Raw genomic sequence first — 56,690 nt, 5'->3', positions numbered from 1 at the left:
TGGCCGAACTGACCGGTCTGACCATCGGCGTGGTGTCGATCGTCGTGGGCGCGGCGGTGCTGCTGCTGTGGATCCCGCTGCGCCAGCGGCCGGGCCTGGGCACGGTCTCCAACGTCTTCGTCGTCGGCGTCGCCATGGACGGCACCCTCGCCGCGGTCCCGGACGCACATGCCCTGACCGTGCGCGTGCCGCTGCTGCTCGGCGGCATCGTGCTGAACGGCGTCGCGACCGGCCTGTACATCTCCGCCCGGTTCGGCCCGGGCCCGCGCGACGGGCTGATGACCGGCCTGCACCGGCGCACGGGCCGCTCGATCCGGCTGATGCGCACCGTGGTGGAGGTGACGGTGGTGGCCACCGGGTTCGCCCTGGGCGGCACCGTCGGCATCGGCACCCTGCTGTACGCGGTGTCCATCGGCCCGCTCGCCCAGCTCTTCCTGCGGGTGTTCGCCGTCCCGCAGGCATCCGAGGGCAGCACGGTCGTTGCCACGGGGTCACCCGCACGGGCGATACTGCGACGGTGACGACCCTCATACGCCACCCGTACCTCGACCACCCGGGTCCGCTCGCCTTCGCGCACCGCGGCGGCGCCGCCGACGGCCTGGAGAACACCATGGCGCAGTTCCGGCGGGCGGTCGAGGCCGGCTACCGGTACATCGAGACCGATGTGCACGCCACGAAGGACGGCCGGCTCGTCGCGTTCCACGACGCCACGCTGGACCGGGTGACGGACGGCGCGGGCCGGATCGCGGACCTGCCGTGGACGCAGGTGCGCGAGGCGCGGGTGGCGGGCAAGGAGCCGGTGCCGCTCTTCGACGAGCTGCTGGAGACCTTCCCCGAGGTGCGCTGGAACGTCGACGTGAAGGCCGAGTCGGCCCTGCACCCGTTCCTGAACCTGATCGCCCGGGCGAACGCCTGGGACCGCATCTGCCTGGGCTCGTTCTCGGAGGCGCGCGTGATGCGCGCCCAGCGGCTGGCCGGCCCGAAGCTCGCCACCTCCTACGGCACCCGGGGCGTGCTCAACCTGCGGCTGCGCTCCTGGGGCGTGCCGGCCGCGCTGCGCCGCTCGGCGGTCGCCGCGCAGGTGCCGGAGGTGCAGTCCGGGATCCAGGTGGTGGACCGGCGCTTCGTACGCTTCGCCCACGCGCACGGGCTGCAGGTGCACGTGTGGACGGTCAACGAACCCGAGCGCATGCACCGGCTCCTGGACCTCGGGGTCGATGGCATCATGACCGATCACATCGACACACTGCGCAAGGTCATGGAGGAGCGCGGCGTCTGGGTCTGACCGGCCCGGCGTCCCACCGGGCCCGCGCGGCACCTTCAGCGGGGAAGCGAGGGCACGGGTGGACATCGACACCGTGCGCACGGCGGAGGCGGACGACGCCGCGGGCCGCAGGCGCGAGCAGCGCGGCTGGTACTTCTACGACTGGGCCTGCTCGGTCTATTCGACGAGCGTGCTCACCGTGTTCCTGGGCCCCTATCTGACCTCCGTCGCCAAGGCGGCCGCGGACGCCGACGGCTACGTCCATCCCCTGGGCGTCCCGGTCCGGGCCGGCTCCTTCTTCGCCTACGCGGTGTCGCTGTCGGTGATCGTGGCGGTGCTGGTGATGCCTGTGGTGGGCGCCGCCGCCGACCGCACCGGCCGCAAGAAGCCGCTGCTGGCGGCCGCCGCGTACGTGGGGGCCGCGGCGACGACCGGGATGTTCTTCCTCTCGGGTGAGCGCTATCTGCTCGGCGGGGTGCTGCTGGTGGTCGCGAACGCCGCCCAGTCGGTGGCGATGATGCTCTACAACTCCTATCTGCCGCAGATCGCGCCGCCCGAGGAACGCGACGCGGTCTCCTCGCGCGGCTGGGCCTTCGGCTACGCGGCCGGCTCGTTGGTGCTGATCGCCGACCTGGTCCTCTATCTGGCCCACGACAGCTTCGGCGTCTCCGAGGCCACGGCCGTGCGGATCTGCCTGGCCTCGGCCGGGCTGTGGTGGGGCGCGTTCACGCTGGTCCCGCTCAACCGGCTGCGCGAACGCCGTTCCGTGCGGCGCGAGGCGGCCCTGCCGGGGATGCGGCAGCTCGCGGCGACGGTCCGCGACATGCGCCGCCATCCGCTGACCCTGGCCTTCCTGCTGGCGTACCTCGTCTACAACGACGGCATCCAGACGGTGATCTCGCAGGCCTCGGTGTACGGGTCGGAGGAACTGGGTCTCGGTCAGTCCACTCTTATCGGGGCGGTCCTGCTGGTGCAGGGGCTGGCGGTGGCCGGCGCCCTGGCGATGGGCCGGCTGGCCCGGACGTACGGGGCGAAGCGGACGATCCTCGGCTCGCTGATCGCCTGGACGCTCACCCTCGGCGCCGGGTACTTCCTGCCGGCCGGGGCGCCGGTGTGGTTCTTCGTGCTGGCGGCCGGGATCGGTCTGGTCCTCGGCGGCAGCCAGGCGCTGTCCCGCTCCCTGTTCTCCCACCTCGTGCCGCCGGGCAAGGAGGCCGAGTACTTCTCGGCGTACGAGCTGAGCGACCGCGGGATGAGCTGGCTGGGCCCGCTGCTGTTCGGCCTCACCTACCAGGTCACCGGCAGCTACCGGGACGCGATCATCTCGCTGGTGGCGTTCTTCGCGATCGGCTTCGTGCTCCTCGCCCGGGTGCCGGTGCGGCGGGCGATCGGCGACGCGGGCAACCCGGTTCCCGAGAGGATTTAGCACTCGGGATGAAAGGGCGGTAGTGTACGCGTTTGGCCTGCCAGGCGTACCGTTACTGCGCGTCAAAGGCGACGAGGCGCTAGGTGACATCTCCGATCAGACGTGACAAACCGGGCGTCGGTGGGTACTGCACTGGTTGACAAGGCTGCGGCACGACGGCGACGCATGACCCGGAACGGGACATCGGAACGGGAATCTTTACCGCCGACCGGACGTTGACCGGATGACGACGACAGCGACACCTGTCCTGTGGGCGACAAGCCCGGGAGGCACGATTCATGAGTGAGCGAGCTCTTCGCGGCACGCGCCTCGTGGTGACCAGCTACGAGACGGACCGCGGCATCGACCTGGCCCCGCGCCAGGCCGTGGAGTACGCATGCGAGAAGGGCCATCGATTCGAGATGCCCTTCTCGGTCGAGGCGGAGATCCCGCCGGAGTGGGAGTGCAAGGTCTGCGGAGCCCAGGCACTCCTCGTGGATGGCGACGGCCCTGAGGAGAAGAAGGCCAAGCCCGCGCGTACGCATTGGGACATGCTGATGGAGCGGCGGACCCGTGAGGAACTCGAAGAGGTCCTTGAGGAGCGGCTCGCCGTTCTGCGGTCCGGTGCGATGAACCTCGCGGTTCATCCCCGGGACAGCCGCAAGTCCGCGTAGTCCCTGCGGGGCTCGGCCGGAACACAGCGCGCGTTACTGACCGCGGGCGCCGTACGTACTGCACGTACGGCGCCCGCGGTCTTTTGTCGGCGCTCAGCGCGACGGCCTGGCTCGGCTCCGCGCCGGGCTCCGCTCAGGTCCGCGGCGCCCTCCGCTCAGCGCGTCAGCGGGGGGCGCGGGCCGCTCGGGGTGTCGTCCCGCTCGTCGGGGTGGATGACCTCGCCCTGGACGATCTTGCCGTCGGGGCGGTGGATGCGTGCCTGCTGGAAGGCGTCGCCCAGGCCGCCCGCGCCGGCGGCGCGCAGGGTGCGGTCCATCGTGCGCTCCGCGTAGCGGCCGACGGCCTTCTGGACCGGCGGGAGGAGCAGGAGCAGGCCCACCGCGTCCGAGACCAGGCCCGGGATCATCAGCAGCAGGCCCGCCAGCATCAGGAAGCCGTTGCCGCCGCCCCGCGCCGGGGAGCCGCCCCGCTGGACGGCCTCGTTGAGGTTCTCAAAGGCCCGCCGCCCCGCCCGCTTCACCACCGCCGCGCCGCCGAGGAACCCGGCGAGCAGCAGCAGGAAGACCACGAACCCGCTGGACGCCCCGGCCACGACGGACAGCAGCCAGATCTCCAGCACCAGCCAGGCGGCGATCCCGAGCGGCAGGAAGGTGCGCAGCCGGGAGCGGCGCGGCCGGGCGGAGGAGGAGGAAGAGGTCGGAGCGCCAGTCGTCATGTCTCCAGTGTGCCTGGCCCCGGCTCAGCTCCGGATAAGCGGCTGATCAGCGCTTGCCGTCCGCCTGCGGCTTGCCCGGCTTGGCCTTCCCCGTCAGCTTCCCCACGCGCTCCCCCACGCCCCAGGCGGTGACCCGCCACAGCGCCTCGACGAGGATGTCGCGGCTCATCTTGGAGTCGCCGAGCTCCCGCTCGACGAAGGTGATGGGGACCTCGACGACGTGGTAGCCGGCCTTGATCGCGCGGCGTGCCAGGTCGACCTGGAAGCAGTAGCCCTGGGAGGCGACCTCGTCCAGGCCCAGGCCCTCCAGCGTCTCGCGGCGGAAGGCGCGGTAGCCGCCGGTGATGTCCCTCAGCGGCAGGTCCAGCGCGAGCCGGGAGTACAGGCTGCCGCCGCGGGAGATGAACTCGCGGGACTTCGGCCAGTTCACCACGCGGCCGCCCGGCACCCAGCGCGAGCCGAGGACCAGGTCGGCGCTCTTGAGCGCGGTGAGCAGGCGGGGCAGCTCCTCGGGCTGGTGGGAGCCGTCGGCGTCCATCTCGACGAGCACGCCGTAGCCGTGCTCCAGGCCCCAGCGGAAGCCCGCCAGGTAGGCGGCTCCGAGGCCCTCCTTGCCCTTGCGGTGCAGCACGTGCACGTGGTCGTCCCCGGCGGCCAGCTCGTCCGCGAGCTTGCCGGTGCCGTCCGGGCTGTTGTCGTCGGCCACGAGAACGTGCGCCTCGGGAACCGCCTGCCGCACCCGGCCGACGATGCTCTTGATGTTCTCCGCCTCGTTGTAGGTCGGAATGATCACCAAGGCCGTGCCGAGCGGACCGAACTTCCTCCCCTGGGCCTTGGCCTCGAAAGTCCCGTCGCCGTCGTTCACTGCTGCCCCTTCATGTCCGTACGCAGAGGACCACCATAGTGGCCGCGGCCTGCGATGACGTGACAGGACGTACGTAAGGTGGTGTCCAAAAGGGAAACACGGGGTAGGAGATATGGTTTTCGGCTCGTCCGCACGCGCGTGTGCGGCGGATGGGGGCCCGGTGCCCTTCGGGCCGGCCTGGGATCCGCCGGCTGCGGATCGACCGAGAGCCGTTGTCTACTGAGCACCCGGGCCCCACCCGGGTCACACCTCCCCGGGGCGCCTGAACGTTCCCTCGTCGGCGCCGCGCTGAGCCTGGCTCCCAGTGGCGGTGCCCCGATCCGGTGCTCCGTCCCTGACCCAGCGGCGCTGCGTCGAGTGCCTGAACGTTCCCCGCTCCGGGCGTCCGGTGGTGGACTCCGCCGAACCTACCGGCCCCGGTGCGCCGCCTGTCAACAGCCGTTCGACCTGCGGCGACGGCCTCAACGCGCAGGTCAGCCCAGGGTCCGGGGCGGCCGGTCGAGGACCCCGGTCCGCCGGCCGGCCGCCCCGGATCACTCGCCCGGCCCTACGCGTCCGGCCGCAGGTACACCGTGCGGCCGCCAACCACCGTGCGCAGGCAGACCGGCAGGTCGCGGCCCGGTGTGAGGTCGGGCAGACCCGGGGTGCCGGAGCGCGGGTCGGTGGACCAGCGGGCGACGCGGTCGTCGGGGGCCTGAACGACGAGGGCGCCGGTGCGCCACACGGCGTAGTCCGCGGGCGCTCCCGGCACCAGCACGCCCGCGTCGTCGCGTCCGACGGCACGCCAGCCGCCGCGGGTGTGGGCGGTGAAGGCGGCGCGGACGGAGACGCGGTGCTCCGGGGTGCGATGGAAGGCGGCGGCGCGGACCGTGCCCCACGGGTCGAGCGGGGTGACCGGGCTGTCGGAGCCGAACGCCAGCGGCACGCCGGCGCGCAGCAGGGCGGCGAAGGGGTTCAGCGTCCGCGCCCGCTCAGCGCCCAGCCGCTCGGCGTACATGCCGTCCTCGCCGCCCCACAGCGCGTCGAAGGCCGGCTGCACGGAGGCGGTCAGGCCCAGCTCGGCGAAGGCGGCGATGCTCTCCGGGGTGAGCATCTCGGCGTGCTCCACGCGGTGGCGCGCGGCGCGCACACGGGCCAGGCCGACCTTCTCCGCGGCGGCGCGCACGCCCTCGACCACGGCGGCCACGGCGGCGTCCCCGATGGCGTGGAAGCCCGCCTGGAGGCCCGCCTCGGTGCAGGCGACGACATGGGCGGCGACCGCGTCGGCGTCGAGGTAGGCGGTGCCGGTGTGGGCGGCGTCGGCGTACGGCTCGTGCAGGCACGCGGTGTGCGAGCCGAGCGCCCCGTCGACGAAGAGGTCCCCGGCGGCGCCGATCGCGCCCAGTTCCCGCGCCTTGACGACGTCCGCCTCCGCCCAGTAGCCGACGACCCGCGGGCCCGGCTCCTCGGCGGCGAGCCGCAGCAGGCCCGTGAAGTCGTCCTCGGAGGAGATCTCCGGGCCGCCGCACTCGTGGACGGAGCCGATGCCGAGGGAGGCGGCGTGGGCGAGGGCCGCGCGCTGGGCCTCGGTGCGCTGCCCGGGCGTGATCGCGCCGAAGGCGGTGGCGCGTACGGCGTGGTGGGCGTCGGCGGTCAGCGGCCCGTCCACGACGCCGAGGCGGGGGGTCAGCTCCAGCAGGGCGGTGGTGACGACCGCCGAGTGGACGTCGATCCGGGACAGGTACAGCGGGCGCCCGCCGGTCGCCTCGTCCAGCTCCGCGCGCGTGGGCGGGCGGCCGTCGGTCCAGCGGGCGGCGTCCCAGCCGTGCCCGAGCAGCACCCGGTCGTGCGGGCGGGCCGCGGCGAACTCCCGTACGGCGGTCAGGGCGGCCGCCAGCGAGGGCGCGTCGGACAGGTCGAGGCCGGTGAGCGCGAGACCGGTGGCCGTGGTGTGCACATGCGCGTCGGTGAACGCGGGGGTGACCAGCGCGCCGTCGAGGTCTATCACCTCGTCGACGCCGTCCGCGAAGGCGTCGGCCGCGCCCTCGGAGCCGACCCAGGCGACCTGGCCGCGTTCGACGACCATGGCGGTGGCGAAGGGGTCGGCGGGGCTGTGGACCTCGCCGCGGCGGAGCAGGACGGTCTTCGGGTCGGGGGTGCGCTCACTCATGGGGAACAGTCTCGCGCCTGGCCCGGGCCGCTTCGCACCCAGGTGGGGTCAGATGCGCGGCGGCCGTGCCTCGTACGGCGTGGACAGCACCACCGTGGTCCGGGTGGACACGCCGGCCAGCGACCGGACCCGGGCGAGCAGCTCCTCCAGTTCGTGCGGCGTGGCCACGCGCACCTTGAGGATGTAGTTCTCGTCGCCGGCGACGCTGTGGCAGGCCTCGATCTCGGGCACGCCGGCCAGCCGGTCCGCGATGTCGTCGGGCGCGCTGGGGTCGAAGGGCTTGACCGAGATGAACGCGGTCATCGGCAGCCCCACCGCCTCGGGGTCGACGACGGCCGCGTAGCCGCGGATGACGCCACGCTGCTCCAGCCGGCGCACCCGCTGGTGCACGGCCGACGTGGACAGGCCCGTGGCCTTGCCCAGGTCGGTGTAGCTCATCCGCCCGTCCTTGACGAGCAGCTGCACGATCTGACGGTCCAGCTCCTCCATGGCGCAGAAACCTACAGGGCGGGTGATCTCCTCGGATACCTCCCGGCCCAGGTCATGCCCGGTTCGTGACCTCCCCGCCGGCCGCGGCTGGGCCATCCGGGCCAACCGCGGCCCCCGGCGGGCACCTGCGTACGGCATGTGACGAACACCACACGTTTCGAACGGTCTCCGTGATGTCCTCGTGATTACCCGCGAGAGCGGGCGGGAAGTGCTTGCTGTGGTCGAGGCCGCAGCGCCTTCACGGCCCAGCCCGAGGGGGAGAATCCCATGCAGAGTCTTAAGCGCCCAGGTCGCTCCATGCCCAAGCGGCAGCAGCCGGTCGTCGAGCCCGAGCCGGAGGGCGTCGAACCCGACGCCTACGACGACGGCGAGGAGTTCGACGCCTACGACACCTTCGAGATGTACCGGGTGATCTGCCCGGACTGCGCGCAGCCCATCGCCCTGCTGGCGGACGAGGAGGTCCTGCCGGAGCACGCGCTGTGCGCCTCGCCGTGGAACCCGTTCGGGCTCACGGTGTGTGCCGGTACGGGTCGCCGGGCCTCGGACGCCCGGCCCGCGGACGAGACGTTCGCGCCCCAGGAGCAGGACACCGCCCTGCTGTTGACGCTCCCTCAGGGACTCGACTGGCGGACGCAGCCGTTCTCGCACGTCGGCGGCCCGGGCTCGCGCCCGATGCGGGTGCCGGCGATGCGCCGCCCCCAGGCCGCCTGAATCAGCGGTAACTGCCCTGCACCATGGCCCTGAGACTGCCGTGGTGCAGGATCAGTGTGTCCGGATCCGGGGGCAGGGACCGCTCACCGAAGTGGATCTGCCGGTACGCGATGCGCAGCATCACGATCGCGTGCCGCAGGGCCGCGTAGAGGGTGTGGAACTCCAGGTCCCGTGGCGTGTGGCCGGTGAGGCCGGCATAGCGCGCCACCACCCGGTCGCGCCGCAGGAACTCCGGCAGTCCCACCTGCCCGGAGGCGACGGTCAGGTCCTGGAAGAAGCGGTGCAGGTAGATGGTCCAGCCCAGGTCGACCTCGCGCGGGGCGAGGGCCGCCATCTCCCAGTCGAGTACGGCGGCGGGCTCGAACCCGTCGTAGACGATGTTGCCGATGCGGGCGTCGCCCCAGGTGAGCACGGGCGTGCCGGGCTCCTTCGGCCACAGCTCGGCGAGCCGGGCGAAGGCGTCCTCGATGAGGGGTGAGCGGGGCAGGCCGTCCACCACCCAGTCGTAGTAGGCGCGTTGGGCGTCGACATGGCGGTCCAGCATGTCCCCGTCGCCGGGCGGTGCGAGGAACTCGGCCTGAGTCACGGGGACTTGGTCGTGCAGCCGGGCCAGGACGCCGACGGTCGCGGCCTCCAGCCGCTCGCGTTCGGCGTCCGTCGCGGCGTGCAGCCAGTTGCCGGGGTAGGTGTACGGCATGACGTCGGGCGGGACCCGGCCCGCGACGCGCTCCATGACGAAGAACGGCGCCCCGAGCGGTTCGGGGTCCTCCTCCAGCCACAGCACCCGGGGCACGGGCACGTCCGTGTGGTCGGCCACCACGCGCAATGTGCGGAACTGGCGGGCCATGTCGTACTCCGGGAAGACGGTGTAGGCCGCCGGGTCCGCCGCCAGCCGCACCACGCAGGTGCGGCACGGGGGTTCGGGGTGTTCGATCTCGAAGAGCAGGGTCTCGCTGGACATGCCGTTGGCGGCGGGCAGGGTGACGTCGACCGCCCGTGCGCCGGGCAGCCGGGTGGCGAGCCAGGCGGACAGCCGCCGGGCGATCGCCTGCGGGTCGCGGGTGGTGGTGCGGGGCCGGGGTGCCGTGCTCATGGCCGGCCCCCCTGTGCGGCGACGGAGTCGAAGCCGGTGAACCCGCTCGGGTCGTGCCGGCCGAAGCAGCCGTGCTCGAAGATGCCGTACCCGATGCGCCCCTCAAACCGGAAGCGGGCGGCGTGGTCGGTGACGCCGTAGGCGGCCAGGGGGTGCGGGCGGGTGAGGTCGTAGGTGCGGGCGTCGCTCCAGCCAGGGCCGCGCCAGGTGCCGTGCTGCCAGTCGTCGGCGGGCGGGTAGCCGGCGCCGAGCGCGAGCGGCGAGGAGGTGAGGATCTCCACCTCGCACTCCAGCGGTTTGCGCGGGTCGCCCAGGTGGAGAACGGCCCGGTCGGGGTCGCGGGTGCCGGGCCGGTAGGTGATCTCGGCCTGGGGCCAGCCGAGTTGGCGGTCGCGCCGGCCGGGGCGGACCAGGGTGGCGTCGTTGAGGGAGCGGTATCCGTCGGCGTCCTCCTGGGTGATGACCATCAGGAAGCGGTCGTCGAAGCGGGCCGGGCTCCAGATCCAGTGGAACCCCTCGGTGGGGTGGTCCTGCGCGAGGCGCCCGCCGTCCTCGCCGGGCACCGGCCGCACCCCCCAGCTGCGGTCCCGCGTGCCGGTCCACTCCCCCGCCGTGACCCGGAACTCCTCCCCTGCCGCCCGGATCACGCCCTCCACCCCGCCGGCCTGGACGAACCGGCGCCCTTCGAGGATGAGCCGTCCGCCCCGGCGCTGCTCGTGCCGCGGCTCCCACAGCGCGGGGAAGTCACCGGTCCAGGTCAGGTCGTACGACAGTGACGGGTGAGCGCAGGTCAGGCGGAACCGCCGGAGGGGTTCGGCGACCTCGATGCGCAGGGGGCCGACGGCGAGCCGCATGCGGTCCTCGCCGAGAGCGTCACTGGCCCGCACGGCGTGCAGCACGTCGCCGGTGCGCAGCGTGGCGTAGGCGTCGATCACGCCCAGGTTGGGGTAGACGCCGAGCCCGGCGATCAGCAGGGCGCGGCCCTCGTGGTCGAGGACGTGGAAGATGCAGCGGTCGTAGGCGTTGCGGTCGCCGGTCGCGACGTGCCGCATCGACAGCGGCACCTGGTGCACCGGGTACTCGTCGAGCGGCACCGGACGGTCGTCGGGCATGACGCACCTCCCAGGACAAGGGATTTGACGGTACGTCAGATACGGCCGGGGGGTCCAGACGGGCGACGGCACCCCGCGGTACCGGAGAGCCCACCACAGCCGGCCGGGGGCCGCAGGCGCACGGCCTGAACGCACGCCCGATTCCGCGGGCCGGTGACCTGGCGGACCGTCGCGGCGTTGGCCCGGGTATGACTCCCTCCTCCGCGACGATCGGGCGTCAGCACGACCGCTTCGTACCGCCGCCGCCCGCAGAATCGCTTCCGCTGCCGCCGCCGCAGCAGCCCGACCCGCCCATCTACCGCGCGGTGCTGCGGGTGTGGGCGGAGGGCGGCCGCACCCTGCCGGGCCGCCACGACCCGGAGTGGGTCAGGCTGGCGGCCCCGCTGGTGCGGCCGGGCCAGTTCGGCGGGTTGCGCGGACCGGGCGAGCAGGGGCCGAGCGGGTCCCGGGGCCCGGGTGAGACAGGCGGCTCCTGGGGCCCGGGCGAATCAGGGCTCAGCGGGTCTCGGGGCCCGCGAGATGACGGGCGATGACCATCCGCTGGATCTGGTTGGTGCCCTCGACGATCTGCAGCACCTTGGCCTCGCGCATGAACCGCTCGGCCGGGAAGTCGGCGGTGTAGCCGTAGCCGCCGAGTATCTGCACGGCGTCGGTGGTGACCTTCATCGCCGTGTCCGTGCAGTGCAGCTTGGCCATGGCCGCCTGCTTGGCGAACGGCCGGCCGGCGTCCTTCAGCCGGGCCGCCGCCAGGTACAGCGCCCGGCCCGCCTCGATCTGGGTCGCCATGTCGGCGAGCATGAAGCGCAGCCCCTGGAAGTCGGCGATCGGCTTGCCGAACTGCCGGCGCTCGGTCGCGTACGTCACGGCCTCGTCCAGCGCCGCCTGGGCGAGCCCGATGGCGCAGGCCGCGATGCCCAGGCGCCCGGAGTCCAGCGCCGACAGGGCGATGGCGAAGCCCTGGCCCTCCTCGCCGAGACGCCGGTCGTCGCCGACCCGGACGCCGTCGAGGTGCACCTGGGCGGTGGGCGAGCCCTTCATGCCCATCTTCTTCTCGGGCGCCGCCGCGCTCAGCCCCTCGGCGTCGCCCGGCACCAGGAAGGCCGTGATCCCGCGCGGGCCCTCCTCGCCGGTGCGGGCCATGACTGTGTAGAAGTCGGCGATCCCGCCGTGCGTGATCCAGGCCTTGGTGCCGTCGATCACCCAGCCGTCGCCGTCCCGCACCGCCCTGGTGCGCAGCGAGGCCGCGTCCGAACCGGAGGCCGGCTCGGACAGGCAGTAGGCGCCGAGCAGCCCGCCGCCGAGCATCGCGGGCAGGTGCTCGACCTGCTGCTGCTTGGTGCCGTGGGTGGCCAGCGCGTAGGAGGCCAGGGTGTGCACGCTGACGCCGAGGCCGACGGTGAGGCGGGCCGCGGCCAGCTCCTCCAGGACCTGGAGGTAGACCTCGTAGGGCTGGTCGCCGCCGCCGTACTCGGAGTCGTAGGGCAGACCGAGCAGTCCGGACTCGGAGAGCAGGGAGAAGACCTCGCGCGGGAAGCGCCCGGCGTCCTCCTCCTCGGCCGCCTTCGGGGCGATCTCGCGCTGCGCTATGTCACGCACGAGCGAGATCAGATCCCGGGCCTCCTCGGTGGGCAGTAGACGGTCCACCGGCTGCGGGGCGCGGTCGGGCATGGCGACGCTCTCCTCCCTGTCGGGCACATCGGCGGATGTGCGCCTTGGGTGGGGCGGCTCCGCCGGGGTCTTCCGGATGCCGGTCGAAGGCGGGCGTTTCCGGGTCTCGGAGCGCTGCTGACCAGCGGCTGTGCGCTGTGAGTATGCCCGATCGGGAGGGCGGCGTCACCAGTTAACGACCGCTTACTTCAAGAAAAATCCACGACCCTGAAATTGGTCCGGTCCATTCAGCCGTCCCGGCGGGCGGGCTCGGGGGCCGGGTGGGCCGGGTCTATCTCCTCGATCGCGCGCAGGGCTCCGCCGAGCGTCTTCACCAGGAGCTCGCGCATGGTGTCGCGGGACAGCTGGGGCCGGTCGATCCAGTCGAGGGTGGCGCCCTCGACTCCGCACACCCAGGTCAGCAGGCCCATCCGGGCCGCCGGGGAGATGTCGGTGCGGCCGTAGGCGCCCTCGGCGATGGTGGCGATGATCGCCTCGCGCACCGAGTCACGGATCGCGTGCACCTCGGTGTCGAAGCCGACGCCACCGCTGACGATGGTGCGGTAGGCGGCCTGGTTCTGCTCGGCGTAGCGCAGATAGCCGTCGATGGTGCGGTGCACCCGGTCCACGGCGGGCAGCCGAGTGCCGCTCGCGGCGAAGGCGACGAGGTCGGCGACGGAGTCCTCGACGATGGCCAGGTAGTAGCCGCGCTTGGACTGGAAGTAGTAGTAGATCAGCCCCTTGGCGACATGCGCCTGGCGGGCGATGTCGTCCATCGACAGGGCGTCGTAGGGGATGTCGGCGAACAGCCGGCGTCCGATGGCGATCAGTTCGGCACGCCGTGCCAGTGAACGGTCCGTGCCGCGGGGTCTTCGACCGGTGACGGCAGCGGGCTGAGGGCTGAGGCTCAAGGTCGATCCCGGGTTCCTGCGGGCGGCGGGCATGCCGCAGTATGGCAGGTCGGGTGTGCCCCGGATCACGGCAGTCCGCGCTGCGAGAAAGCCCAGGCTCGTGGGCCCGCGCGGTGCGAGGAGGCCCTGGGCCGGGGCCCCGCGCCCTGCAAGGAGGCCCTGGGGTCGCGGCGACGCGCGCCGGCGGGAGAACCCTCAGATCACAGCAGTCCGAGCTGGGTGACGAGCATCGCGAGGACGGCGACGAGCACCCAGCCCAGCGCGTGCTCCAGGATTGTCGGGCCGTCTTCGCCGGGGCCGCCGGTGCGGGTGCGGTGGGCGGTGGCCGTGTGTGCGGTCATGGCGTCTCGCTGTGGTCGTACGTGCAGTGCGGTCCCCGCCGACCACCATGCCACCGCCGGGCCCTGCCGAGGCGGAGAGGTTGGTCACAGCGCGACGGCCCCCGGGCGCTCCGGGGGCCGTCGGGAACCCGCTCAGCTCACGCCCACCGCCGCGAGCGCCGCCCGCTGCCGGGGGGTCGGACGGGCCGGGAAGTACAGGTAGCAGACGCCGCCCGTACCCGAGACGACCTTGCCGGAGGCGTTGTACCGCTTGGTCCGCAGCCAGATGTTCTCCCACTCCCGCCGCAGGTAGACCCGCCGCACCGCCGCGTCGCTCGGCGAGGCCGGGTCGTTGGCGATCACATCTCCGTCGGCGGTGAAGCCGATCACGGTCATCAGATGCCCGGAGGTGCCGTAACCGGCGCCGGTCAGCTCGGTCTTGAGGAAGGACTGGGACGTTATGGCCGGGATACCGGCCGCGATCAGCGTCTCCAGTTCGGTGAGCGAGGCGAGCCGGGTGACCACGCCCTGCAGGTCCGGGAAGGTGGCCGCGTAGGCGGCGTTGAAGGGCCAGTTGCCGCAGCCGCCGTACTGGTGGTCGTAGGTGTACCGGGCCGCGTGGCACACCTGCGGGTCGGCGTACGAGGGGTCGACCCAGGCCAGCTGCTCCGGGGTGAGCCGGCCGCCCCAGTACTCGATGATCATCTGCGAGGAGGTGGGGCTGCACCAGGCCTCGCCCCCGTTGTCGTACTCCGGGTACTGCCCCTTGTGGATCTCCTGCGAGTACCGCGGGACGGTCAGCTCGCGGGCGAGGCCCGGAGTGGAGGCGGGCACCGTGAACCGGTCGGGGATGTCGGAGCCCATGGCCCCGATCCGCCACACCTTGGGCGTGGCCGTCAGTCCGGGACGGCGGTACAGGGTCAGCCGGAGCCGGTAGGAGACCAGGCGCAGACCGGAGGCGGGCGTGTCGATCGAGAACGTGTCGGTCCAGATGGTGCTCCTGCCGTCCGTCTGCCCGTCGACGGAGGTGCGCTTGATGTCCTGGTCGCCGGCCGCCCAGCGGCCCATGACGTACCAGGGTGTGTCGGTGCCGTCGGAGTAGGTGCCCCGCAGTTCGGTCTGGAGCCAGGTGCCGGCGGGGGTGCGGGCGTTCCAGGAGGCGATGACCTCGGTGGCCGGCACGGACAGCCGGTGCACCGGGGAGGTCCAGGTGGCGTACTCCCAGCGGGCGGTGGTGCCGGTGTGCGGGTCGGTGTAGTCGGTGGTGCCGGCCGGGGCGTCGATGACGAGACCGGGCCGGAGGCCGGCGACGGCCCGGGTGCCCTGGGCGGCACCGCCGCGCCAGTCGGTGTACGTGGTCCAGGACCGGTGGTCGATGGGCCGGGCCGGGGCCGGGGCCGGGGCGGCGAACGCGCCACCGGCGGAGAGGACCGGGCCGGCGCCCCCGGCGACGGCGGCGGTGACGGCGGCGGCCAGGAGGGTTCTGCGGGACGGCTGTTCGGCTCTGCTCATGGGCAGGAGACCCCCAGGGATGCGAGTCGGGGCAGGCGGGTCCGTGCGACAGTGGGCCCACTATGACCGCAGCGGGCGGCTCCTGCCAGCACCCGGCGGGCATGCCGCGGCACCAATATTGGTCCACACCCCTGGCATGACCTGGGCGGCAGCCCCCGTACACTCTCCCCGGCCCACCGCCCCCAGCCACCCGGGACCCCGATGCACGACCTGACCGCGCTCGCCGCCCGCCTACGGCGGCTGCCCCCGTCCTGCGGCCCGGTCCGCCTGGTCGGCGTCGACGGACACGCCGGGTCCGGGAAGTCGACGTTCGCGGGCCGCCTGGCGCGGGCCCTCGACGACGCCCCGGTCCTGCACCTGGACGACATAGCGAGCCATGACGAGCTGTTCGGCTGGACGGACCGCCTCCACAGCCAGGTGATCGAACCGTTCACCCGGGGCGAGACGGCGCACTACGCGCCCTACGACTGGCACACCCGCCGCTTCGGCACGCCGCGCCCCCTCCCGCCGGCGCCGGTCGTGCTCGTGGAGGGGGTCGGCGCGGGCCGCCGCGCCCTGCGCCCGCACCTGGCCCGCCTGCTGTGGCTGGACGTGCCGCGCGAGGAGGCCTGGGCGCGCGGTCGTGAGCGGGACGGAGCCGAACAGCGCGACTTCTGGAAAGGATGGGTCAAGGCGGAGGAAAGGCACTTCGCCGGCGACCCCTCCCGCCCGTACGCGCATCTTCTGGTACGGCAGTTGAGGGAGGGATATCAGATGCTCCCGGGACCAGCGGCGGCCGCCGCCGAACACCACGACATCACCCACAGTGACGACCCACCCGCAATGTGGTGAACCTGTGAAGACCCTTGCGCGGGAACTTGCCCGACTGTCTCAACTCCGCTTGACCGGCGGGCCGTACAGGACTTACGTTCTCAATGTGCGGCAATCGAAGCCGCCCCTTCCACGCGAAGCCCCCGGTTGTTCCCCCGTGACCGGGGGCTTCGTTCTGTCCTGACGGCCTCGCGCGGCCGCTGTGCGACGTGATCAGCTCACCCTCGGTGACCGCCCCCGATGCGCCCCCCGTCTGCCCCACCTCGCCAAACGGCCGGTGCCACACCCTTCGGCCGACCACTGACCCACGGGTACGATGCCCTCGGTGCGACCGGCGGACGCTGCTTCGCGCACCTGCAACTCCGGTCCGCGGCACAGCGGTTCCAACCAAGGCATCCGGCGGGGGCACGGTTTGTGGGGGACGTGATGGACTTCGGCACGCAGGGCCCCGAGCCCCCGGCCGACCTCGCCTGGCTGCGAGGCGTGGACGCCTACACCATGGGCGCCTACCCGCAGGCGGAGGAGGAGTTCCGCACCGCGGTGCGGATCGATCCCGGCATGGCCGACGGCTGGCTCGGCCTGCACGCGCTGCGCGTGGACACCACCACCGCCCTGCTGCGCATGTACCGGCACCGGGACCGCTTCGGCGAACAGCGCGCCCGGCACCGCCGCACCATCAACTCCTGGTACTGGCTGGGCTGGTGGGTGCAGCCGGTCCTGGAGACGCCCCGCGACCTGCTCCTGGCGCACGCCTCGCACTGGCTGGACGGCCGCCACGTCCCCGAACTGGACCGCGCGCTGGCGGACCTGCCGCCCGTGGACGCCGACCCGCAGGTCCGCTTCCTGCACGCCTGCCGCGCCTACCTGGTCAAGGACTGGGACCAACTGGTCCGCCACACCGACCCCCTGCTGGACGACCCCCTCCTCGGCATCGAGGCCGGCCTGTTCGGCGGCATGGCCAGAGTCCGCCTGGAAATGTACGGCCAGGCCGAACCCCTGCTGTCGACGGCCCTGATGCGCTGCCGCAGCGAACAGCCCCAGCGCAAGGAGCTGCGGTACTGGCTGGCCCGGGCCCACGAGGGCACCGGCCGCTCGGCGGCCGCACTTCCGCTCTACCGAGCCGTGCACCGCGTCGACCCGGCGTTCATGGACACCTCGGCCCGGCTCGCGGCGATCGCCGAGGGCGACGGCTACGACGTCACCACCGACCTGGCCGCGGTCACCCTCACCGGCACCGGCCAGGACGGCGTCGACGGCCCCGATGGCCTGGACCCGCTCTTCGGCACCGAGGGCCGCGACCTGAAACTCACCGACCCGAACCCGCCGCCGACGCCGCCGCTCGCCACCAACCCGTCGGTACGCGAGAAGACGGGCGCCCCGCTGTCCCAGCTGCCGGCCGGCCCCACCGACCCCGGGTTACTCGAAGAGGCGCTCGCCGAACTGGAGCGCATGGTGGGCCTGGAGCCCGTGAAACGCCAAGTCAAAGCCCTCTCCGCGCAGTTGAACATGGCCCGGCTGCGCGCCGGCCAGGGTCTGCCGGTCCAGCCGCCCAAGCGGCACTTCGTCTTCTCCGGCCCCTCGGGCACCGGCAAGACCACCGTCGCCCGTATCCTCGGCCGCGTGTTCTACGCCCTCGGCCTGCTCGGCGGCGACCACCTGGTGGAGGCCCAGCGGGCGGACCTGGTGGGCGAATACCTCGGCCAGACGGCCGTCAAGGCCAACGAACTGATCGACTCGGCCCTCGGCGGGGTCCTCTTCGTCGACGAGGCCTACTCCCTCTCCAACTCCGGCTACGGCAAGGGCGACGCCTACGGTGACGAAGCGCTCCAGGTGCTGCTGAAGCGGGCCGAGGACAACCGGGACCACCTCGTCGTCATCCTCGCGGGTTACCCGGAGGGCATGGACCGCCTCCTCGCCGCGAACCCCGGCCTGTCCTCCCGCTTCACGACCCGGGTCGACTTCCCCTCCTACCGCCCGCTCGAACTCACCGAGATCGGCAAGGTCCTCGCCGCGGACAACGGTGACCTCTGGGACGACGAGGCCCTCGACGAGCTGCGCTCGATCGCCGGGCACGTGGTCGACCAGGGGTGGATCGACGAACTGGGCAACGGCCGGTTCCTGCGCACCCTGTACGAGAAGAGCTGCGCGTACCGCGACCTACGGCTGTCGACGTACCCCGGCCCCCTGTCCCGCGACGACCTGGCGACCCTCCGCCTCCCCGACCTCATGCAGGCCTACGGCGAGGTCCTCTCAGGCCGAGGCCCCCAGGACCCATCTTCCCTGTGACCGGCGCTGCGGCGAGCCGGGGGTGGTCACGCTCGCCGGCGCTGGCAAGGTGCCGCTGCCCCCACCCGTGCCGCCCTGGGGGCACCTCCCAGGCCCTTAAGGCACTGGGGGAGGCACGACTGCCCGCAGCTACGGAATGGGACAGCCGCCGACGGCGGGAAGGGGCCGGGGTGGGGGTGTCCGCCCGCAGCGGCCGGCACCGCCGACCCTCACCGCGTCGGAGACAGCGGGCCGGACCGAGGACGGATACCCCCCACCCCGGCCCCGACCCACAAACCGGCCGGAGGCGCTACGCACGCCACGACGCGACCGCGACGGGCCGCCGCAGGCATGAAAGGGGCGCGGGGAACTGCGCGACCAGCCACAACGAGCCCGCAGACGAGACACGACCCCCGCGCCGCAGGCACCCGCGGACGAACAAACCACCTACGACGCCAGCACCTGCTCCGGCGAAGCCCGGTGCGCCGGATCCCGCACCTCCCCCACCAGCAGCTCCAGCACATCCTCCAGCGCCACCAGCCCCAGCACCTTCCCCGACGCATCCGCCACCTGCGCCAGATGCGTGGCCGCCCGCCGCATCACCGTCAGCGCATCATCCAGCGGCAGCTCCGAACGCAGCGTCGTCATAGGCCGCCACACCTGCTGCGGCACCGCCCGCTCGGAGTCCTCAAGATCGAGGACGTCCTTGACATGGACGTACCCCATGAACGCGGACCCGCTCTCCGCCGCGACCGGGAACCGCGAGTACCCCGTCCGAGCCGTCAGCTCGACGATCTGCCCCGGCGTCACCGACGGCGGCACCGTCACCAGGGACTCCCGCTTCAGCAGCACGTCCGTCACCGGCCGCGACCCCAGCTCCAGCGCGTCCTCCAGCCGCTCCTGCTCCTCCGGGTCCAGCAGCCCCGCCTGCCCGGAGTCCTCGACCAGCCGGTTCAGCTGCTCGCTGGTGAACACCGCCTCGACCTCGTCCTTCGGCTCCACCCGGAACAACCGCAGGATGCCCTTCGCACAGGCCCCCAGCGCCACCGTGATCGGCTTGCACACCCGCGCGAACGCGACCAGCCCCGGACTCAGCCACAGCGCGGCCTTCTCCGGCGCCGCCATCGCCAGGTTCTTCGGGACCATCTCCCCGATCACCAGGTGGAAGAAGACCACCGCCGCCAGGGCGATGACGTACCCCAGCGGATGCACCATGCTCTCCGGCAGCCGCAGCCACGAGAACACCGGCTCCAGCAGATGCGCGACCGTCGGCTCGGCCACCGCACCCAGCGTCAGCGAGCACACCGTGATCCCGAACTGCGCCGCAGCCATCATCTGCGGCAGATGCTCCAGCCCGTACAGCACCTGCCGCGCCCGGGCCGTCCCGAGCGGCTCGATCTGACTGCGCCGTACGGAGACCAGCGCGAACTCCGCGCCCACGAAGAACCCGTTGGCGAGCACGAGGACCGCCGCGAAGACCAACTGGAGAACGCTCATCGCGCGGCCTCCATCACATTGACCACCGGCGCCGTACGCACCAGCCGTACCCGCTCGGCCCGGTAGTGCCCCACCTGCCGCACCGACAGCCGCCACCCGGGCAGCTCGGCGCGGTCACCCGGCGCCGGAATCCGCCCGAGCAGATCGGCCACCAGCCCGGCGACGGTCTCGTACGGACCCTCGGGCGCCTCGAAGCCGACCCGCCGCAGCACGTCGACCCGGCAGCTGCCGTCCACGTCCCACGCGGGCCTGCCGTCCTCCGCCGGCGCGGGCGCCAGCTCCGGCAGATCGTGCACGTCGTGCTCGTCGCGCACCTCGCCGACCAGCTCCTCGACGATGTCCTCCAGGGTGACCACCCCGGCCGTGCCGCCGTACTCGTCGACGACCACGGCGATCGGCTGCTCGCTGCGCAGCCGGGTCAGCAGCGGCTGCACCGGCAGCGTCTCCGGCACCAGCAGCGCGGGCCGGGCGATCCGGCTGACCGGCGTCCGCAGCCGCTCGTGCACCGGCACGGCCAGCGCGTCCTTCAGATGCGCCATGCCGACGATCTCGTCGATCTTCTCCCGGTAGACGGGGAACCGCGACAGACCGGTCGCCCGGGTCAGGTTCACCACGTCCTCCGCGGTCGCCGACGCCTGCAGCGCGCTCACCTTCACCCGCGGTGTCATCACGTGCTGTGCGGTCAGCTCACCGAGCGACAGGGTCCGCACGAACAGATCGGCGGTGTCCTGCTCCAGCGCCCCGGCCTGCGCGGAGTGTCGGGCCAGCGAGACCAGCTCACCGGGGGTCCGGGCGGAGGCCAGCTCCTCGGCCGGCTCCACGCCGAGCGCCCGCACGAGCCGGTTGGCGACGGCGTTCAGCGCGGCGATCACCGGCCGGAAGAGGCGGGAGAACACATGCTGCGGGCCGGCGACGAACCGCGCGACCTGCAGCGGGCGCGAGACGGCCCAGTTCTTCGGGACCAGCTCGCCGATCACCATCTGGACGGCGGAGGCGAGCAGCATGCCCACCACGACGGCGACCCCGGAGACCGCGCCCTCGGGAATGCCGATCGCGGTGAAGGGGCCGCGCAGCAGCTCGGCCAGCGCCGGTTCGGCGAGCATGCCGACGACGAGGGAGGTGATGGTGATGCCGAGCTGGGTGCCGGACAGCTGGAAGGACAGTTCCTTCAGGGACGCGACGACCGTGCGGGCGCGCTTGTCGCCCTCGGCCGCGGCCTTCTCCGCCTCCGGGCGCTCCACGGTGACCAGGCCGAACTCGGCGGCCACGAAGAATCCGTTGGCGAGGATCAGCAGGAACGCGGCTGCCAGGAGCAGCAAGGGGATGGTCATGATGCCGCCGCCTCCGAGTGGCCGCGGCACGGGGCCGCGGTATGTCGGCTGGGGGCGGCGCAGGTACTACAGGACGATCCGTCCATCGCCGGAGAGGGTCACTCCTCGGGTAGCAGGTGCCCCGGGCGCCGGGCGGCGCACAGGGGCGGGGGCGCAGCGAAAACGCCTCCGCCCCCCAGATTAATCAAGACTGCGGGCGGTACGGCAGGGTGGACGCCCCCGACTTCAGCCCTGACGTTCCCCGGATTCGCCCGGAGCGGGCCGGCCGGGGCCGTCGGGGTCGGCGATCGAGCGGGCCTCGACCAGCGCCCGCAGGGTGTTCGCGTCGGCGATGGCGCGCTGCTTGTTGATGCCGGGCTGGATGCCCAGCGCGGGCAGGCTGGTGCCGTCGCTGAGGTTGAGGAACACCCAGGGGTCGCCGGCCCGCAGGTTCACCTTGAGGATCTCCGCCCACTCCAGCCGGCGGGTGCTGGCGAAGTTGACGACGGTGACCCCGGAGTCGTCGGCGACGACCTTGGGCCGGGACAGCCAGACGAGCACGCCGAAGAGCAGCGCCCCGGTGAAGACGAAGCTGAGCTTCTCCCCCGGGCTGAGCTGCTCCAGCAGCAGCGCGACCGCCGAGATCACGACGAAGATCACGACCCCGGCGGAGAGCAGGACCACCCGGGTGCGGGCGGGCCGGAAGGTGACGGGAAGCGTAGGCAGATCGGACATCTCAGGAAGATCCCACAGAGGCGACGCGTCGGCTCAGAGGCGGCAGGCGTGGATGGCCGTGGTCAGGATGGCCCGCGCTCCGATGGCGTACAGGTCGTCCATGATCCGCTGGGCCTCCTTGGTCGGCACCATGGCGCGGACGGCGACCCAGCCCTCGTTGTGCAGCGGGGAGACGGTCGGGCCCTCCAGGCCGGGCGTGATCGCCACGGCCGCCTCCAGGTGCTCGGCGCGGATGTCGTAGTCCATCATCACGTAGGTCCGGGCCACCAGGACGCCCTGCAGCCGGCGCAGGAACTGCTGCACCTTGGGCTCCTCGACGTCGGCGCCGGTGCGGCGGATGACGACGGCCTCGGACTTCATGATCGGCTCGCCGAAGACCTCCAGGCCCGCGTTGCGCAGCGAGGTGCCGGTCTCGACGACGTCGGCGATGACCTCGGCGACGCCCAGCTCGATGGCGGTCTCGACGGCGCCGTCGAGGTGGACGACGGAGGCGTCGATGCCGTTGTCGGCGAGGTGCTTGGCGACGATGCCCTCGTAGGAGGTGGCGACCGTCTTGCCCTTGAGGCCGTCCAGGTCCGTGACGGTGCCCGGCTTGCTGGCGTAGCGGAAGGTGGAGCGGGCGAAGCCGAGCGGGAGGATCTCCTCGGCCTCGGCGGCGGAGTCGATCAGCAGGTCGCGGCCGGTGATGCCGATGTCGAGCTGACCGGAGGAGACGTAGATCGCGATGTCGCGGGGCCGCAGGTAGAAGAACTCGACGTCGTTCTCCGGGTCCACGATCCGCAGCTCTTTGGACTCGCGGCGCTGCTGGTAGCCGGCCTCATGCAGCATGTCCGCCGCAGGGCCGGAGAGTGAACCCTTGTTGGGGACGGCGATGCGCAGCATGAGGTCGGCTTCCTTTGCGTGAAGGGGTGGTGGTGTGCGGAGCTGTTCGGCTTACAGGTGGGCGTAGACGTCGTCGAGGGAGATGCCGCGGGCGACCATCATCACCTGGACGTGGTACAGCAGCTGGGAGATCTCCTCGGCAGCCGCCTCCTTGCCCTCGTACTCGGCGGCCATCCAGACCTCGGCGGCCTCCTCGACGACCTTCTTGCCGATGGCATGGACGCCCTTGCCCACCAGTTCGGCGGTGCGGGAGGTGGCGGGATCGCCGTTGGCGGCCTTGTGCTGAAGCTCGGTGAAGAGCTCCTCGAACGTCTTCTTGGACATGGTGGTCCTCACCCTACGCTGTTCCGCCGACTCCCTAGTGCCAGGGTTCGGATACTGAACGCAGGGTGGCCGCGGTCGCCAGCGCCGCCGTCACCGCCTCGTGCCCCTTGTCCTCGCTGGAGCCCTCCAGGCCGGCCCGGTCCAGGGCCTGCTCGTCGTTGTCGCACGTGAGCACGCCGAAGCCGACGGGCACGCCGGTGGTGACCGAGACCTGGGTCAGGCCCTGGGTGACGCCCTGGCACACGTAGTCGAAGTGCGGGGTGCCGCCGCGGATGACGACGCCGAGGGCGACGACCGCGTCGTAGCCGCGCTCGGCCATCGCCTTGGCCGCCACCGGCAGCTCCCAGCTGCCGGGGACCCTGAGCAGGGTCGGCTCGTCGATACCCACCTCGTGCAGGGCACGCAGGGCGCCGTCCACCAGACCGTCCATCACCTTCTCGTGCCACTGCGCCGCGATGACGGCGACCCGCAGGTCACCCACATTGCGTACGGTCAGCTCCGGTGCGCCCTTGCCGCTCACGTGTCTCCTCGGTGCTCTGTGTTGCTGGTGCTCTGTGTTGCTGGTGCTCTGTGTTACCGGTTGCCGGGGGTCACTGGTCACCGCAGGTGGCCGCGGACGCGGCCGGCGTGTCCAGCCACGGCAGGTCGTGCCCCATCCGGTCCCGCTTGGTGCGCAGATAGCGCAGATTGTGCTCGCCGGCCGTCACCGGCATCGGCACCCGGCCGCTGATCTTCAGGCCGTGCCGCAGCAGCGCGTCGGTCTTGTCCGGGTTGTTGGTCATCAGGCGGACGCTGCGCACCCCGAGCTCGGCGAGGATCTGCGCGCCGGCCGCGTAGTCGCGGGCGTCGGCGGGCAGCCCGAGTTCGAGGTTGGCGTCGAGGGTGTCGCGGCCGCGTTCCTGGAGTTCGTAGGCGCGCAGCTTGGACATCAGGCCGATACCGCGCCCCTCGTGTCCGCGCAGGTAGACGACGACTCCCCGGCCCTCGGACTGGATGCGCTCCAGGGAGGCGTCCAGCTGGGGGCCGCAGTCGCAGCGCTGGGAGCCGAAGACGTCGCCGGTGAGGCATTCGGAGTGGATGCGGACCAGGACGTCCTCGCCGTCGCCGATCTCGCCGTGGACGAGGGCGACGTGCTCGACGCCGTCGACGGTGGAGCGGTAGCCGTACGCCGTGAAGGTGCCGTGCGCGGTCGGCAGGTGGACCTCGGCCTCTCGGCGGACGGTGGGCTCGTTGGAGCGGCGGTAGGCGATCAGGTCCTCGATGGAGATGATCGTCAGGCCGTGCTTGCGGGCGAACGGGATCAGCTCGGGCAGCCGCAGCATCCGGCCGTCCTCGCCGGCGATCTCGACGATGGCGCCGGCCGGGCGCAGACCCGCGAGCCGGGCGAGGTCGACGGCGGCCTCGGTGTGCCCGTTGCGGACCAGGACGCCGCCGGACCGGGCGCGCAGCGGGAAGATGTGGCCGGGGCGGACGAGGTCGGTGGGCTCGGCGGTGCCGCTCGCCAGCAGTTGCAGGGTGGTGGCGCGGTCGGAGGCCGAGATGCCGGTGGTCACGCCGTGCGCGGCGGAGGCGTCGACGGTGACCGTGAAGGCGGTCTTCATGGACTCGGTGTTGTCCTGGACCATCTGCGGCAGTTCGAGCCGGTCCAGCTCGTCGCCCTCCATGGGGGCGCAGATCAGGCCGCGGCACTCGCTCATCATGAAGGCGACGATCTCCTCGGTCGCCTTCTCGGCGGCGATGACGAGGTCGCCCTCGTTCTCGCGGTCCTCGTCGTCCACGACCACGACGGGCCGGCCGGCGGCGATGTCGGCGATGGCCTGCTCGATGGGGTCGAGGGAGAAGTCCTCGATGCCGTCGGTGGAGTACAGGATCGGTGCGGTGCTCATGCCGGCGCTCCTTCCAGGGCGGGCTGCGCGCTCCGGCGGGAGCGCAGCCACCAGTCGCGCATGCCCCACAGGACGAGTGCGCCGTAGATGACGTAGACGAATCCGGAGAAGGCGTAGCCGTTGGCGAAGTTCAGCGGCACGCCGACGAGGTCGACGAGCAGCCAGGCGAACCAGAACTCGACCATGCCCTTGGCCTGGGCGTACATGGCGACGATGGTGCCGACGAAGATGTAGGCGTCGGGCCAGGGGTCCCAGGACAGCTTCGGGTAGGCGGTGAAGAGCAGCGCCACGGCGACGGTGCCGACGGCGGCCGCGGCGAGCATCGCGCCGCGCTCGGGCCAGGTCGCGAACCGGACGGTGATCCGGCCGTCCTCGGCCTTGCCCCTGCCGCGCTGCCACTGCCACCAGCCGTACAGCGCGACCGCCATGACGACGACCTGCTTGCCGGCGCTGCCGGTGAGGTGGCCGTAGAAGGCGCCGAAGAGGACGAGACCGGACAGGAACTGCACCGGCCAGGTCGCCACGGAGCGCCGCCAGCCGAGGGCGAGGGTGATCAGGCCCAGGATGTTGCCGACCATGTCCGACCAGATGATGTGCTGGCCGAAGAGGGTGAACGCCTCGGAGTTCATCCAGTTCATCGGCCGGCCCCCGGCAGGCGGTCGCCGAGCATCCGCTCGACGTACTTGGCGACGACGTCGACCTCCAGGTTGACCGGGTCGCCGGGCTGCTTGTGGCCGAGCGTGGTCAGGGCGAGGGTGGTCGGGATGAGGCTGACGGTGAAGAAGTCGGGGCCCGCGTCGACGACGGTGAGGCTGATGCCGTCGACGGTGATGGAGCCCTTCTCGACGACGTAGCGGGAGAGGTCGGCGGGCAGGGAGATCTTCACGATCTCCCAGTGCTCGGAGGGCTTGCGCTCCAGGATCTCGCCGGTGCCGTCCACGTGTCCCTGCACGATGTGACCGCCGAGGCGGTCGCCGACGGCCATCGGGCGTTCGAGGTTGACGCGGGAGCCCACGGTGAGCGCGCCGAGGCTGGAGCGGTTCAGGGTCTCCGCCATGACGTCGGCGGTGAACTCGTCGCCCTCGTGCTCGACGACGGTGAGGCAGACGCCGTTGACGGCGATGGAGTCACCGTGCTTCGCGCCCTCGGTGACGACGGGGCCGCGCAGCCGGAAGCGACAGGCGTCGTCGAGGGTCTCGACGGCGGTGATCTCGCCCAGCTCTTCGACGATTCCGGTGAACACTTCCCGGGTCCTCCTGCCTCGTGGGGCACGGACTCCGGGGCTGTCGATGACGACAGAGACCACGGGCAGGGACACCGGGGGCGACGCCGGACAGACCCGTCCCGAAGGACGAGCGGGTACGGCGGCGCGCATGAATGCCCGCCCGCCGCGCACTGCCTCCCATCCGGACTTTAACCGTCGGTCCAGGAATTTCACCTGGTCAACCGGTCACTGGAAGTGACCGGGTCGCGGACTGTAACCGCCGGTTCGGACTTTCACCGACCCCGGAGTGCGCTGCTTTAGGTACAGGGCCAGTGTGCCACGGCCGGCACTCACCCATGCGGGTGAAGTGTGTGGAGTGGCTCACAGAAGAGGCCATCGATCGCCGCTCCCGATGATTGGTCCATACCTATTGACTCATTGGTCTAGTCCTCCCTAGGGTCTGCCCAACTTCCGCGGAGAGGAGCCCCCTTGCCGTCCTTGCCACCCCACCGAGCCAGACCCGCGCTGCTCGCGGCGGCCGCAGCCGTGGCGGGCCTGCTGCTGGCCGGCCTCCCGGCGACCGTCTCTCAGGCCGCCGACCAGCAGTCCTGCCGCCCCGACGGGCTCTACCAGACCCCCGGCGTCGACGTGCCGTACTGCACGGTCTACGACACCGCCGGCCGGGAGAAGATGGGCGCCGACCACCAGCGCCGGGTGATCGGCTACTTCACCGGCTGGCGCACCGGCAAGGACGGCACCCCCGCCTACCTGGCCTCCGACATCCCGTGGGACAAGGTCACCCACCTCAACTACGCGTTCGCGCACATCGACAAGAGCAACAGGATCTCCGTCGGCGCGGACGGGCCGGCCAACGCCGCGACCGGGATGACCTGGCCGGGGGTGACCGGCGCCGAGATGGATCCGGCGTTCCCGTACCAGGGCCACTTCAACCTGCTGAACAAGTTCAAGAAGCAGCACCCGAACGTGAGGACGCTGATCTCGGTCGGCGGCTGGGCGGAGACCGGCGGCTACTTCGACGACTCCGGCACCCGCGTCGGCTCCGGCGGCTTCTACTCGATGGCCACCAACGCCGACGGCTCGGTCAACCAGGCCGGCATCGACACCTTCGCGGACTCGGCCGTGGACTTCGTACGGAAGTACGGCTTCAACGGCGTCGACATCGACTACGAGTACCCGACGACCATGAAGGACGCGGGCAACCCGCTCGACTGGTCCCTCTCCAACGCCCGCCGGGCCGGCCTGGTCAAGGGCTACGCGGCGCTGATGAAGACCCTGCGCGAGCGCCTCGACCGCGCGGGCGCCGCCGACGGCCGGCACTACCTGCTCTCCGTCGCGGCCCCCTCCTCCGGCTATCTGCTGCGCGGCATGGAGACCTTCCAGGTCCAGAAGTACCTGGACTACGTCAACATCATGTCCTACGACCTGCACGGCGCCTGGAACGAGTACGTCGGCCCCAACGCCTCCCTCTTCGACGACGGCAAGGACGCCGAGCTCGCCGCCGCCGGGGTGTACACCACCTCCCAGTACGGCGGCATCGGCTATCTGAACGCCGACTGGGCGTACCACTACTTCCGCGGCTCCATGCCGGCCGGGCGGATCAACATCGGTCTGCCGTACTACACGCGCGGCTTCAAGAACGTCACCGGCGGCACCGACGGGTTGTGGGGCCGGGCGCCCTCGACGTCCTGTCCGGCCGGGTCGGGTCTGACCAAGTGCGGCGACGGCGCCACCGGCATCGACAACCTGTGGCACGACCTGGACACCAGCGGCAAGGAGGCGCCCGCGGGCTCCAACCCGATGTGGCACGCCAAGAACCTGGAGAAGGGTGTCGTCGGGGACTACGTCACCCGGTACGGCTTCCCGGCGGACACCAGGCTGACCGGCACCTACGCCCGCAGGTACGACGCGACGCTGGTCGCGCCCTGGCTGTGGAACGCCGAGAAGAAGGTCTTCCTGTCCACCGAGGACGAGCAGTCCGTGAACGCCAAGGCGGACTACGTCGTCGACCACGGCATCGGCGGCACGATGGTCTGGGAGCTGGCCGGCGACTACGGCTGGAACGCGGCCAAGGGACAGTACGAGCCGGGCTCGACGCTGACCTCGGCGATGTACGAGAAGTTCAAGTCGGCCTCGCCGTACGGCGCGAAGCGCTCGGCGATCGATCTGCCCACCGAGGCGCTGAAGATCGACGTGGACTTCGGGCAGTTCCCGCTCGGCGACTCCAACTACCCCATCAGCCCCAAGCTGAGGATCACCAACAACACCGCGGTGACCCTGCCCGGCGGTACGGAGTTCCGGTTCGACTACGCCACCTCCGCGCCCGGCAACGCCAAGGACCAGTCGGGGTGGGGTACTTCGGTGATCCGCAGCGACCACACCGGGAGCAACGTCGGCGGTCTCAAGGGCGACTACCACCGGGTGTCCCTGAAGCTCCCGGCCTGGCAGACGCTGGCTCCGGGCGCCTCCGTGGAGCTGGACTTCGTGTACTACCTGCCGGTGTCCACGCCGTCCAACTGGACGGTGACCTTCGGCGGGCGGACGTACGCGCTGGCCGGCGACCTGGCCCGCGGGACGACGGTGGTGGACCCGGGGACGGCCACCCCGACGCCGGCCCCCACACCGACCCCGACGCCCACGCCCACCCCGACCCCCGGCGGCTCGTGCACCGCGGCCGCCTGGTCCGCGACGGCGGAGTACGGCGGCGGCAGCACGGTGTCCCACAAGGCGCACACCTGGAAGGCCAAGTGGTGGACGAAGGGCGAGGAGCCCGGCACCACCGGAGAATGGGGCGTCTGGCAGGACCTCGGGGCCTGCTGACCCGCCCGCACAGCGGGGCCCGGCGGCGGTGACGACGGCCCTTGCCCGCCGCCGGGTCCTCCCATGCCCCGGCGGCGGCCCGTCTGGCAGGGTGAGGCCATGACGACCGCGCTCGCCGAGGAGTTCGAAGCCCACCGCCCTCGCCTGTTCGGCCTGGCCTACCGGATGCTGGGCTCCGCCGAAGAGGCCGAGGACACCGTCCAGGACGCCTATCTGCGGTTCAGCGGAGCCGACCGCGCCGGCATCGACCACCTCGGGGCCTGGCTCGCCAAGGTCGTCACCAACCTGTGCCTGAACCGGCTGACGTCGGCCCGCTCCCGGCGCGAGAGCTACGTCGGGACGTGGCTGCCCGAGCCCGTGGTCACCTCGGACGGCACGCTCGGCCCGGTGGAGTCGGCCGAGCAGCGCGACGCGGTGTCCGTGGCGCTGCTGGTGCTGCTGGAGCGGCTCACGCCGACCGAGCGAGCGGTGTACGTCCTGCGCGAGGCGTTCGGCTACGGCCACCGCGAGATCGCGGAGGTGCTGGACCTCGGCGAGGCCAACTGCCGTCAGCTGCACCGGCGTGCGCTGCGGCGGCTGGAGGCGGCCGAGACCCGGTTCGAACCCACTCCCGAACGGCAGCGGGAACTGGTCGCCTCGTTCCTGGCCGCCGCCCGGGAGGGCGACCTCGCCCGGCTGGAGAAGATGCTCGCCGACGACGTGGTCTGGTGGAGCGACGGCGGCGGCAAGGTCAGCGCGGCCCTGCGGCCCATCCAGGGCCGGGAGAAGGTCCTGCGCTTCCTGGTGGGCGTGATCAAGAAGTACGGGGCGGAGCTGGGCTTCACGGAGGCGGAGGTCAACGGCGCGAGCTCGATGCTCCTGTGGGCCGGCGGTGCGCTGATCGGGGTGATCACCATCGAGTACCGCACGGACCTGGTCACCGACGCGCGGATGGTGATGAACCCGGACAAGCTCGGATTCGTACGGCGTCAGCTGGGCCGGCCGTAGGGGCCGCCTGTCACATTTCCGGGTGGCTGTCCGGTCCCAGTGGACGAGGGGCACCCCACCCGGGGGTGCCCGGCGCCTCGAAGGAGCTGACAGCATGACCACGATCCTGGTGACCGGCGGAACCGGAACCCTCGGCCGGCTCGTCGCGGAGCGGCTGCGCGCGGACGGGCACGAGGTGCGCGTGCTCAGCCGGAGCACCCGGCCGTACGCCGTCGACCTGCGCCAGGGCGGCCCCGCCCTGGACGCGGCCGTCCAGGGCGTGGACACGATCGTCCACTGCGCGAGCAGTCCGCGGGGCGGCGACGAGCAGGCGGCCGGGCATCTGATCGCGGCGGCGCGGCGGGCCGGGGTGGGGCACCTGGTCTACATCTCGATCGTCGGCGTGGACCGGGTGCCGTTCGGCTACTACCGCTCCAAGCTCGCGGTCGAGCGTCTGGTCGAGGAGTCGGGGCTGGGGTGGACGATCCTGCGCGCGACGCAGTTCCACGACCTGGTGGTCCAGCTGCTCCAGACGCTGGCGAAGTCTCCGGTGATGCTGGTGCCGGCCGGGGTCAGCGACCAGCCGATCGAGGTGGCCGAGGTCGCCGACCGGCTGGCCGAGCTGGCGCTGGGCGCTCCCGCGGGCCGGGTCGCGGACATGGGCGGTCCCGAGGTGCGCACCTTCGAGTCGCTGGCGCGCTCCTACCTGCGGGTGACGGGCCGCAGGCGGGCGCTGGCGCGGGTACGGCTGTGGGGCGCGGCGTACCGGGCCTTCCGCAGCGGCGGTCACCTGGCCCCGGAGCGGGCCGTGGGCAAGGGCGGCTTCGAGGACTACCTGGCCAAGCGATTCGGCGGCACTCCCGCCCGCTGAGAAGCCCTGCCGTATCGGCGACACCCGGATGATCCGAGCGACCGGGCCTAGCCCTCCGGCGCCGTGAACAGCTCGTCCTGGGCGCGGTCCCGGGCCGTCAGCAGTGCGCCGCGCAGGACGGCGGCGCCGCCGAGCGTGCTCGCCCGCACCTCGGTGGGCAGCGGGGACATCACGTCCAGCCGTTCCTGCACGCGCCGCGCGAGCTCCTGACCGCCGGCCTGCCCCAGCTCGCCGCCGAGGACCACGCACCCCGGGTCGAGGACCGCGGCGACGGAGGCGGCGCCGATGGATATGCGGCCGGCGAGGGCGTCGAGGAAGCGGTCCGCGGCGGCTTCTCCCCGCGCCGCGACCGCGGCCCGCACCTGGGCCGCACCGACCGGTTCGCCCTCCCGCGCGGTGCCGGAGATCCCGTGCTCCGCCGCGAGGGCGGCGACGGCCGCCGAGCCCGCCAGGGAATGGAACCCTCCCTCGCAGCCCGTCGCCGAGGGCAGTCCCGCCGTGCCCGGCACCGGCAGGAAGCCGATCTCGCCGGTGCCGCCCGAGGCGCCCCGGCGCAGCGTCCCGTCCAGGATCACGGCGGCGCCGGTGCCGTGGCCCAGCCAGAGCAGCACGAAGGTGTCCCGGTCGCGGGCGGCGCCGTCGCGCTGCTCGGCGAGGGCGGCGAGGTTGGTCTCGTTCTCCACGCTGACGCGGGCTTCGGGCAGGCGTTCCTGGAGGGCGGCGACCAGGCGGCGGTGCCAGGCGGGCAGGCCGCTGGAGTCTCGGAGTTCGCCGGTGGCGGGGTCGATGAGGCCGGGGGCGCCGATGCCGACGGTGTGCAGCCTCCCCCATGCCCGAACCCCCTCGGGCGGGGGCGCCCCGATGGTGCCGGCCTCCTTGACCGTCCGTTCGACGAGGGCGACCGCCTGCTCCACGGCCGGTCCGGTGCCCGCCTCGCCGGCGATGGGCGAGGACGCCTCGGCGAGCACCCGGCCGACCAGGTCGGACACGACGACGGCGACGCCTTCGGTGCGCACGTCGAGGGCGGCGAGGTGGGCGAGGCCGGCGACGATGCCGTAGAGCTTGGCGTTGGGGCCGCGGCGCTGCTCCCCGGCCTCGCCGACCACGGTGATCAGGCCGGAGGCCGTGAGGCGCTCGACGAGGTCGGCGACCGTGGGCCGGGACAGGCCGGTCAGCTCCTTGAGCTGCCCCGCCGTCAGCGGGCCCTCCTGCTGGAGCAGCCGCAGGGCGAGCCGGTCGTTGATGGCCCGGGCGGTGCGCGGTGATGCGGGCATGGGCGGATCCTATCCGCTATCTATCAGGCAGGGTTCCTGATAGTTTACTGCGCACAGAGCAGCGGGGCGAGACGCGTCCGGGAGGGGCGGGAGAATGAAGGCAGTGTCCTACCAGCAGCGCGACGTGCGGCGGGCCCGGTACGCCGTGGCCGCCGTGTTCGCCGCGCACGGCGCAGTGACCGGCTCCTTCGCGACGCGGGTGCCGTGGATCCAGGACCACGCCGGGGTGGGGCCGGACAGTTGGGCCTGGCGCTCGCCTTCCCGGCGCTCGGCGCGTCCCTGGCGATGTCGCTCGCCGGCCGGATCAGCCACACCTTCGGCGCCCGCAACGCGCTGCGCGGACTGATCGCCCTCTGGACGCTGTCGCTCACGCTGCCCTCCCTCGCCCCGAACCTGGCCACGCTCTGCCTGGCGCTGTTCGTCTACGGCGCGAGTGCCGGCATGGCCGACGTGGCCATGAACGCGCTGGGCGTCGAGGTCGAGAACCGGCTGGGCCGCTCGATCATGTCGGGCCTGCACGGCATGTGGAGCGCGGGCGCCCTGGTCGGCTCGGCCGCCGGGACGCTCGCCGCCCACCTGGGCGCCGACGCCCGTCTGCACCATCTGCTGGCCGCCGCCGTGCTCACCGTGCTCGGCGTCGGGGCCTGCGCCTGGGTGCTGGACCTGCAGCCCACCGAGGACGAGGAGCCGCCGCCGCGGTTCGCGCTGCCGCCGAAGTCGGCGCTGCTCATCGGTGCCATCGGGTTCTGCGCGGTGTTCGCCGAGGGGGCGAGCCTGGACTGGTCGGCGGTGTATCTGCGGGACCGGCTGCAGACCTCGGCGGGGCTCGCGGCCGCCTGCACCACGGGCTTCACCCTGACCATGGCGGTGGCCCGGATCGCCGGCGACAAGGTCGTCGACCGCTACGGCTCGGTGCGCACGGTCCGCGCGGGCGGGGTGCTCGCCGTGCTCGGCGGGCTGCTCATCGTCGTCTCGCGCCAGCCGGCCCTGGCCATGGCCGGGTTCGCGCTGATGGGCCTCGGTATCGCGGTCGTCGTGCCGCTCTGCTTCGCCGCCGCCGGCCGCAGCGGCCCGAACCCGAGTCAGGCCATCGCGGGCGTCGCGACGATCACCTACACCTCGGGACTGGTCGCGCCGAGCGCCATCGGCGGGCTCGCCCAGGCGACCAGCCTGGTGGTGTCCTTCGGTCTGGTGACGCTGCTGGCGTGCGGTCTGGCGGCGTTCGCGGGTGTGCTGCGGGCCGGAGACCGGGACCGTCCGACGGTCAGCCGTCCGTCGGACGCAGCAGTTCCCGACCCGCGGCCCTGAACGTCTCGCTCCACGGCGCCGGGCGCAGCGTCTGCGCGTCCAGCCGGACCAGCACCCGGCTGCCCTCGGCGTACGTGGTCGCCCCGTCGGCGGAGCAGAAGCGGAAGCCGTAGGTCAGGCCGGTGGTACCGAGCCGGTCCAGCCACAGGTGGACGGCGTACGTGCCGGGCCGGGTGACCGGGGCCTCATAGGTGATCCGCAGTTCCCTGACCGCGTTGCAGGCGTCCCCGGCCGCCGCCCAGTCGCCCTCGAAGACCAGGCCGTGCTCCTGCCACAGCTGCGCCCAGGCCCGCTCGACCATCAGCGGGTAGCGGGCGTTGTGGAGCAGGCCGAGCGCGTCCAGGTCGTCGAAGTGGACGGTGACGGGGATCAGCCGGCCGTACGACAGGGCGGGGGCGATCGGGGCTTCGGCGGTCACGGGTGGGTCTCCTGTGGTGGACGGTTCAACCAGATCATCCTAAGCGGACGCTCAGCACCCCTCGTGAGCGGGGACAATGGTCGGCGGCCCCCATCCCGCACGACGAAAGCGAAACCCCACCATGGATCTCGGCGTCCGCTGGAAACTGCACGGCGACGGACGCACCCCGGCCCCCGGCGCGGTGGTCCGGCCCGACGAGCGGCTCTCCTGGCCGCGCACCGTCGGACTGGGCGCCCAGCACGTGGTGGCGATGTTCGGCGCGTCGTTCGTGGCGCCCGTGCTGATGGGGCTCGACCCGAACCTGGCGATCATGATGTCGGGCATCGCGACCGTGGTGTTCCTGCTCGCCACCCGCGGCCGGGTGCCCAGCTACCTCGGCTGCTCGCTGTCCTTCGTCGGCGTCGCGGCCGTCATCCGCGCCCAGGGCGGCACCAGCGCCACGGTCACCGGCGCGGTGTTCGTGGTCGGCGCGGCGCTGTTCCTGGTCGGGCTCGCGGTGCAGAAGTTCGGCGCGCGGATCATCCACGCCGCGATGCCGCCGATCGTCACCGGCGCCGTCGTGATGCTGATCGGCTTCAACCTGGCCCCGGTCACCGCCTCCACGTACTGGCCGCAGGACCAGTGGACCGCGCTGCTGGTGATGCTGTTCACCGGTCTGGCCGTGGTCTGCCTGCGCGGCTTCTGGTCCCGGATCGCGATCTTCCTCGGCCTGGTCTTCGGCTACGGCATCTCCTGGCTCTTCGACCGCGTCTTCGGCAAGATCCACTCGGTGGACGCGAGCGGCAAGCTCACCGACCACTGGCGCCTGGACCTCTCCGGCGTGTCCAAGGCCGACTGGATCGGCCTGCCGCACCTGCACGGCCCCACCTTCCAGTGGTCCGCGATCCTGGTCGCGCTGCCGGTCGTCATCGCGCTCGTCGCGGAGAACGCCGGTCACGTCAAGGCGGTCGGCGAGATGACCGGCGACCCGCTCGACGACAAGCTGGGCACCGCGATCTCCGCCGACGGCATCGGCTCCATGCTGTCCACCGCGGTCGGCGGCCCGCCCAACACCACCTACTCCGAGAACATCGGCGTCATGGCCGCGACCCGCGTCTACTCCACGGCCGCTTACTGGGCCGCCGCCGGCTTCGCCCTCCTGTTCGGCCTGTGCCCGAAGTTCGGCGCGGTCGTCGCCGCCATCCCGGGCGGGGTGCTCGGCGGCATCACCGTCATCCTGTACGGCATGATCGGCCTGCTCGGCGCCCAGATCTGGCTCAACGCCGGGGTCGACCTGCGCAACCCGCTCAACCTCGTCCCGGCCGCCGCGGGCATCATCATCGGCGTCGGCAACGTGACGATGAAGTTCACCGACACCTTCTCGCTCAGCGGCATCGCGCTCGGCACGCTGGTCGTCATCACCGGCTACCACGCCCTGCGCGCCTTCGCCCCCGCCCACCTCAAGACCCAGCAGCCGCTGCTCGACGAAGGCACCAGTTCCTACGACACCGAGGGCGGCGACGGCCCTCAGCGCGCCACGTCGTGACACCTCTCAGCGCGCCAAGTCGTAGGCGTACGACGGGGTGAACGTGCCCGGTGCTCCGGCGCAGCCGTCCGACTCCCCGGGCAGCTTCACCCACAGGTAGGCGTCGATGCGCGCCTCGCCGGTGTTCAGCGTCGGGGTGCGGCCCAGCTTGCGGCCCGCCGGGTCGCACCACGCGCCGTCGGCCGGGGCGCCGTTGCCGTTGCGGCTGGTGTCGATGACGGCTCCCAGGCCCGCCGGGCCGCCGAGGGCGTCCAGCACCTGACGGTCGTAGACGATCTCGTCGGCGGTGCGGTGGAAGTTGGAGACGTTGCTGAAGATGCCGTCGGAGGAGGCGGCGGAGGCCGCGCCCGCCTGCCGCAGCAGCTCGGCCTGCTCAGCCGGTGCCCGCCAGCCCGAATGCCCGGCGTCGTAGTAGACCCGCGCCCGCGGGTCCGCGGCCTTCAGCACCCGGCCCGCGCGGGCCAGGGAGGCGAAACGGGCGGCGCGGTCGGCCGCGGACAGGCAGTCGGCCTGGGCGATCGAGTCCGGCTCCAGCACGACGATCACCTCGGCGGAGCCCAGCCCGGCGGCGAACCGGTCGATCCAGCCGTCGTAGGCGTCGAGGTCGGGCGCCCCGCCCTGGGATGCGCCGCCGCAGTCGCGGTCCGGGATCGCGTACGCCACGACGACCGGCACCCGGCGCTGGGCGGCGGCACCCGCGGTGACCGCGCGCACCCGGGCGGCGAGGGTGTCCGGCGCGTAGTCGGCGAACCAGACCGCGGCCGGCCGGCCGGCGATACGGGAGGCGATGACCCCGGTGCGCGGGTCGCCCGGGTGGGCGCGGACCCAGTCGAGGACCTGTGAGTCGGGGTGCCGGTACAGGCGGGCCGGGGGCGCGGGGGCAGCCCGCTGCGTCTTCTGCGCGGTCGGCCTCGGTGACGGCTTCGCGGACGCCCTGGCGGACACCGGCGGCGAGGGCGGCGGTGGGGTCGGGGACGGCGAGGGCGGGGCCGGACGCACGTCCGGCCGGGACGAGCGGGTCACCTGGGGCAGGGCCCGGTCCGCACCGCGCCCGTCGTCGAGTGCCGTCACCATGCCGGTGACGGTGCCGACGGCGACCACGGCGCACGCCGCGGCCACCATGGCATGGCGGCGGACGGCACGCCGGCGCTCTGCGCGGCGCGCGGCGAGCCGCTGGGCGCGTAAGCCTGACACGGTCCCTGTTCCCCCCTCGCTGCGACCGCTCCCCCACGACCGGCCTGCCCGGCGCGGCGGGCCCGTTCCCCCGTTCTGGGGAAGCAGCGGGCCCGCCGGCACTGCGGAAAGCCTAGGACTGGGACCCTTCCTCCATGGCGCAGTTGGAACAGTTCACCACGCCCGTCGACGCCGTGATCTCCCGCATGCGCGCCCTGGACGCGGCGCTGCCCGCGCGGGACGGCGTGGCGGTGTTCAACCGCGTCTACCTCGCCGTCACCGAGGAGGTCGACCGGTGCGTCGACGCCGGTGGCTTCCCGGACGCGCGGGCCGCGATCACCCTGGACGTGCGGTTCGCCGAGCGATACCTGGCGGCGGTCGACGCGGACGCGCGGGGCCGCCGGCCCCCGGCGTGCTGGCGGCCCCTGCTGCTGTTCCGCCGCCACCCCGGGGTACGGCCCCTGCAGTTCGCGCTCGCGGGCATCAACGCGCACATCGGGCACGATCTGGCGCTGGCCGTGGTGGACGCCTGCCGTAGCCTCGGCTGCGCTCCCGTCGAGCTGGAGGACGAGTACGACCGGGTGGGCGACCTCCTCGTGGCGCTGGAGGAGCGCATCCGCGAGGAGGTGATGCCGGGTCCCGACCTGCTGCAGATCGCCGACCCGCTCACCCATCTGCTCGGCTCCTGGAGCCTGGAGCGGGCCCGGGACGCCGCGTGGTCGGCGGCGCGTGCGCTGTGGGCCCTGCGCGGACTGCCCGACGTCGCCGGGGAGTTCACCGAGCGGCTGGACGCGGCGGTCGGGTTCGCGGGGCGGATGCTGCTCACCCCGCTGCCGGACTGAGCGCGGCCCGCGCGTGGCCTGACTGGCGCGGGCCCGTGGCCGCTGTACGTTGGCCGATGGGGCACACCGATCGCTAAGGAGCAATCAGCCATGGCCATCCGTCTCGGACTCGGTCTTCCCCAGCATCGGCAGTACGACCTCGCCAAGGACATCACGGACGTGGCGCGTACCGCCGAGCGGATCGGATACGACAGCCTGTGGGTGTACGAGCGGGCCCTGGTCCCGGAGAACCCCACGCAGGGCCTGTACGGCGTCCCCGGCCTGCCCTGGCCCGACTGGTACCGCGGCCTGGCCCACCCGCTGGTCACACTGACCCTGGCCGCGGCGGTCACGGAACGGGTCGGGCTGGGCTCGGGCATCGTGGTGGCGCCGCTGCACGGGCCGTTCCAGCTCGCCAAGGCGCTGGCCACGCTGGACGCGGCGAGCGGCGGCCGGGTGATCGCGGGCCTCGGCAGCGGCTGGTCCACCGACGAGTTCGCCGCCGCGTCCTCCCGGCCGTACGAGGAGCGCGGCCAGGTGCTGGACGAGGTGATCGACGTCTGCCGGGCGGTGTGGGGCCCGGACCCGGTGAGCTACGAGGGCCGGATCACGAAGATCGACACGGCCGCCGTCGGCCCGAAGCCGGCCCGGCCGATCCCGATCCTGGTGGGCGCGACCAACAAGAAGGCGCTGACCCGGGTCGTGGACCGCGCCGACGGCTGGATCCCGGTCGCCATGACCCCGGACGCCTACGCCACCGGCTGGAACCAGCTCCAGGACATCGCCGCCGAGCGGGGCCGCAGCCAGCCGCTGCTGCGGGTGCCGCGCGTGAACGCCATGTACACGAACAAGGCGTACGACGGTGAGGGCCGCCAGCCCTTCCAGGGCAACGCCGAGCAGATCGTGACGGACCTCGCCGCGTTCGCCGAGGTCGGCATGGACGAGGTCCTCATCGACCTGCAGACCACTCCGCGCGACGCCCAGGAGCTCAAGGACGTCGCCGCGGAGGTCTACGAGAAGGCGCGGGCGGCCGGGCTGTGACGCCGGCCGTGAACTCCCGTCAGTCCTCGGGGAGTTCGACGGGCGCGATCTCGTCGTAGACGTCGCCGGGGCCGGGGTTCGCCGCGTCGGTCTCGCCGCCGAGGTGGTGCATGACGCCCCAGACCGCGTTCAGCGCGGTCTGGACGGCGCCCTCGGCCCAGCCGGCCGTCCAGGAGATGTCGTCGCCGGCCAGGAAGATGCCCCGCTTGTCCTCGGGCAGGTTCTCCTGCATGAAGTGCGTGAACAGGCGCCGCTGGTAGCGGTAGTGGCCCGGCAGGTTGGCCTTGAACGCGCCCATGAAGTAGGGCTCGTTCTCCCAGGAGACCGTCACCGGGTTGCCGATGATGTGCTTCCTGATGTCGACCTTCGGGTAGATCTCGCCGAGCGACTTCAGCATGACCTCCATCCGCTCGCTCGCGGACAGCGGCAGCCACTTCAGGCTGTCGTCGCACCAGGTGTAGGACAGGCAGATGACGGCGGGCTTGTCCGGGCCGTTGTCCAGCAGGTAGGTGCCGCGGGTCATGCGGTCGGTGAGCGTCATCGACATGACGTCCCGGCCGGTCTCCTCGTCCTTGTCCAGCCAGAACGGCCGGTCGACGGGGACGAAGAGCTTGCTGGACTCCATGTAGTGGGTGCGCTCGATCGCCGTCCAGTGGTCGATCGGGAAGAGCGAGTCGTCGCAGGCGATCTTGGACAGCAGCATCCAGGACTGGGCGGTGAAGATGGCCGCCTTGTAGGTGCGGATGTCGCCGTTCGCGTCGGTCACGGTGATCTGGTTGCCCGCGGTGCGGTGCAGCCGGGTCACGGCGGGGCGCGGCTCACCGTTGAGGTGCAGGGACTTCAGCGAGGTGCCGTACGGCCAGTGGACGATCTTCTCCGGCTCGCGCTCCCAGAGCCGGAGCGGGAGCTGCTGGCTGCCGCCGACGATGCCGCGGTGGTGGTCGTCGGCCTCGGTGTAGACGACGCGCAGGATCTCCAGGATGGAGTTCGGGAAGTCGGTGTCCCAGCCGCCGGTGCCGAAGCCGACCTGGCCGAAGATCTCGCGGTGCCGGAAGGACTTGAAGGCCTCGGAGTCGCAGAGGAAGCCGTAGAAGGTCTGGTTGTCGAGCTTCTCGACGAGCTTGGCCCAGATCTCGCGGATGCGCTTGACGTCGCGGTGGCGCAGGGCGCGGTTCATGTCGGAGAAGTCGGCGCCCTCCTCCAGGCACTTGTTCCAGGCCTCGGCGACGTCCCGGTACACCTGGGGCAGGTCGTCGATGGTCTCGGCGTAGTGCGACTCGCCCTTGAGGTCGACGACGGTGGAGGGGGTGGCCTCGGCGAGCGGGTTCGGGAACGGCTTCGTCTCCAGGCCGACCAGGTCGATGTAGTGCTGCAGGGCGGTGGAGGACGGCGGGAAGCGCATCGCGCCCAGCTCGCAGTTGAGCTCTTCGTCGCAGCCCTCGAAGCCGACGGTGCGCAGGCGGCCGCCGAGCTGGTCGGCCTCGTAGACGACGGGCTTGAGGCCCATCTTCATCAGCTCGTACGCGGCCACGATGCCGGACAGGCCGCCGCCGATGATCGCGACCTCGGTGCCGTGCTCGGTCGCGGGGACCTGGCCGAGGCCCGCGGGGTGGGCGAGGAAGTCGTCGTAGGCGTAGGGGAAGTCCGGGCCGAACATGGTGATCGGCGGCTGCTGCTCGTCGGTGTGCTCGACGGCGTTGGGCACCGTGGACGTCATGGGGGTACGGACTCCTTGCGCGGGGGTGGTTCGGGGAGCTCTGGGTTTGCCTGGCGGGTTCAGACCAGGGACCCGTACAGGTCCGGGCGGCGGTCCTTCAGGTACGGGTTGTTCTCGCGGGAAGCGGCCAGGAAGGCGGGGTCGGCGTCGGCGAACACCAGCTGCTCGGTGCGGCCGGCGCGGGTGCGGGCGACTCCGTCGGGGCCGGCGAGGGTGGAGAGTCCGACGAACTCGAACTCGCCCTCCTGGCCGACGCGGTTGACGTACGCGACGTACATCTGGTTCTCGAAGGCCCGCACCGGGATCATCGACTCGGCGACGAACTGGAAGGGGTGCATCTGGGCCGTCGGGACGAGGAGGAGGTCGGTGCCAGCGAGGGCGTGGGCGCGGACGTTCTCCGGGAACTCGACGTCGTAGCAGATCAGCAGGCCGACGGTGAGGCCGTTCACTTCCGTCTGGACGAGCTGCTGGTCGCCGGGGGTGAAGTGGGCCCGCTCGAAGCAGCCGAAGAGGTGGGTCTTGCGGTAGTTCGCTGCGCGGGTGCCGTCGGCGGTGATCAGCTGGGCGGAGTTGTAGACCGTCTCGCCGTCGCGCTCCGGGTAGCCGTAGGCGATGGCGATGCCGTGCCGGGTGGCCGTCTCGGCGATGGCGTCGGCCGAGTCGCCGTCGGCGGGCTCGGCGAGGCGGGCGATGTCGTCGCCGATCGCGTAGCCGGTCAGGAACATCTCCGGGGCGGCGAGCAGTCCGGCTCCGGCGGCGGCGGCGCGGCCGGCGGCGTCGTCGAGGACCTTGAGGTTCTCGGCGACGGAGCCGGGGCGGCCGGAGCTCTGGAGCAGGGCTGTGCGCATGCGTGTTCCTTCACCGGGAGGGGTGGGGTGGGGGGCCTTTTAGACGGTACGGTCGGCTGCGCGGGCGGGACAAGATTGAGCCGTTGCGCGGCTGTGGGGGGATTGTTGCGTGGGTGGGGGTGGGCGGTGATTCGTTGCGCTGCGCCTCCGGCGGTGCGTTGATCTTCGTCTGAGGGTGGGTGCCTGCGGCGCCGGGCCGGTTTTCGTCTGCGGGTGCGTGGTGGCTGGTCGCGCAGTTCCCCGCGCTCCGTCCTCGGTCCGGCCCACTGCCCCCGACGCGCTAGCTGTTGGCGGTGCCGGCCGCTGCGGGCGGACACCCCCCACCCCGCCCCCTCCCCGCCGTCGGCGGCTCTCCCCACATAGCTGCGGGCAGTCGTGCCGCTGGGGCGGCACGGGTGGGCGCAGCGGCAGCCCGTCGCGCCGGGCTGTGTCACCCGCCCCCGGCCAGGCGCGGCACCCGGCATCAGTTCAGGCTCGTGACCGGGGGAGGCCGTGTAGGAGCAGTGCTGCTGTGAGTAGGTACGGGGTCGCCAGGGCCGTGAACGCCATGGCGTGGTCGGTCTGTGTGGTCAGGGCCGCGTACGTGCCATACACCGCGATCGTCGTCACGTCCGTCCCCAGGCCCGCCAGAGACGTCACCGTCGCCCGCGTGGCGTCGTCGAGGCGTCGCTGGAGGCGGGCGTCGGCCAGGACCGTCGCCAGCTGGAAGCCCCCGAAGGCCACGGCCACGAGCGGCAGCCCGGCCGGGGTGTGCGCCGCGGCCCCGGTCGCGAGGGAAAGGGCGGCCGTGGCCAGCAGGGCCGCCAGGCCGCGTGAGCGCAGGCGGGCGGCCGGGCCGGCGAGCAGGCCGCCCGCCGTTGCTCCGGCCCCGAGCAGCAGGAGGTAGAACGGCGCCACCGCCTCCGGCACCCCGGTGGCGCTGATCAGCAGCGGCGTGTACTCCTCCAGCGCCCCCCAGATCGCCGTCACCGCCGGGACCAGCAGCAGCGCCGCCCGGACCCGGTGATGCGCGCGGGCCGTCGCCAGGCCGCAGCGCAGGGTCGCCGACCAGCTCTCAGGGGGTTCCGAATCGTTGCCACGGTTCTCCGGGAAGCGCGTGGCGACCGTCGCCGTCAGCAGGCAGGCCAGGACGCTCGCCGCTCCGACCGCCGGATAGCCGCCGGCGTCGAAGACCGGCCCGGCCAGGGCGGTCGCGGCCATCACGCCGAGCAGACCCGCGGCGCGGGCCCTGCCCATCAGACGGGCGTACCGGTCGGCCGCGCCGAGACGGTCCAGTTCGTCGTGGATCAGCGCCTCCAGGGCACCGGAGGCCAGCGCGCCGCGCGTGCCCCAGAGGATGAACCCGAGGGCGAAGGACCAGTACGCCGGGTACAGCACCCAGAGTGTGAAGCCGGCCGCCGTCAGCAGGGGGCCGAACCACAGCAGGAGGCGTCGGGAGACGGCGTCCGCCCAGGCGCCGGAGGGGACCTCCAGCAGGACGCCGGTGGCCGACCAGAGGGCGAAGAGGGAGGAGATCTCGCCGACCGAGAGGCCGTTGTCGGCGAACAGCAGGGCGTACAGGGGGTAGAGCAGGACGAAGTCGTCCAGGAACGCGTACGCGTAGAGGGTGAGCGCGAGCCGGTGCGCACGTGAGTGGGTCATGAGGCCTTCCCGCAGGGACGGATCGGACGCCGGACGTACGGCGTCCGAGGCGGCCCTCGGGAGGCGCGGCGGGGGGATCAATGTCGCCAGGTCATGGCAGCAAGCGTAGGCCGTGGCGGCTCGGCCGTGCAGGGTGATTCCGCAGGAGGACACCTGACGGGGGCGGGTCCGCCGTGCGGGCGGTGGCGTCCTTCCCCAGGAGGAGGCCCGGGGCGGGGCCCGGGCGGGAGACTGCTGGGGAAGCCGACCCTCTGCCGAAGGGGCCCGTCATGGACCGCGCCGAGATCCTCGCCCTGCCGTTCGTCGACGAACACACCGTGCTCGTCGCGGCGGAGCCGGACGCCGTCTGGCGTGGGCTGCGCGAGGTGGTGGACCGCTCCTTCACCCGGGAGCGGTGGGCGGTCGTCGTTCGGCTGCTCGGCTGTGCGGACCGCTCCGGTTTCCGCGTGGCCGGTGTGGACCCGGGCCGGGAGCTGGCGCTGGTGGGACGGCACCGGTTCTCGTCGTACGCGCTGGTGTTCCGGCTGGACGCGGTCGGTGCGGAGCGGACCCGGGTGCGGGCCGTGACCCGGGCCCGCTTCCCCGGTCCGGCGGGCGCCGTCTACCGGCAGCTCGTCATCGGTTCCGGCGGGCATGCCCTCGCCGTACGGCGCATGCTGTCGGCCGTGCGCCGCAGCGCCCCCGAAGGGGCGCGAGCGTCACGTCGGGGAGCCTGACGAGAAGCGGCGCAGCAGCGGGGAGAGGACCAGGACCGACTTGGTGCGTTCCACGAACGGCTCGCCCGCGATGCGCTCCAGGACGCGTTCGAAGTGGCGCATGTCGGAGGCGAAGACCTGGGCGATGGCGTCCGCGTCGCCGGTGACGGTCGACGCGGCCACGACCTCCTGGTAGCGCTCCAGGCCCCGCTGGATGGTCTCCGGCGAGGTGTTGCTCCTGCAGTAGATCTCGACGAACCCCTCGGTCTCCCAGCCGAGGGCGGCCGGGTCGACCCGGACCGTGAAGCCGGTGATGGCTCCGGTGGCCCGCAGCCTGTCCACGCGCCGCTTGACGGCGGGCGCGGACAGGCCGACGAGCTGCCCGATGTCCGCGTAGGAACGGCGGGCGTCCTCGGCGAGGGCGTGCACGATGCGTTCGTCGAGATCGTTCAGCACGAGCGGTTGTTCACTTCACTTCTGGTCGGGCACTGCGAGTCGGGAGCGGCGGTAGCCGTAACTGAAGTAGAACACGAGCCCGACGGCCATCCAGACACCGAACACCACCCAGGTGACGGTGGACAGGCTGCCCATCATCCAGACGCAGAAGGCGAATCCGAGGGCGGGCAGGAGCGGGGACAGCGGGACGCGGAAGGTGCGGTTCATCTCCGGGCGGGTGCGGCGCAGGACCACGACGGCGATGTTGACCAGGGCGAAGGCGAACAGCGTGCCGATGCTGGTGGCGTCGGCGAGCTGGCCGAGCGGGATGGCGGCGGCCAGGACGCCGCAGAACAGGGAGACGATCACCGTGTTGGCGCGCGGAGCGCCGGTCTTCGGGTGGACCTTGGCGAAGATCTTCGGCACCAGGCCGTCGCGGGACATGGCGAACAGGATGCGGGTCTGGCCGTACAGCACGGTCAGGACGACGCTGGCGATGGCGATGACGGCGCAGAAGGCGAGCAGGGTGCCCCAGAAGCTCTGGCCGGTGACGTCCGTCATGATCTGGGCGAGCGCGGCCTCGGAGTCGTTGAACTTCCGCCACGGCTTCGCGCCGACGGCGACGGCGGCGACCAGCACGTACAGCGCGGTCACGATGACCAGGGAGAGGATGATCGCGCGGGGCAGGTCGCGCTGCGCGTTCTTGGCCTCCTCACCGGCGGTGGAGGCGGCGTCGAAGCCGATGTAGGAGAAGAACAGGGTGGCGCCGGCCGCGCTGACGCCCGCCATGCCGAGCGGCATGAAGTGGGAGTAGTTGCCGGACTTGAAGCCCATGAAGCCGATGGCGCAGAACAGGACCAGCGCGGCGATCTTCACGCACACCATGATGGTGTTGGCCCGCGCGGACTCCTTGGCGCCACCGAGCAGGAACACCATGGCGAGGACGACGACGATCAGGGCCGGCAGGTTGAAGATGCCGCCGTCGACGCCGGGCGGGTTGGCGAAGGCGGCCGGGATGGTCACGCCGATGGTGCCGTCCAGCAGTTCGTTCAGGTACTCGCCCCAGCCGACGGCCACGGCGGCGACCGAGACGCCGTACTCCAGCAGCAGACACCAGCCGCAGATCCAGGCGATCAGCTCGCCCATGGTGGCGTAGGCGTAGGAGTAGGAGGAGCCGGCGACCGGGATGGTGCCCGCCAGCTCGGCGTAGGACAGGGCCGAGAAGAGGGCCGTGAGGCCGGCGATGACGAACGAGAGGGTGACGGCCGGGCCGGCCTTGGGCACGGCCTCGCCGAGGACGACGAAGATGCCGGTGCCGAGGGTGGCACCGATGCTGATCATGGTCAGCTGCCACAGCCCGAGGGACCGGCGGAGGCTGCCGCCCTCTCCCTGGCCGCCCTCGGCGACCAGGCGTTCCACGGGCTTGCGGCGCATGAGGCCGCCCAGCGGGGACGCGGGGGCGGTCTGGGTGCTGTTCTGCGGGGGTGCGCCTTGGTCGAGCACGCGCGGCTCCTTATCGCTGCCGTTCAGGGGGCGGAGACCGGCGGCACCCCATCCCACGGGAACCACCGAGCGGGGTCCCCGCCACACCACGTTCAGCGCGACACTCTATGAGGCCGGGCGTTGCCGCTGTAATGCAGCAACCTTGCGCGCATCCGCATGATCGTTGCGTTGCTCCGGGTCAGGCGGGCATTTGTTGCGCGGAGGGTTTCGACCGTTGCAGATGCACCGGTTTCAGCAGGTCGGGAGGGCCTTGACGAGGAAGGTGCACGGATCGACCTGCTCATGGGTCGCGCCGTCGTGGTCCTGGTAGGTCCAGCGGTCGAGGTAGTCGGTGAGCGGGTGGTAGCCGAGCCGCGCGTACAGGGCCGCCGCGCGGGGGTTGTCGCGGGCGACGCCCATGCCGGTGCGGGGCAGGCCGCGTTCCCGGGCGAGTGACTCGGCGGCCCGGATGAGCGCGCTGCCGATGCCCCGGGAGCGCAGATCGGGCCGTACGGCCAGCCCGTTGATCTCGGGGCAGCCCGGCGCCGCCCGGCGCACCTCGGGGGCGTCGCAGCCGCTCCAGCGCATCTCCGTGTGCCCGACGGGCCGTTCGTCGAGCCAGGCGACGAGATAGGTGCTCTGCCCGGCCTGCTGGCGCGCGTAGCGCCGGGCGTGGAACGAGGTCGCACCCCGGGTGCCGAGGTGCTCGTCGAGGAGGGCCACGTCGGCGGCCCGGCAGACGGTGATCTCCATACGACGACGGTACGGCCACGGGAACGCGAACGGCCCCCGAATTTCAACGGGGGCCGCATTTCAACGGGGGCCGCAGGCGTGGGAGTTGGCGCGTCAGCTCCAGCTGGCGTGCAGCGGCTTGCCCTCGGCGTAGCCGGCCGCGCTCTGGATGCCGACGATCGCGCGGTCGGCGAACTCCTCCAGGTTGGAGGCGCCGGCGTAGGTGCACGAGGAGCGGACGCCCGCGATGATCGAGTCGATCAGGTCCTCGACGCCCGGGCGGGCCGGGTCGAGGAACATGCGGGAGGTGGAGATGCCCTCCTCGAACAGCGCCTTGCGGGCACGGTCGTAGGCCGACTCCTCGGAGGTGCGGTTGAGCACGGCACGCGCGGAGGCCATGCCGAAGGACTCCTTGTAGGCGCGGCCCTGGGCGTCGTGCTGGAGGTCGCCCGGGGACTCGTAGGTGCCGGCGAACCAGGAGCCGACCATGACGTTGGACGCGCCGGCCGCGAGGGCCATGGCCACGTCGCGCGGGTGGCGGACACCGCCGTCGGCCCACACGTGCTTGCCGTACTTCTTCGCCTCGGCGGCGCACTCCAGCACGGCGGAGAACTGCGGCCGGCCCACGCCGGTCATCATGCGGGTGGTGCACATGGCGCCGGGGCCCACACCGACCTTGATGATGTCCGCGCCGGCGTCGATCAGGTCCTTGACGCCCTCGGCGGAGACGATGTTGCCGGCGGCGATCGGCACCTGCGGGTCGAGGGCGCGCACCAGCTTGATGGCGCTGATCATCGACTCCTGGTGGCCGTGCGCGGTGTCGATGACGAGGGTGTCCACGCCCGCGTCCAGCAGCTGCTTGGCCTTGCCGGCCACGTCGCCGTTGATGCCGACGGCGGCGGCGATGCGCAGCCTGCCGTTCTTGTCGACGGCCGGGGTGTACAGCGTGGCGCGCAGGGCGCCCTTGCGGGTGAGGATGCCGGCGAGCCTGCCGTCCTTGTCGACCGCCGGGGCGTAGCGCCGGTTGTGGTGGTCGAGGGTGTTGAAGGCCTCGCGCGGGTCGATGTCGGCGTCCAGCAGGAGCAGGTCCTTGGACATGACCACTTCGAGCTGGGTGAAGCGGTCGACGCCGGACAGGTCGGCGTCGGTGACGACGCCGATGGGCCGCTGGTCCTCGTCGACGACCACGCCGGCGTTGTGCGCCCGCTTGGGCAGCAGGGCGAGGGCGTCGGCGACGGTCTGGTGCGGGGCCAGCACGATCGGGGTGTCCAGCACGAGGTGGCGGCTCTTCACCCAGGACACGACGTCGGTGACGACGTCGATCGGGATGTCCTGCGGGATCACCACGAGGCCGCCGCGGCGGGCCACCGTCTCGGCCATGCGGCGGCCGGCGATGGCGGTCATGTTGGCGACGACGAGCGGGATGGTGGTGCCCGTGCCGTCCGGGGAGCTGAGGTCCACGCCCTGACGCGAGCCGACCGCGGAGCGGCTCGGCACCATGAAGACGTCGTCGTACGTCAGGTCGTACGCGGGCTGGATGTCATTGAGGAAACGCACGTGCTGCACATCCCAGTCGTTCAGAGGCGACCCCCTGACAGGTGTGCCAGGGGGAAAGAGCACGTACTTCATTCTCCCATGCCGCCCGGATCCCGGGGCACAGTCGGTTCGTCCAGGCTGGTCAGGGGCGCCTTTGGAGGATCACCCAAGCGCGAGCGCCACGGTGACGGCAGTGGCCTGTGAGAACACCTCCTGTGCCGTCTGCCACTCCTGCGGGCGCGCTTCGGCATACGGCCGCCAGTTCCGTACGACGACCAGCGGCGCGGCCTCCGACGACCAGACACCCGGATCGGACAGGACGTCGGCGAGCGCGTCCCAGTTGCGGCCGAAGTAGTCCGGCAGCCCAAGGTCCCGGGCGCACCGGTCCATCAGCCCCGCCTTGCCCGTGACCCCGTCGAGGTCGAGGGTGACCACGGCTTGCGTCATCGCAGTACCGCCCTGAACGAGTCGTAGGGGTCATCGGCGGGGTGCCCCGTCCCGGGAGTACGGGACGGGGCCGGGCGGTCCCTCAGAGGCCGTCGGGGTCGGCCCTGTTCAGCGCCGGCTTCGGCGTCGGGCCGGCGGTCATCAGGTAGTCCGCGGCCGAGGTGTCCGTCACCAGGCTGGTGACGAGCCCGGAGCGCAGCACCGCGTCGATCGCCGACGCCTTGCGCTGCCCGCCCGCGATGGCCACGACCTCGGGGATACGGCGGAGCTGGTCGGCCTTGACCGTGATGCACCGCTCCCCCAGGTCCCGGCCGACGCGGCGGCCCTCGGCGTCGAAGAGGTGCGCGGACATCTCCGCGGCCACGCCCAGGGAGGCGTAGTGGGCGCGCTCCTCCTCGGAGAGCATGTCGTGCACCGTGGAGATGCCGGGCTCCCAGGAGCCGATGGACACGCAGGCGACCGTGACCTTGTCGAAGTACTCGAAGGCCCGGGCGATGCCGGTCTGGTTGCGCAGCGCGGCCGCGGTGGCCGCGTCGGGCAGCAGCATCGGCGCGTAGATGGGGTGGGCGTCGCCGCCGGACACCTGGGCCGCGCGGCGCACGGCCTCCACCGAGCCGCGCTCGGCGGTCCCGGCGTCGTACACGCCCGTGAGCTGCACGACCGTGCAGGGCGGCAGCCGGTCCAGGGCCGCCGCCATGTGGATGGTGGACCGGCCCCAGGCCAGGCCCAGCACATCCCCCTCGTTCACCAGCTCGCCGAGCAGGTCGGCGGCCACTTCCCCCAGGTTCTCGGGGTCGGGGGTCTCCTCGGACTCGGGAGGGGACTCCACCACGACGGCGTGCCTGAGACCGTAGCGGGCGCGGAGCGCGTCGGAGCGCTCGGCGTCCAGTTCGGCCGGCACGCGGATCTCGATGCGTACGAGGTCCCGTTCGAGGGCGGTCTCCAGGACCCGGGCCACCTTGAAGCGGCTGACGCCGAACTCCTCCGCGATCTGGATCTTGGACTTGCCCTCAAGGTAGAAGCGGCGGGCCATGGCCGCCGCCTGCACCAGCTCAGCGGGTCCCATCCGCATGGCTGACCGGCCCGCCGACATACCCGACACGGCGATCTCCTCACTGCTGTTCACACTCTGGATTCGCCGTTCATCCTTGCAGATCCGGCGCGGTCGATCAGCCCTGATGGCGGGCGTTCACGTATCCGTTGGTCAGTGGTCGCACGCCCAGCTGGCCTTGGCGGTGGCCGCCGCCGCCTGATCGCGCAGGGCGCGGACCGCCTCGGCGGGGTCCTGCGCGCCGTACACCGCGGAGCCGGCGACGAAGACGTCGGCGCCCGCGTCCGCGCACTGCTCGATCGTGGACGCCGAGACACCGCCGTCGACCTGGAGCCAGAGCTGGAGGCCGTGCTTTGCGATCAGCTCTCGGGTGCGGCGGATCTTCGGCAGCATGATGTCGAGGAACGCCTGCCCGCCGAAGCCCGGCTCGACCGTCATGATCAGCAGCATGTCCAGCTCGGGGAGCAGGCCCTCGTACGGCTCGATGGGCGTCGCCGGCTTCAGGGCCATCGACGCGCGGGCGCCCTTGGCGCGGATCTCGCGGGCGAGCCGCACGGGCGCGGCGGAGGCCTCGACGTGGAAGGTCACGGACCCGGCACCGGCCTCGACGTACTGAGGAGCCCAGCGGTCGGGGTCCTCGATCATCAGATGGCAGTCCAGCGGGGTGTCCGTCGCGCGGGCCAGGGACTCCACGATGGGCACGCCCAGCGTGAGGTTGGGGACGAAATGGTTGTCCATCACGTCGACGTGGAGCCAGTCGGCTCCCTCGACCGCCTTCGCCTCGTCCGCGAGGCGGGCGAAGTCGGCGGACAGGATGCTGGGGTTGATCTGCACGGCCATGCCCCAAGCCTGCCATGCCCTCCAAGGGTTGCGGGCATCGGTGGGGGCGGCGAGGGTGGTTTGTAACCTGCGGCCCCTTGTGACGGGCCGATCGGTTCCCCGCGACCCCTCGTGTCCCGCTCATCTGGGGGTGAGCATGACAGTCAACCGGAACATCGCTCACCTTGTCTGCGGACGGCGGGCGAAGTGGGTCGTGGTCGCGCTGTGGCTGCTCGTGCTCTTCCTGGTCGCGCCCCTGGCGCAGAAACTCAACGACGCCCAGGACAACGACGCGCAGTCCTGGCTTCCCGGCTCCGCGGAGTCCACCCAGGTGCTGAGCCTGTCCGAGGACTTCCGCCCGGAGCAGATCCCCGCCGTCGTCGTCTACGCGCGCGACGGCGGCCTCACCGTGCGGGACCGGCAGCAGATCGCCCAGGACGTGGCCCAGCTGCGCACCCTGCACGACCACGGCGTCCGCGGGGCCGAGACCCGCGGCCCCGTCTTCGACCGGCCCGCTGCTCCCCGGGCCGCGCAGATCGCCGTGCCGATCACGATGGACGCCTCCGGCTGGCAGCGCATCTCGCCCGCCGTCGACTCCATCCGCGACCGGGTGGGCGAGGGCGGCGCCGGACTCGTCGTGCACATCACCGGGCCCGGTGGCACCTCCGCGGACTTCGCCAAGGCGTTCGAAGGCATCGACTCCACGCTGCTCTTCTCCGCGATGGCCGTGGTCATCGTGATGCTGCTGCTGACGTACCGCAGCCCGATCCTGCTGTTCGTGCCGCTGATCGGGGTGGTCGTCGCCCTGTTCACCGCCCAGGCGCTGATCTACCTGCTGGCCCGGCACGCCGGGCTGACCGTGAACGGGCAGAGCGCGGGGATCCTGACCGTGCTCGTCTTCGGCGCCGGCACCGACTACGCGCTGCTGCTGGTCGCCCGTTACCGAGAGGAGCTGCGCCGGCACGAGGACCGGCACGTGGCGATGCGCCGCGCCCTGAACCGGGCCGGCCCGGCCGTGCTGGCATCCGGCGCGACGGTCGTGCTCAGCATGCTCGTGCTGCTGGTGGCGGAGATGAACTCCACGCGCGGCCTCGGCCCGGTGGCAGCGATCGGCGTGCTGGTCGCCCTGCTGGTGATGCTGACGCTGTTCCCGGCGCTGCTGGTGTGCCTGGGCCGCTGGATCTTCTGGCCGGTGATCCCGCACTTCGGCTCGGCCGACCCGACCGAGCGGGGTGTGTGGGCCCGCATGGGCCGGCGGATCGCGCGCCGCCCGCGCCTGGTGTGGAGCGTGACGGCGGTGGTGCTGGCCGCCCTGTCCCTCGGCCTGTTCCAGCTGCGTGCCTCGGGCATCCCCAACGCGGACGCCTTCACGAACACACCGGACTCGATCACCGGCCAGCAGGTGTCGGCCCGCTACTTCCCCGCCGGTACCGGCGATCCCCTCGTCATCGTCTCGAACGCGCCGCAGGCCGAGCGGGTGGGCCGCACGGTCGCGGCGGATCCGGCCGTCGTGCCGGCCGGCATCGGCATACCGCCGGGCACCGCGCCGGTGCACGACGGCAAGGTGCTGTTCGAGGCGACCATGCGGGACCCGGCGGACAGCTCCGCCGCCAAGGCGACCGTGCAGCGGGTCCGCGACGCGGTGCACGCCGTGCCGGGCGCCGACGCGAAGGTGGGCGGCGGCACGGCGGCCCTGCTGGACATGGACAACGCCCAGACGCACGACAACTACCTGGTCATCCCGCTCGTCCTCGCCGTCGTCCTGCTGGTGCTCGGCGTGCTGCTGCGGGCCCTGGTGGCACCGCTGCTGCTGGTCGGCACGGTGGTGCTGTCGCTGGCCACCGCGCTGGGCCTGAGCGCCCTGGCGTTCCGCTACGTCTTCGACTACGCGGGCGAGGACGTGGCCTTCCCGCTGTTCGTCTTCGTCTTCCTGGTGGCCCTCGGCATCGACTACAACATCTTCCTCACCACCCGCGTCCGCGAGGAGGCGATCCGCCAGGGCACCCGGCCGGGCGTGGTGACCGCCCTGGCCGCCACCGGCGCCGTGATCACCTCGGCGGGCCTGGTCCTCGCCGGGACCTTCGCCGCGCTGGGCACCCTGCCCATGGTCGGCTTCGCGGAGATCGGCTTCGCCGTCGCGCTGGGCGTCCTGCTGGACACCTTCGTGGTGCGGTCGGTGCTGGTCACCTCGCTCTTCCTGGACGTGGGCAAGAAGGTGTGGTGGCCGCACCGGCTGGCGCACCGGGACGGCACGCCCGTGCCGAGACAGAGCGAGGTCAGCCGGTCCGGCGGATGAGCGCCAGGTACATCGCGTCGGTGCCGTGGATGTGGGGCCACAGCTGGATGTCCGGGCCGTCGCCGAGGTCCGTCACGTCCGGCAGCAGCGGACGGGCGTCCAGCAGGTCCGTGTCCGGGAACTGCTTGAGCACATCGGCCACGACGGCCCTCGTCTCCGCCAGGTGCGGGGAGCAGGTGGCGTAGCCGACGACGCCGCCGACGCGCACCGACTCCAGTGCGGTGCGCAGCAGGCCCCGCTGCAGCGGCGCGAACGCGTCGAGGTCCTCGGGGCGGCGCCGCCAGCGGGCCTCCGGCCGCCGCCGCAGCGCGCCGAGCCCGGAGCACGGCACGTCCACCAGCACCCGGTCGAAGCTGCCGGGCCGCCAGGCCGGCCGGGTCCCGTCGGCGGTGATCACCTGGTACGGCCCCGGGTTGCCGGCCAGCGCCTTGGCGACCAGGCCGGCGCGGTGCGGCTGCTTCTCGGACGCCAGCAGCATCGCGCCCCGCTCGGCGGCGAGGGCGCCGAGGAGCGCGGCCTTGCCGCCGGGCCCGGCACAGCCGTCCAGCCAGAGCCGGTCCCGCCCCTCGACCGGCGCGTTGGCGAGCGCCAGCGCGACCAGCTGGCTGCCCTCGTCCTGCACACCGGCCCGCCCCTCCCGCACGGCCTCCACGGCCCCCGGCTCGCCGCCCTCGGCCAGCCGCACGGCGTACGGCGACCAGCGCCCCGGCACCGCGGCCTCCTCGCCGAGCAGTTCCTCGGGCGTGGCCCGGCCCGGCCGGGCGACCAGGGTGACCTCGGGCCGCTCGTTGTCGGCCGCCAGCAGCCGCTCGATGCCCTCGCGACCGCCGCCGAGGGAGTCCCACAGCGCGGAGACGACCCAGCGCGGGTGCGCGTGCACCACGGCGAGATGGTCCTCGGGGTCGTCGTCGTAGGGCGGGGCGACCTCGGCGAGCCACGCGTCGAGGTCGCGCTGGGCGACCTTGCGCAGCACGGCGTTCACGAACTTGGCCCGCCCGTCACCGAGCACCACCCGGGCGAGCTCCACGGTGGCCGACACGGCGGCGTGCGTGGGGATGCGGGTACCGAGCAGCTGGTGCGCGCCCAGGCTCAGCACGTCCAGCACCGGCGGATCGACCTCGCGCAGCGGCCGGTCGACACAGGCCGCGATCACGGCGTCGTACGTCCCCTGCCGGCGCAGCGTGCCGTACACAAGCTCGGTCGCCAGCGCCGCGTCCCGCGCGTCGAAGTCGCTCTTCTCCCTGGCCTTGCGCAGCAGCGGCGGCAGGACGAGGTTGGCGTAGGCGTCGCGCTCGTCGACCGCGCGCAGCGCCTCGAACGCCAGGATGCGGACGGGGTCCTTCTGGGGACGGCGGTACGGCTTGGCGGGCCTGCGCGGCCTGCGGGAGGTGCCGGGGGTGTCGCTCACGAAAAAGGTGCTCCGGAGTGAAGAACGGGCTGTCCACCCAGCCTACGTCCCGCGGGTGGTGCCGCTACGCGCCGAGGGTCTCCCCGGCGCCGATCCGCACACCGCGCGCCCAGTCCGCCGCCCGCATCGGCTTCTTGCCCTGCGCCTGCACCCACAGCAGCTCCACGGCGTGCGAGCCCGTGCCGACGTGCACGTGGTTCTTGCCGACGTCGAGGGCACCGGGGGCGAGGTCGGTGCGCTCGGTGAGCAGCGCGACCTGAATGAGCTTCAGCCGCTCGCCGCGGAAGGTGGTCCAGGCGCCGGGGGCCGGGGTGCAGCCGCGTACCACCCGGTCGACGCGCAGCGCGGGCGCGGCCCAGTCGACCCGGGCGTCCTCGACGGTGATCTTCGGGGCGAGGGTCACGCCCTCACTGGGCTGCGGTACGGCCTTGAGCGTGCCGTCCTCGATGCCGTCCATGGTGGCGGCGAGCAGCCCGGCACCGGCGAAGGCGAGCCGGGTCAGCAGGTCGCCGCTGGTGTCGGTGGGCCGGATCTCCTCGGTGACGGTGCCGTAGACGGGGCCGGAGTCCAGTCCCTCCTCGATGAGGAAGGTGGACGCGCCCGTGATCTGGTCGCCGGCCATGAGGGAGTGCTGCACGGGCGCGGCGCCGCGCCAGGCGGGCAGCAGCGAGAAGTGCAGGTTGACCCACCCGTGCGCGGGGATGTCGAGGGCGACACGGGGCAGCAGGGCGCCGTAGGCGACGACGGGGCAGCAGTCGGGCGCGATCTGCTTCAGCCGCTCAAGGAACTCCGGATCACGCGGCTTCGCGGGCTTGAGCACCTCGATCCCGGCCTCCTCCGCCCGCTCCGCCACGGGCGACGCGACCAGCCTGCGGCCCCGCCCGGCCGGCGCGTCGGGCCGCGTGACGACGGCGGCCACCTCGTGCCGCCCGGAGGCGATCAGGGCGTCCAGAGCGGGAACGGCGACCTCGGGGGTACCGGCGAAGACAAGCTTCATGGGCGGGATCGAACCTCTCGAACGGGACGGGCGACAGCCGACGCACCAGTCTATGACCCGAAGGGGACGCACGGCCGAAGTCGGTCCCCACGGCCGGGACAGCCGCCGAAGTCCTCACTCACGGCGGGAAAGCCGCCGTAGTCCATGACCGCGGCGGGAAAGCCGCCGTACTCCATGACCACGAACGCAAAGCCGCCGACGGCGATCAGCCGAGGAGAGAGGGAGAGTCCCGCCTCCTGGCCAACTGGAGAACGGGTGGGCGGGTGGGAAAACACCCCTGACCCAGGGGGCGTGGGCATATGCCCGCACGCCCCCACACCGTGACCCGCGGAGCGAAGGCGCGTTGGTCAAGAAAGAGTTGACCCCCATCTCTTCAACGCCGGTTCGAGAGGCTTGTTCATGGCCGACCACGCAACCCACGACGCCCAGGCCCGGGCCAGCCTGCACTTGCTGGTGCGGGACATCGAGCGGGTCCGCCGGCAGGTGGACGCCCTGCGCACGCTCACCGCTCAGCTGGGCAACGTCTACCGCCCGCGCCGCTCCGGCCCCTCCACAGGGTTCGTCGTCTACGGACGCGCTCCCGCCCCGACGGTCCGCCTCGCCCAGGAGCTGCGGGACAGTGTCGAGACCCTGGTCACGGCCGCGGTCGACTTCGACCGCTCGCTCGGCTTCTCGTGGGACGCGGTGGGCTCCGCCCTCGGTGTCACCAAGCAGGCGGTCCACCGCCGTTACGGCTCCCGCCGCGCCGCCGCGCAGGCCGCCGCGGAGACCGAGCGCACGACCGAGCCGTCGGGCACCCGCACGGTGAACGTGGGCACGGGCATCCCCGTGGTGCCCACGGTCCCGGCCGCCCGTTCCATGCCGACCCAGCCGACGGCGAGCAGCACGTCCCTGCGGGACGAGGCCAGGCCGACGGCGTTCCCGGGCCCGCGCAACGGCTGACCACCGCGCTGCGCCCGCGTGAGGTGACACGCCGTCAACTGCCCTCCTGGACCGCTCCGGGAGGGCAGACGGCTGTCCACGGCAGGACGGCTCAGCCGATGTCCGGCGGGTCGATCCGCACCCGCACCGCGGCCTCGCCCTGCCCGCGTGCCATCCGCGCGGCCTGCGCGGCCTTGAGGGCCGCCGCGAGCGCCGCCCCGCTGCCCGGCGGCACCCGGATCAGCGCGCGTTCCCACTGCTCCCCCGGCGGCGGAGCCCCGGGCCGCCGCAGCCGCCCCGGTGCCGTGACCGGCAGCGGCACGGGCCCGAGCACCTCCGCCTGTGCCGGCAGTTCCACCGCGCCGATGAAGTCCACCAGGGCCGCCGGCGGCCCCGACACGGCCGCCATCCGCGACACCGGCGGGAACCCCAGCTCGGCCCGCTCGGCCAGCTCACGCACCGCGTGCCCGACGGGGTCCCAGCGCACCAGCGCCTGCACGGGCCGGGCGGTGGCCTCGGCGACGACGGCGACGGTGCCGCCGGCGCTCTGCGGCCGCACCAGCGCGGCGGCGGCGATCCAGCGCCGCAGGGCGTCCTCCTCGGCCCGCAGGTCGGGCCGCCCGAGCATCGCCCAGCCGTCCAGCAGCAGCGCCGCCGCGTAGCCGCCCTCGGCGACGGGCTCGGCGCCGGGCGTGCTCACCACCAGCGCGGGCGTGGCCGGCACGGTGTCCAGGACGTGCTCGCGCCCGGAGGTGCGCACCGGGACGGCCGGGAACGCCCGGCCCAGCTCCTCGGCCGTGCGCCGGGCGCCGACGACCTGGGCGCGCAGCCGGAAGGACCCGCACTCGGGGCAGTGCCAGCGCGTCTCCTCGCGCCCGCACCAGCCGCACCACAGCGACCCGCCGGCCTCGGAGCCGTCCCGTGCCTCCAGCGGTCCGGAGCAGTGCCGGCAGCGGGCGGGCTCACGGCACTGCGCGCACGCCATCCGGGGCACGTATCCGCGGCGCGGCACCTGCACCAGCACCGGGCCGTTGCGCAGCCCCTCACGGGCCACCTGCCAGGCGAGCGTGGGCAGCCGGGCGGCGCGCGCGGCCTCGTCGCGGGCGAGGTCGCCGTCGCCCACGGTCCGCACCAGCGGGGCCGCGGCCCGGACCTGCTCCCGTACGGCGGCGATCGGCCGCGCCCACCCGCTCTGCACGAGCTGCGCCGCCTCGACCGTGCAGCTGAGGCCGCCGAGCAGGAAGGCGCACCGGTCCTGGGCGGCGCGCAGCAGCAGGACCTCCCGCGCGTGCGGCTGGGGGGCGTGCTGCTCGCTGTGGCTGTCGTCGCCGTCGTCCCAGAGGGCGACCAGGCCCAGGTCCCGCACGGGCGCGAACATCGCGGCGCGGGTGCCGAGCACGGCGCGCACGGACCCGCGCCGCACGGCCAGCCACTCGCGGTACCGCTTCTCCGGTCCCGCGTCGGCGGTGAGCACGGCGTGCCGCCCCTCGCCCAGCAGCGCGGTCAGGGCGGCGTCGACGCGGGCGACGGCCCGGCCGTCGGGCAGGACGACGAGGGCACCGCGTCCGGAGGCCAGCGCGGCGGCGACGGCGCGGGCCAGCTCGTCGGCCCACTGGGGTCCGGGCAGGGCGTTCCACACCGCGCGCGGC

General features: G+C 72.6%; 51 protein-coding genes, 1 pseudogene and 1 riboswitch (2 of these 53 cut by a window edge). Of the genes and pseudogenes, 17 read left to right on the top strand and 35 right to left on the bottom strand.

All coding sequences use genetic code 11. From position 1 onward, the window contains the following. From C3489_RS07610 to C3489_RS07595, 4 genes are all read left to right on the top strand, one after another. A protein-coding gene (locus C3489_RS07610; RefSeq protein WP_103780991.1) for a YitT family protein crosses the window boundary here: on the top strand, positions 1–521 show its 3' portion. It extends 133 nt beyond the left edge of the window; the window shows 521 of its 654 coding nt (coding positions 134–654); the start codon falls outside the window, past its left edge; it ends in the stop codon at positions 519–521. Then, positions 518–1,285, top strand: coding sequence for a glycerophosphodiester phosphodiesterase (locus C3489_RS07605; RefSeq protein ID WP_103780990.1), 768 nt, complete (start codon positions 518–520; stop codon positions 1,283–1,285). The genes C3489_RS07610 and C3489_RS07605 overlap by 4 nt, the downstream gene beginning before the upstream one ends. 58 nt (positions 1,286–1,343) lie before the next feature. Continuing rightward, positions 1,344–2,690, top strand: coding sequence for an MFS transporter (locus C3489_RS07600; protein WP_103780989.1), 1,347 nt, complete (start codon positions 1,344–1,346; stop codon positions 2,688–2,690). A gap of 278 nt (positions 2,691–2,968) precedes the next feature. Next, positions 2,969–3,343, top strand: coding sequence for an RNA polymerase-binding protein RbpA (locus C3489_RS07595; RefSeq protein ID WP_010357981.1), 375 nt, complete (start codon positions 2,969–2,971; stop codon positions 3,341–3,343). A 155-nt stretch (positions 3,344–3,498) separates the two neighbouring features. On the opposite strand, the gene fxsA is transcribed toward C3489_RS07595, so the two are convergent. The 4 genes from fxsA to C3489_RS07575 form a co-directional block, all read right to left on the bottom strand. After that, positions 3,499–4,059, bottom strand: coding sequence for an FxsA family membrane protein (fxsA, locus tag C3489_RS07590; RefSeq protein ID WP_103780988.1), 561 nt, complete (start codon positions 4,057–4,059; stop codon positions 3,499–3,501). A gap of 46 nt (positions 4,060–4,105) precedes the next feature. Then, a complete protein-coding gene (locus C3489_RS07585; RefSeq protein ID WP_103780987.1) occupies positions 4,106–4,924 on the bottom strand; it encodes a polyprenol monophosphomannose synthase in 819 nt (272 codons plus the stop codon). Between the two features lie 547 nt (positions 4,925–5,471). Then, complete coding sequence (locus tag C3489_RS07580) at positions 5,472–7,073, bottom strand: amidohydrolase (RefSeq protein WP_103780986.1); 1,602 nt, start codon at positions 7,071–7,073, stop codon at positions 5,472–5,474. A 48-nt stretch (positions 7,074–7,121) separates the two neighbouring features. Continuing rightward, positions 7,122–7,562, bottom strand: coding sequence for an Lrp/AsnC family transcriptional regulator (locus C3489_RS07575; RefSeq protein WP_006136660.1), 441 nt, complete (start codon positions 7,560–7,562; stop codon positions 7,122–7,124). Positions 7,563–7,829: 267 nt separating this feature from the next. Between C3489_RS07575 and C3489_RS07570 the strand changes: the two genes are divergently transcribed. Then, a complete protein-coding gene (locus C3489_RS07570; protein ID WP_103780985.1) occupies positions 7,830–8,273 on the top strand; it encodes a hypothetical protein in 444 nt (147 codons plus the stop codon). A gap of 1 nt (position 8,274) precedes the next feature. Here the strand turns inward: C3489_RS07570 and C3489_RS07565 are convergent, their stop codons facing one another. From C3489_RS07565 to C3489_RS07535, 6 genes are all read right to left on the bottom strand, one after another. After that, complete coding sequence (locus C3489_RS07565) at positions 8,275–9,366, bottom strand: phosphotransferase family protein (RefSeq protein ID WP_103780984.1); 1,092 nt, start codon at positions 9,364–9,366, stop codon at positions 8,275–8,277. Then, positions 9,363–10,478 (bottom strand): hypothetical protein, encoded by a 1,116-nt coding sequence (locus C3489_RS07560; RefSeq protein WP_103780983.1) that lies wholly within the window; start codon positions 10,476–10,478, stop codon positions 9,363–9,365. The genes C3489_RS07565 and C3489_RS07560 overlap by 4 nt, the downstream gene beginning before the upstream one ends. 495 nt (positions 10,479–10,973) lie before the next feature. Beyond that, positions 10,974–12,146 carry an acyl-CoA dehydrogenase family protein gene (locus C3489_RS07550; protein WP_103780981.1) on the bottom strand — a complete coding sequence of 391 codons (1,173 nt, stop codon included), beginning with the start codon at positions 12,144–12,146 and terminating at the stop codon, positions 10,974–10,976. Positions 12,147–12,373: 227 nt separating this feature from the next. Beyond that, positions 12,374–13,036: a TetR/AcrR family transcriptional regulator gene (locus C3489_RS07545; protein WP_103780980.1), complete on the bottom strand. Its 663-nt coding sequence runs from the start codon at positions 13,034–13,036 to the stop codon at positions 12,374–12,376. 200 nt (positions 13,037–13,236) lie between these two features. Next, positions 13,237–13,377 (bottom strand): SCO1431 family membrane protein, encoded by a 141-nt coding sequence (locus C3489_RS07540; RefSeq protein ID WP_103780979.1) that lies wholly within the window; start codon positions 13,375–13,377, stop codon positions 13,237–13,239. A gap of 132 nt (positions 13,378–13,509) precedes the next feature. Further along, the gene (locus C3489_RS07535; protein WP_103780978.1) at positions 13,510–14,868 is read right to left on the bottom strand and encodes a peptidase C39 family protein; all 1,359 of its coding nucleotides are present in this window, start codon (positions 14,866–14,868) and stop codon (positions 13,510–13,512) included. Positions 14,869–15,069: 201 nt separating this feature from the next. Here C3489_RS07535 and C3489_RS07530 point away from each other — a divergent pair, with 201 nt between their 5' ends. Beyond that, a complete protein-coding gene (locus tag C3489_RS07530) occupies positions 15,070–15,699 on the top strand; it encodes a uridine kinase (protein WP_103780977.1) in 630 nt (209 codons plus the stop codon). Between the two features lie 405 nt (positions 15,700–16,104). Beyond that, positions 16,105–17,964 carry an AAA family ATPase gene (locus C3489_RS07525; protein ID WP_103780976.1) on the top strand — a complete coding sequence of 620 codons (1,860 nt, stop codon included), beginning with the start codon at positions 16,105–16,107 and terminating at the stop codon, positions 17,962–17,964. A 426-nt stretch (positions 17,965–18,390) separates the two neighbouring features. Here the strand turns inward: C3489_RS07525 and C3489_RS07520 are convergent, their stop codons facing one another. From C3489_RS07520 to C3489_RS07480, 9 genes are all read right to left on the bottom strand, one after another. Then, positions 18,391–19,440, bottom strand: a complete 1,050-nt coding sequence (locus C3489_RS07520; protein ID WP_103780975.1) for a hemolysin family protein — start codon at positions 19,438–19,440, stop codon at positions 18,391–18,393. Further along, complete coding sequence (locus C3489_RS07515) at positions 19,437–20,771, bottom strand: hemolysin family protein (protein WP_103780974.1); 1,335 nt, start codon at positions 20,769–20,771, stop codon at positions 19,437–19,439. The genes C3489_RS07520 and C3489_RS07515 overlap by 4 nt, the downstream gene beginning before the upstream one ends. Positions 20,772–20,996: 225 nt before the next feature. Further along, positions 20,997–21,485, bottom strand: a complete 489-nt coding sequence (locus tag C3489_RS07510) for a PH domain-containing protein (protein WP_103780973.1) — start codon at positions 21,483–21,485, stop codon at positions 20,997–20,999. Positions 21,486–21,518: 33 nt separating this feature from the next. After that, entirely contained in the window at positions 21,519–22,367 is an 849-nt protein-coding gene (hisG, locus tag C3489_RS07505; RefSeq protein WP_103780972.1) for an ATP phosphoribosyltransferase, read from the bottom strand. Positions 22,368–22,418: 51 nt separating this feature from the next. Next, complete coding sequence (locus tag C3489_RS07500) at positions 22,419–22,691, bottom strand: phosphoribosyl-ATP diphosphatase (protein ID WP_031486114.1); 273 nt, start codon at positions 22,689–22,691, stop codon at positions 22,419–22,421. 34 nt (positions 22,692–22,725) lie between these two features. Further along, a complete protein-coding gene (gene ribH, locus C3489_RS07495) occupies positions 22,726–23,211 on the bottom strand; it encodes a 6,7-dimethyl-8-ribityllumazine synthase (protein WP_103780971.1) in 486 nt (161 codons plus the stop codon). A 70-nt stretch (positions 23,212–23,281) separates the two neighbouring features. Continuing rightward, positions 23,282–24,577, bottom strand: coding sequence for a bifunctional 3,4-dihydroxy-2-butanone-4-phosphate synthase/GTP cyclohydrolase II (locus C3489_RS07490; protein ID WP_103780970.1), 1,296 nt, complete (start codon positions 24,575–24,577; stop codon positions 23,282–23,284). Then, entirely contained in the window at positions 24,574–25,215 is a 642-nt protein-coding gene (locus C3489_RS07485) for a nicotinamide mononucleotide transporter family protein (protein ID WP_103780969.1), read from the bottom strand. Before C3489_RS07485 ends, C3489_RS07490 begins: the two co-directional genes overlap by 4 nt. After that, entirely contained in the window at positions 25,212–25,820 is a 609-nt protein-coding gene (locus C3489_RS07480) for a riboflavin synthase (protein WP_103780968.1), read from the bottom strand. Before C3489_RS07480 ends, C3489_RS07485 begins: the two co-directional genes overlap by 4 nt. A 145-nt stretch (positions 25,821–25,965) precedes the next feature. Further along, positions 25,966–26,096: riboswitch (FMN riboswitch) on the bottom strand. A gap of 183 nt (positions 26,097–26,279) precedes the next feature. Here C3489_RS07480 and C3489_RS07475 point away from each other — a divergent pair. The 3 genes from C3489_RS07475 to C3489_RS07465 all read left to right on the top strand — a co-directional run bounded on the left by C3489_RS07475 (position 26,280) and on the right by C3489_RS07465 (position 30,456). Beyond that, entirely contained in the window at positions 26,280–28,619 is a 2,340-nt protein-coding gene (locus tag C3489_RS07475; RefSeq protein ID WP_181139541.1) for a chitinase C-terminal domain-containing protein, read from the top strand. Between the two features lie 99 nt (positions 28,620–28,718). Beyond that, positions 28,719–29,606, top strand: coding sequence for an RNA polymerase sigma-70 factor (locus C3489_RS07470; RefSeq protein ID WP_103780966.1), 888 nt, complete (start codon positions 28,719–28,721; stop codon positions 29,604–29,606). Between the two features lie 94 nt (positions 29,607–29,700). Further along, positions 29,701–30,456, top strand: coding sequence for an SDR family oxidoreductase (locus tag C3489_RS07465; RefSeq protein ID WP_103780965.1), 756 nt, complete (start codon positions 29,701–29,703; stop codon positions 30,454–30,456). 47 nt (positions 30,457–30,503) lie between these two features. Here C3489_RS07465 and C3489_RS07460 read toward each other — a convergent pair whose 3' ends face one another. Then, positions 30,504–31,730, bottom strand: a complete 1,227-nt coding sequence (locus tag C3489_RS07460; RefSeq protein ID WP_103780964.1) for an ROK family transcriptional regulator — start codon at positions 31,728–31,730, stop codon at positions 30,504–30,506. Between the two features lie 94 nt (positions 31,731–31,824). Here C3489_RS07460 and C3489_RS07455 point away from each other — a divergent pair. After that, a pseudogene (locus tag C3489_RS07455) lies at positions 31,825–33,038 on the top strand (MFS transporter). Here C3489_RS07455 and C3489_RS07450 read toward each other — a convergent pair. After that, the gene (locus C3489_RS07450) at positions 32,995–33,456 is read right to left on the bottom strand and encodes a thioesterase family protein (RefSeq protein WP_103780963.1); all 462 of its coding nucleotides are present in this window, start codon (positions 33,454–33,456) and stop codon (positions 32,995–32,997) included. The pseudogene C3489_RS07455 and the gene C3489_RS07450 sit on opposite strands and share 44 nt — an antisense overlap. 121 nt (positions 33,457–33,577) lie before the next feature. Here C3489_RS07450 and C3489_RS07445 point away from each other — a divergent pair, with 121 nt between their 5' ends. Further along, the gene (locus C3489_RS07445; RefSeq protein ID WP_103780962.1) at positions 33,578–34,981 is read left to right on the top strand and encodes a uracil-xanthine permease family protein; all 1,404 of its coding nucleotides are present in this window, start codon (positions 33,578–33,580) and stop codon (positions 34,979–34,981) included. A 6-nt stretch (positions 34,982–34,987) separates the two neighbouring features. Here C3489_RS07445 and C3489_RS07440 read toward each other — a convergent pair whose 3' ends face one another. Then, the gene (locus tag C3489_RS07440; protein WP_103780961.1) at positions 34,988–36,103 is read right to left on the bottom strand and encodes a glycoside hydrolase family 6 protein; all 1,116 of its coding nucleotides are present in this window, start codon (positions 36,101–36,103) and stop codon (positions 34,988–34,990) included. Positions 36,104–36,309: 206 nt separating this feature from the next. On the opposite strand from C3489_RS07440, the gene C3489_RS07435 reads away from it, so the two are divergent. Both C3489_RS07435 and C3489_RS07430 read left to right on the top strand, forming a co-directional pair. Continuing rightward, entirely contained in the window at positions 36,310–36,996 is a 687-nt protein-coding gene (locus tag C3489_RS07435; RefSeq protein ID WP_103780960.1) for a DUF5995 family protein, read from the top strand. A gap of 90 nt (positions 36,997–37,086) precedes the next feature. Continuing rightward, positions 37,087–38,016 (top strand): LLM class F420-dependent oxidoreductase, encoded by a 930-nt coding sequence (locus tag C3489_RS07430; protein WP_103780959.1) that lies wholly within the window; start codon positions 37,087–37,089, stop codon positions 38,014–38,016. A gap of 19 nt (positions 38,017–38,035) precedes the next feature. Here the strand turns inward: C3489_RS07430 and C3489_RS07425 are convergent, their stop codons facing one another. The 3 genes from C3489_RS07425 to C3489_RS07410 form a co-directional block, all read right to left on the bottom strand. Further along, complete coding sequence (locus tag C3489_RS07425; RefSeq protein WP_103780958.1) at positions 38,036–39,733, bottom strand: NAD(P)/FAD-dependent oxidoreductase; 1,698 nt, start codon at positions 39,731–39,733, stop codon at positions 38,036–38,038. Positions 39,734–39,792: 59 nt separating this feature from the next. After that, entirely contained in the window at positions 39,793–40,581 is a 789-nt protein-coding gene (locus tag C3489_RS07420) for a carbon-nitrogen hydrolase family protein (protein WP_103780957.1), read from the bottom strand. A gap of 468 nt (positions 40,582–41,049) precedes the next feature. Then, positions 41,050–42,222: an MFS transporter gene (locus tag C3489_RS07410; protein WP_103780956.1), complete on the bottom strand. Its 1,173-nt coding sequence runs from the start codon at positions 42,220–42,222 to the stop codon at positions 41,050–41,052. Between the two features lie 269 nt (positions 42,223–42,491). On the opposite strand from C3489_RS07410, the gene C3489_RS07405 reads away from it, so the two are divergent. Next, entirely contained in the window at positions 42,492–42,938 is a 447-nt protein-coding gene (locus C3489_RS07405) for a hypothetical protein (protein ID WP_103780955.1), read from the top strand. Here C3489_RS07405 and C3489_RS07400 read toward each other — a convergent pair. The 7 genes from C3489_RS07400 to rpe form a co-directional block, all read right to left on the bottom strand. Further along, positions 42,921–43,373 carry an Lrp/AsnC family transcriptional regulator gene (locus C3489_RS07400; RefSeq protein WP_095748338.1) on the bottom strand — a complete coding sequence of 151 codons (453 nt, stop codon included), beginning with the start codon at positions 43,371–43,373 and terminating at the stop codon, positions 42,921–42,923. The two genes, C3489_RS07405 and C3489_RS07400, sit on opposite strands and share 18 nt — an antisense overlap. 15 nt (positions 43,374–43,388) lie before the next feature. After that, the gene (locus tag C3489_RS07395) at positions 43,389–44,855 is read right to left on the bottom strand and encodes an amino acid permease (protein ID WP_103780954.1); all 1,467 of its coding nucleotides are present in this window, start codon (positions 44,853–44,855) and stop codon (positions 43,389–43,391) included. A 231-nt stretch (positions 44,856–45,086) separates the two neighbouring features. After that, positions 45,087–45,587 (bottom strand): GNAT family N-acetyltransferase, encoded by a 501-nt coding sequence (locus tag C3489_RS07390; RefSeq protein ID WP_103780953.1) that lies wholly within the window; start codon positions 45,585–45,587, stop codon positions 45,087–45,089. A gap of 93 nt (positions 45,588–45,680) precedes the next feature. Continuing rightward, positions 45,681–47,123 carry a GuaB1 family IMP dehydrogenase-related protein gene (locus C3489_RS07385; RefSeq protein ID WP_181139540.1) on the bottom strand — a complete coding sequence of 481 codons (1,443 nt, stop codon included), beginning with the start codon at positions 47,121–47,123 and terminating at the stop codon, positions 45,681–45,683. A 141-nt stretch (positions 47,124–47,264) separates the two neighbouring features. Continuing rightward, positions 47,265–47,549 carry a barstar family protein gene (locus C3489_RS07380; protein WP_103780951.1) on the bottom strand — a complete coding sequence of 95 codons (285 nt, stop codon included), beginning with the start codon at positions 47,547–47,549 and terminating at the stop codon, positions 47,265–47,267. A gap of 82 nt (positions 47,550–47,631) precedes the next feature. Beyond that, a complete protein-coding gene (locus tag C3489_RS07375; RefSeq protein WP_103780950.1) occupies positions 47,632–48,675 on the bottom strand; it encodes a sugar-binding transcriptional regulator in 1,044 nt (347 codons plus the stop codon). Between the two features lie 78 nt (positions 48,676–48,753). Further along, a complete protein-coding gene (gene rpe / locus C3489_RS07370) occupies positions 48,754–49,440 on the bottom strand; it encodes a ribulose-phosphate 3-epimerase (RefSeq protein WP_103780949.1) in 687 nt (228 codons plus the stop codon). A gap of 136 nt (positions 49,441–49,576) precedes the next feature. On the opposite strand from rpe, the gene C3489_RS07365 reads away from it, so the two are divergent. Continuing rightward, positions 49,577–51,715, top strand: coding sequence for an MMPL family transporter (locus C3489_RS07365; RefSeq protein ID WP_103780948.1), 2,139 nt, complete (start codon positions 49,577–49,579; stop codon positions 51,713–51,715). On the opposite strand, the gene C3489_RS07360 is transcribed toward C3489_RS07365, so the two are convergent. Both C3489_RS07360 and fmt read right to left on the bottom strand, forming a co-directional pair. After that, complete coding sequence (locus C3489_RS07360) at positions 51,696–53,123, bottom strand: RsmB/NOP family class I SAM-dependent RNA methyltransferase (RefSeq protein WP_103780947.1); 1,428 nt, start codon at positions 53,121–53,123, stop codon at positions 51,696–51,698. The genes C3489_RS07365 and C3489_RS07360 overlap by 20 nt on opposite strands. A gap of 64 nt (positions 53,124–53,187) precedes the next feature. Continuing rightward, positions 53,188–54,120: a methionyl-tRNA formyltransferase gene (gene fmt, locus C3489_RS07355; protein ID WP_103780946.1), complete on the bottom strand. Its 933-nt coding sequence runs from the start codon at positions 54,118–54,120 to the stop codon at positions 53,188–53,190. Between the two features lie 399 nt (positions 54,121–54,519). Here fmt and C3489_RS07350 point away from each other — a divergent pair, with 399 nt between their 5' ends. Further along, a complete protein-coding gene (locus C3489_RS07350) occupies positions 54,520–55,062 on the top strand; it encodes a hypothetical protein (protein ID WP_103780945.1) in 543 nt (180 codons plus the stop codon). Between the two features lie 91 nt (positions 55,063–55,153). Here C3489_RS07350 and C3489_RS07345 read toward each other — a convergent pair whose 3' ends face one another. After that, positions 55,154–56,690, bottom strand: partial view of a primosomal protein N' gene (locus tag C3489_RS07345; RefSeq protein ID WP_103780944.1) — the 3' portion only. The gene runs 626 nt beyond the window's last position; only the last 1,537 of its 2,163 coding nucleotides appear in the window; the start codon falls outside the window, past its right edge; its stop codon occupies positions 55,154–55,156.

The organism is Streptomyces sp. Ru71 (assembly GCF_002920535.1).
Taxonomy (GTDB): domain Bacteria; phylum Actinomycetota; class Actinomycetes; order Streptomycetales; family Streptomycetaceae; genus Streptomyces.
This window is presented reverse-complemented; position numbering and strand designations above follow the sequence as displayed.

Coding starts and splice junctions, on each gene's coding strand:
- C3489_RS07595 (WP_010357981.1), top strand. CDS start 2,969: ATGAGTGAGCGAGCTCTTCGCGGCACGCGCCTCGTGGTGACCAGCTAC.
- fxsA (WP_103780988.1), bottom strand. CDS start 4,059: ATGACGACTGGCGCTCCGACCTCTTCCTCCTCCTCCGCCCGGCCGCGC.
- C3489_RS07580 (WP_103780986.1), bottom strand. CDS start 7,073: ATGAGTGAGCGCACCCCCGACCCGAAGACCGTCCTGCTCCGCCGCGGC.
- C3489_RS07575 (WP_006136660.1), bottom strand. CDS start 7,562: ATGGAGGAGCTGGACCGTCAGATCGTGCAGCTGCTCGTCAAGGACGGG.
- C3489_RS07570 (WP_103780985.1), top strand. CDS start 7,830: ATGCAGAGTCTTAAGCGCCCAGGTCGCTCCATGCCCAAGCGGCAGCAG.
- C3489_RS07565 (WP_103780984.1), bottom strand. CDS start 9,366: ATGAGCACGGCACCCCGGCCCCGCACCACCACCCGCGACCCGCAGGCG.
- C3489_RS07560 (WP_103780983.1), bottom strand. CDS start 10,478: ATGCCCGACGACCGTCCGGTGCCGCTCGACGAGTACCCGGTGCACCAG.
- C3489_RS07550 (WP_103780981.1), bottom strand. CDS start 12,146: ATGCCCGACCGCGCCCCGCAGCCGGTGGACCGTCTACTGCCCACCGAG.
- C3489_RS07540 (WP_103780979.1), bottom strand. CDS start 13,377: ATGACCGCACACACGGCCACCGCCCACCGCACCCGCACCGGCGGCCCC.
- C3489_RS07535 (WP_103780978.1), bottom strand. CDS start 14,868: ATGAGCAGAGCCGAACAGCCGTCCCGCAGAACCCTCCTGGCCGCCGCC.
- C3489_RS07530 (WP_103780977.1), top strand. CDS start 15,070: ATGCACGACCTGACCGCGCTCGCCGCCCGCCTACGGCGGCTGCCCCCG.
- C3489_RS07525 (WP_103780976.1), top strand. CDS start 16,105: ATGGACTTCGGCACGCAGGGCCCCGAGCCCCCGGCCGACCTCGCCTGG.
- C3489_RS07520 (WP_103780975.1), bottom strand. CDS start 19,440: ATGAGCGTTCTCCAGTTGGTCTTCGCGGCGGTCCTCGTGCTCGCCAAC.
- C3489_RS07515 (WP_103780974.1), bottom strand. CDS start 20,771: ATGACCATCCCCTTGCTGCTCCTGGCAGCCGCGTTCCTGCTGATCCTC.
- C3489_RS07510 (WP_103780973.1), bottom strand. CDS start 21,485: ATGTCCGATCTGCCTACGCTTCCCGTCACCTTCCGGCCCGCCCGCACC.
- hisG (WP_103780972.1), bottom strand. CDS start 22,367: ATGCTGCGCATCGCCGTCCCCAACAAGGGTTCACTCTCCGGCCCTGCG.
- C3489_RS07500 (WP_031486114.1), bottom strand. CDS start 22,691: ATGTCCAAGAAGACGTTCGAGGAGCTCTTCACCGAGCTTCAGCACAAG.
- C3489_RS07490 (WP_103780970.1), bottom strand. CDS start 24,577: ATGAGCACCGCACCGATCCTGTACTCCACCGACGGCATCGAGGACTTC.
- C3489_RS07485 (WP_103780969.1), bottom strand. CDS start 25,215: ATGAACTGGATGAACTCCGAGGCGTTCACCCTCTTCGGCCAGCACATC.
- C3489_RS07470 (WP_103780966.1), top strand. CDS start 28,719: ATGACGACCGCGCTCGCCGAGGAGTTCGAAGCCCACCGCCCTCGCCTG.
- C3489_RS07465 (WP_103780965.1), top strand. CDS start 29,701: ATGACCACGATCCTGGTGACCGGCGGAACCGGAACCCTCGGCCGGCTC.
- C3489_RS07460 (WP_103780964.1), bottom strand. CDS start 31,730: ATGCCCGCATCACCGCGCACCGCCCGGGCCATCAACGACCGGCTCGCC.
- C3489_RS07445 (WP_103780962.1), top strand. CDS start 33,578: ATGGATCTCGGCGTCCGCTGGAAACTGCACGGCGACGGACGCACCCCG.
- C3489_RS07440 (WP_103780961.1), bottom strand. CDS start 36,103: ATGGTGGCCGCGGCGTGCGCCGTGGTCGCCGTCGGCACCGTCACCGGC.
- C3489_RS07435 (WP_103780960.1), top strand. CDS start 36,310: ATGGCGCAGTTGGAACAGTTCACCACGCCCGTCGACGCCGTGATCTCC.
- C3489_RS07430 (WP_103780959.1), top strand. CDS start 37,087: ATGGCCATCCGTCTCGGACTCGGTCTTCCCCAGCATCGGCAGTACGAC.
- C3489_RS07425 (WP_103780958.1), bottom strand. CDS start 39,733: ATGACGTCCACGGTGCCCAACGCCGTCGAGCACACCGACGAGCAGCAG.
- C3489_RS07420 (WP_103780957.1), bottom strand. CDS start 40,581: ATGCGCACAGCCCTGCTCCAGAGCTCCGGCCGCCCCGGCTCCGTCGCC.
- C3489_RS07410 (WP_103780956.1), bottom strand. CDS start 42,222: ATGACCCACTCACGTGCGCACCGGCTCGCGCTCACCCTCTACGCGTAC.
- C3489_RS07405 (WP_103780955.1), top strand. CDS start 42,492: ATGGACCGCGCCGAGATCCTCGCCCTGCCGTTCGTCGACGAACACACC.
- C3489_RS07390 (WP_103780953.1), bottom strand. CDS start 45,587: ATGGAGATCACCGTCTGCCGGGCCGCCGACGTGGCCCTCCTCGACGAG.
- C3489_RS07380 (WP_103780951.1), bottom strand. CDS start 47,549: ATGACGCAAGCCGTGGTCACCCTCGACCTCGACGGGGTCACGGGCAAG.
- rpe (WP_103780949.1), bottom strand. CDS start 49,440: ATGGCCGTGCAGATCAACCCCAGCATCCTGTCCGCCGACTTCGCCCGC.
- C3489_RS07365 (WP_103780948.1), top strand. CDS start 49,577: ATGACAGTCAACCGGAACATCGCTCACCTTGTCTGCGGACGGCGGGCG.
- fmt (WP_103780946.1), bottom strand. CDS start 54,120: ATGAAGCTTGTCTTCGCCGGTACCCCCGAGGTCGCCGTTCCCGCTCTG.
- C3489_RS07350 (WP_103780945.1), top strand. CDS start 54,520: ATGGCCGACCACGCAACCCACGACGCCCAGGCCCGGGCCAGCCTGCAC.